Origin of the sequence: Streptococcus varani (assembly GCF_001375655.1) — a bacterium.
Lineage (GTDB): Bacteria > Bacillota > Bacilli > Lactobacillales > Streptococcaceae > Streptococcus > Streptococcus varani.
The window spans coordinates 1-57,671 of sequence record NZ_CTEN01000005.1 but is presented as its reverse complement, the minus strand read 5'-3'; the positions used below and the strand labels follow the sequence as shown (position 1 = coordinate 57,671).

Annotated in this window: 48 protein-coding genes and 4 pseudogenes (1 of these 52 running past the window's edge); 29 read left to right on the top strand and 23 right to left on the bottom strand. The window is 40.9% G+C overall.

What is annotated here, in order from left to right; all coding sequences use genetic code 11:
• The 6 genes from BN1356_RS11085 to BN1356_RS11060 form a co-directional block, all read left to right on the top strand.
• Window positions 1-419, top strand: the 3' portion of a protein-coding gene (locus BN1356_RS11085) for a CtsR family transcriptional regulator (protein ID WP_093651455.1). 40 nt of this gene lie to the left of the window's left edge; 419 of the gene's 459 nt are visible here — the last part of the coding sequence; its start codon lies beyond the left edge, outside the window; the stop codon is at window positions 417-419.
• Window position 420: 1 nt separating this feature from the next.
• Window positions 421-2,874, top strand: a complete 2,454-nt coding sequence (locus tag BN1356_RS11080) for an ATP-dependent Clp protease ATP-binding subunit (RefSeq protein WP_093651454.1) — start codon at window positions 421-423, stop codon at window positions 2,872-2,874.
• Window positions 2,871-3,389 carry a GNAT family N-acetyltransferase gene (locus BN1356_RS11075; RefSeq protein ID WP_093651453.1) on the top strand — a complete coding sequence of 173 codons (519 nt, stop codon included), beginning with the start codon at window positions 2,871-2,873 and terminating at the stop codon, window positions 3,387-3,389. Before BN1356_RS11080 ends, BN1356_RS11075 begins: the two co-directional genes overlap by 4 nt.
• Before the next feature lie 141 nt (window positions 3,390-3,530).
• Entirely contained in the window at window positions 3,531-4,844 is a 1,314-nt protein-coding gene (locus tag BN1356_RS11070) for a trypsin-like peptidase domain-containing protein (protein WP_093651452.1), read from the top strand.
• An 8-nt stretch (window positions 4,845-4,852) separates the two neighbouring features.
• Window positions 4,853-5,689, top strand: a complete 837-nt coding sequence (locus BN1356_RS11065; RefSeq protein WP_093651451.1) for a hypothetical protein — start codon at window positions 4,853-4,855, stop codon at window positions 5,687-5,689.
• Between the two features lie 184 nt (window positions 5,690-5,873).
• The gene (locus BN1356_RS11060) at window positions 5,874-6,080 is read left to right on the top strand and encodes a CsbD family protein (protein ID WP_093651450.1); all 207 of its coding nucleotides are present in this window, start codon (window positions 5,874-5,876) and stop codon (window positions 6,078-6,080) included.
• Window positions 6,081-6,132: 52 nt separating this feature from the next.
• On the opposite strand, the gene BN1356_RS11055 is transcribed toward BN1356_RS11060, so the two are convergent.
• The 7 genes from BN1356_RS11055 to BN1356_RS11030 all read right to left on the bottom strand — a co-directional run bounded on the left by BN1356_RS11055 (window position 6,133) and on the right by BN1356_RS11030 (window position 11,532).
• Window positions 6,133-6,468, bottom strand: coding sequence for a hypothetical protein (locus BN1356_RS11055; RefSeq protein WP_093651449.1), 336 nt, complete (start codon window positions 6,466-6,468; stop codon window positions 6,133-6,135).
• Window positions 6,469-6,542: 74 nt separating this feature from the next.
• A complete protein-coding gene (locus BN1356_RS11050) occupies window positions 6,543-7,157 on the bottom strand; it encodes a hypothetical protein (protein ID WP_093651448.1) in 615 nt (204 codons plus the stop codon).
• Between the two features lie 291 nt (window positions 7,158-7,448).
• The gene (gene dusB / locus BN1356_RS11045; RefSeq protein ID WP_093651447.1) at window positions 7,449-8,432 is read right to left on the bottom strand and encodes a tRNA dihydrouridine synthase DusB; all 984 of its coding nucleotides are present in this window, start codon (window positions 8,430-8,432) and stop codon (window positions 7,449-7,451) included.
• Window positions 8,419-9,291 carry an Hsp33 family molecular chaperone HslO gene (gene hslO / locus BN1356_RS11040; RefSeq protein WP_093651446.1) on the bottom strand — a complete coding sequence of 291 codons (873 nt, stop codon included), beginning with the start codon at window positions 9,289-9,291 and terminating at the stop codon, window positions 8,419-8,421. The genes dusB and hslO overlap by 14 nt, the downstream gene beginning before the upstream one ends.
• A gap of 91 nt (window positions 9,292-9,382) precedes the next feature.
• Window positions 9,383-10,225, bottom strand: a complete 843-nt coding sequence (locus BN1356_RS11035) for a toxic anion resistance protein (protein ID WP_342666777.1) — start codon at window positions 10,223-10,225, stop codon at window positions 9,383-9,385.
• On the bottom strand, window positions 10,117-10,662 hold the full coding sequence (locus tag BN1356_RS13025; protein ID WP_342666775.1) for a hypothetical protein: 546 nt from the start codon (window positions 10,660-10,662) through the stop codon (window positions 10,117-10,119). The genes BN1356_RS11035 and BN1356_RS13025 overlap by 109 nt, the downstream gene beginning before the upstream one ends.
• Window positions 10,663-10,683: 21 nt before the next feature.
• Window positions 10,684-11,532 (bottom strand): hypothetical protein, encoded by an 849-nt coding sequence (locus BN1356_RS11030; RefSeq protein ID WP_093651444.1) that lies wholly within the window; start codon window positions 11,530-11,532, stop codon window positions 10,684-10,686.
• 270 nt (window positions 11,533-11,802) lie between these two features.
• On the opposite strand from BN1356_RS11030, the gene BN1356_RS11025 reads away from it, so the two are divergent.
• Window positions 11,803-12,669 carry an LPXTG cell wall anchor domain-containing protein gene (locus BN1356_RS11025; protein ID WP_176694273.1) on the top strand — a complete coding sequence of 289 codons (867 nt, stop codon included), beginning with the start codon at window positions 11,803-11,805 and terminating at the stop codon, window positions 12,667-12,669.
• A 48-nt stretch (window positions 12,670-12,717) separates the two neighbouring features.
• On the opposite strand, the gene BN1356_RS11020 is transcribed toward BN1356_RS11025, so the two are convergent.
• The gene (locus tag BN1356_RS11020) at window positions 12,718-13,974 is read right to left on the bottom strand and encodes an ISL3 family transposase (protein WP_176694275.1); all 1,257 of its coding nucleotides are present in this window, start codon (window positions 13,972-13,974) and stop codon (window positions 12,718-12,720) included.
• A gap of 507 nt (window positions 13,975-14,481) precedes the next feature.
• The gene (gshAB, locus tag BN1356_RS11010) at window positions 14,482-16,734 is read right to left on the bottom strand and encodes a bifunctional glutamate--cysteine ligase GshA/glutathione synthetase GshB (RefSeq protein WP_093651441.1); all 2,253 of its coding nucleotides are present in this window, start codon (window positions 16,732-16,734) and stop codon (window positions 14,482-14,484) included.
• 332 nt (window positions 16,735-17,066) lie between these two features.
• Here gshAB and BN1356_RS11005 point away from each other — a divergent pair, with 332 nt between their 5' ends.
• Complete coding sequence (locus BN1356_RS11005) at window positions 17,067-18,359, top strand: adenylosuccinate synthase (protein ID WP_093651440.1); 1,293 nt, start codon at window positions 17,067-17,069, stop codon at window positions 18,357-18,359.
• A 268-nt stretch (window positions 18,360-18,627) separates the two neighbouring features.
• Window positions 18,628-18,945: a preprotein translocase subunit YajC gene (gene yajC / locus BN1356_RS11000; RefSeq protein ID WP_093651439.1), complete on the top strand. Its 318-nt coding sequence runs from the start codon at window positions 18,628-18,630 to the stop codon at window positions 18,943-18,945.
• Between the two features lie 168 nt (window positions 18,946-19,113).
• Here yajC and BN1356_RS10995 read toward each other — a convergent pair.
• A pseudogene (locus BN1356_RS10995) lies at window positions 19,114-19,568 on the bottom strand (transposase); the annotation flags it as partial.
• Window positions 19,569-19,789: 221 nt separating this feature from the next.
• On the opposite strand from BN1356_RS10995, the gene BN1356_RS10990 reads away from it, so the two are divergent.
• Complete coding sequence (locus tag BN1356_RS10990) at window positions 19,790-20,842, top strand: LLM class flavin-dependent oxidoreductase (RefSeq protein WP_093651438.1); 1,053 nt, start codon at window positions 19,790-19,792, stop codon at window positions 20,840-20,842.
• A 25-nt stretch (window positions 20,843-20,867) separates the two neighbouring features.
• Here the strand turns inward: BN1356_RS10990 and BN1356_RS10985 are convergent, their stop codons facing one another.
• From BN1356_RS10985 to BN1356_RS10960, 6 genes are all read right to left on the bottom strand, one after another.
• The gene (locus BN1356_RS10985) at window positions 20,868-21,509 is read right to left on the bottom strand and encodes a TetR/AcrR family transcriptional regulator (RefSeq protein WP_093651437.1); all 642 of its coding nucleotides are present in this window, start codon (window positions 21,507-21,509) and stop codon (window positions 20,868-20,870) included.
• Between the two features lie 701 nt (window positions 21,510-22,210).
• Window positions 22,211-23,182 (bottom strand): helix-turn-helix transcriptional regulator, encoded by a 972-nt coding sequence (locus BN1356_RS10980; protein WP_093651436.1) that lies wholly within the window; start codon window positions 23,180-23,182, stop codon window positions 22,211-22,213.
• A 304-nt stretch (window positions 23,183-23,486) separates the two neighbouring features.
• Window positions 23,487-24,986, bottom strand: a complete 1,500-nt coding sequence (gene lysS / locus BN1356_RS10975; protein WP_093651477.1) for a lysine--tRNA ligase — start codon at window positions 24,984-24,986, stop codon at window positions 23,487-23,489.
• A gap of 127 nt (window positions 24,987-25,113) precedes the next feature.
• A complete protein-coding gene (locus BN1356_RS10970; protein ID WP_093651435.1) occupies window positions 25,114-25,587 on the bottom strand; it encodes an aminoacyl-tRNA deacylase in 474 nt (157 codons plus the stop codon).
• Window positions 25,584-26,426: a DUF368 domain-containing protein gene (locus tag BN1356_RS10965; RefSeq protein WP_093651434.1), complete on the bottom strand. Its 843-nt coding sequence runs from the start codon at window positions 26,424-26,426 to the stop codon at window positions 25,584-25,586. The genes BN1356_RS10970 and BN1356_RS10965 overlap by 4 nt, the downstream gene beginning before the upstream one ends.
• 135 nt (window positions 26,427-26,561) lie before the next feature.
• A complete protein-coding gene (locus tag BN1356_RS10960; protein WP_093651433.1) occupies window positions 26,562-27,413 on the bottom strand; it encodes a glycoside hydrolase family 25 protein in 852 nt (283 codons plus the stop codon).
• Window positions 27,414-27,536: 123 nt separating this feature from the next.
• Here BN1356_RS10960 and BN1356_RS10955 point away from each other — a divergent pair, with 123 nt between their 5' ends.
• The 8 genes from BN1356_RS10955 (at window position 27,537) to tuf (ending at window position 36,565) form a co-directional block, all read left to right on the top strand.
• Complete coding sequence (locus BN1356_RS10955; RefSeq protein ID WP_093651432.1) at window positions 27,537-28,052, top strand: ECF transporter S component; 516 nt, start codon at window positions 27,537-27,539, stop codon at window positions 28,050-28,052.
• Window positions 28,021-28,398 (top strand): DUF4430 domain-containing protein, encoded by a 378-nt coding sequence (locus tag BN1356_RS10950; RefSeq protein WP_245620345.1) that lies wholly within the window; start codon window positions 28,021-28,023, stop codon window positions 28,396-28,398. The genes BN1356_RS10955 and BN1356_RS10950 overlap by 32 nt, the downstream gene beginning before the upstream one ends.
• A 148-nt stretch (window positions 28,399-28,546) precedes the next feature.
• Entirely contained in the window at window positions 28,547-29,338 is a 792-nt protein-coding gene (locus BN1356_RS10945) for a transposase (protein ID WP_245620344.1), read from the top strand.
• A gap of 288 nt (window positions 29,339-29,626) precedes the next feature.
• Entirely contained in the window at window positions 29,627-30,838 is a 1,212-nt protein-coding gene (ftsW, locus tag BN1356_RS10940) for a cell division peptidoglycan polymerase FtsW (protein WP_093651431.1), read from the top strand.
• 37 nt (window positions 30,839-30,875) lie between these two features.
• Complete coding sequence (gene ppc / locus BN1356_RS10935) at window positions 30,876-33,572, top strand: phosphoenolpyruvate carboxylase (RefSeq protein WP_093651430.1); 2,697 nt, start codon at window positions 30,876-30,878, stop codon at window positions 33,570-33,572.
• Between the two features lie 102 nt (window positions 33,573-33,674).
• Window positions 33,675-34,172 (top strand): RNA polymerase sigma factor, encoded by a 498-nt coding sequence (locus tag BN1356_RS10930; protein ID WP_093651429.1) that lies wholly within the window; start codon window positions 33,675-33,677, stop codon window positions 34,170-34,172.
• On the top strand, window positions 34,156-35,241 hold the full coding sequence (locus BN1356_RS10925; RefSeq protein ID WP_093651428.1) for an anti sigma factor C-terminal domain-containing protein: 1,086 nt from the start codon (window positions 34,156-34,158) through the stop codon (window positions 35,239-35,241). The genes BN1356_RS10930 and BN1356_RS10925 overlap by 17 nt, the downstream gene beginning before the upstream one ends.
• 127 nt (window positions 35,242-35,368) lie before the next feature.
• Complete coding sequence (gene tuf, locus BN1356_RS10920) at window positions 35,369-36,565, top strand: elongation factor Tu (RefSeq protein WP_093651427.1); 1,197 nt, start codon at window positions 35,369-35,371, stop codon at window positions 36,563-36,565.
• Window positions 36,566-36,701: 136 nt separating this feature from the next.
• On the opposite strand, the pseudogene BN1356_RS10915 reads toward tuf, so the two are convergent.
• Window positions 36,702-37,136 (bottom strand): annotated as a pseudogene (locus BN1356_RS10915) (transposase); the annotation flags it as partial.
• Between the two features lie 196 nt (window positions 37,137-37,332).
• Here BN1356_RS10915 and BN1356_RS10910 point away from each other — a divergent pair.
• From BN1356_RS10910 to BN1356_RS10875, 8 genes are all read left to right on the top strand, one after another.
• Window positions 37,333-38,082, top strand: coding sequence for a GNAT family N-acetyltransferase (locus BN1356_RS10910; RefSeq protein ID WP_093651426.1), 750 nt, complete (start codon window positions 37,333-37,335; stop codon window positions 38,080-38,082).
• A gap of 204 nt (window positions 38,083-38,286) precedes the next feature.
• Window positions 38,287-38,577: a hypothetical protein gene (locus tag BN1356_RS10905; RefSeq protein ID WP_093651425.1), complete on the top strand. Its 291-nt coding sequence runs from the start codon at window positions 38,287-38,289 to the stop codon at window positions 38,575-38,577.
• Window positions 38,578-38,730: 153 nt separating this feature from the next.
• Window positions 38,731-39,486 (top strand): undecaprenyl pyrophosphate synthase, encoded by a 756-nt coding sequence (locus BN1356_RS10900; protein ID WP_093651424.1) that lies wholly within the window; start codon window positions 38,731-38,733, stop codon window positions 39,484-39,486.
• A gap of 13 nt (window positions 39,487-39,499) precedes the next feature.
• Window positions 39,500-40,306, top strand: coding sequence for a phosphatidate cytidylyltransferase (locus tag BN1356_RS10895; RefSeq protein ID WP_093651423.1), 807 nt, complete (start codon window positions 39,500-39,502; stop codon window positions 40,304-40,306).
• A 9-nt stretch (window positions 40,307-40,315) separates the two neighbouring features.
• A complete protein-coding gene (gene rseP / locus BN1356_RS10890) occupies window positions 40,316-41,575 on the top strand; it encodes an RIP metalloprotease RseP (RefSeq protein WP_093651422.1) in 1,260 nt (419 codons plus the stop codon).
• Window positions 41,576-41,739: 164 nt separating this feature from the next.
• Entirely contained in the window at window positions 41,740-43,599 is a 1,860-nt protein-coding gene (locus BN1356_RS10885) for a proline--tRNA ligase (RefSeq protein WP_093651421.1), read from the top strand.
• Window positions 43,600-43,831: 232 nt separating this feature from the next.
• Window positions 43,832-48,235, top strand: coding sequence for a PolC-type DNA polymerase III (locus BN1356_RS10880; protein ID WP_093651420.1), 4,404 nt, complete (start codon window positions 43,832-43,834; stop codon window positions 48,233-48,235).
• A 556-nt stretch (window positions 48,236-48,791) separates the two neighbouring features.
• The gene (locus BN1356_RS10875) at window positions 48,792-50,033 is read left to right on the top strand and encodes an aminopeptidase (RefSeq protein WP_093651419.1); all 1,242 of its coding nucleotides are present in this window, start codon (window positions 48,792-48,794) and stop codon (window positions 50,031-50,033) included.
• Window positions 50,034-50,423: 390 nt separating this feature from the next.
• Here the strand turns inward: BN1356_RS10875 and def are convergent, their stop codons facing one another.
• Window positions 50,424-51,038 carry a peptide deformylase gene (def, locus tag BN1356_RS10870; protein ID WP_093651418.1) on the bottom strand — a complete coding sequence of 205 codons (615 nt, stop codon included), beginning with the start codon at window positions 51,036-51,038 and terminating at the stop codon, window positions 50,424-50,426.
• Between the two features lie 66 nt (window positions 51,039-51,104).
• Entirely contained in the window at window positions 51,105-51,767 is a 663-nt protein-coding gene (locus tag BN1356_RS10865; RefSeq protein ID WP_093651417.1) for a cyclic nucleotide-binding domain-containing protein, read from the bottom strand.
• Window positions 51,768-51,852: 85 nt separating this feature from the next.
• On the opposite strand from BN1356_RS10865, the gene BN1356_RS10860 reads away from it, so the two are divergent.
• Entirely contained in the window at window positions 51,853-53,013 is a 1,161-nt protein-coding gene (locus BN1356_RS10860; protein WP_093651416.1) for an MFS transporter, read from the top strand.
• Between the two features lie 62 nt (window positions 53,014-53,075).
• Here the strand turns inward: BN1356_RS10860 and BN1356_RS10855 are convergent.
• A pseudogene (locus tag BN1356_RS10855) lies at window positions 53,076-54,099 on the bottom strand (IS30 family transposase).
• A 257-nt stretch (window positions 54,100-54,356) separates the two neighbouring features.
• Between BN1356_RS10855 and BN1356_RS10850 the strand changes: the two are divergent.
• Entirely contained in the window at window positions 54,357-55,481 is a 1,125-nt protein-coding gene (locus BN1356_RS10850; protein WP_093651415.1) for an ISAs1 family transposase, read from the top strand.
• Window positions 55,482-55,741: 260 nt separating this feature from the next.
• Here the strand turns inward: BN1356_RS10850 and BN1356_RS10845 are convergent.
• From BN1356_RS10845 to BN1356_RS10835, 3 genes and pseudogenes are all read right to left on the bottom strand, one after another.
• A pseudogene (locus BN1356_RS10845) lies at window positions 55,742-56,047 on the bottom strand (tyrosine-type recombinase/integrase); the annotation flags it as partial.
• A 187-nt stretch (window positions 56,048-56,234) separates the two neighbouring features.
• Window positions 56,235-56,621: an ImmA/IrrE family metallo-endopeptidase gene (locus BN1356_RS10840; protein WP_093651413.1), complete on the bottom strand. Its 387-nt coding sequence runs from the start codon at window positions 56,619-56,621 to the stop codon at window positions 56,235-56,237.
• A 9-nt stretch (window positions 56,622-56,630) separates the two neighbouring features.
• Entirely contained in the window at window positions 56,631-56,978 is a 348-nt protein-coding gene (locus tag BN1356_RS10835) for a helix-turn-helix domain-containing protein (RefSeq protein WP_093651412.1), read from the bottom strand.
• A 332-nt stretch (window positions 56,979-57,310) separates the two neighbouring features.
• On the opposite strand from BN1356_RS10835, the gene BN1356_RS10830 reads away from it, so the two are divergent.
• Window positions 57,311-57,523, top strand: coding sequence for a transcriptional regulator (locus BN1356_RS10830; RefSeq protein WP_093651411.1), 213 nt, complete (start codon window positions 57,311-57,313; stop codon window positions 57,521-57,523).
• Window positions 57,524-57,671 lie beyond the last annotated feature (148 nt).

Below are 57,671 nucleotides of genomic sequence, written 5' to 3'. Positions count from 1 at the left end.
TCAAATCCATTCTAGAAAGAGTTAGTGTGGCAGAGCTCAAACGTTCAGAGTTAGCCAGTCGGTTTGAAGTGGTACCTAGTCAGATTAACTATGTCATTAAGACACGGTTTACAGCCAGTCGTGGCTATATTGTAGAGAGTAAACGTGGTGGTGGTGGCTACATCCGTATCGGTCGCATCACCTTCTCAGATAAGCATGAGCTGATCTATGATCTTTTGCAAAATATGGGAGAAGAATTATCTTGGCCAGTTTATTCGGATATTTTACAGCTCCTTTTTGATGAGAACTTAATGACAGAAAGAGAAGGCAATTTGACCCTGGCAATGGGAACGGATGATAGTTTGGGTGCAGATGCCAACAGGATTCGAGCTCGTATGATGAGACAGATTTTGAGAAGATTAGACAGAAAAGAGGACTAGAATGAAATTTTCCAGCGGATTAAGTCGGGTATTTGAGGATGCTAAACTGATTGCCCAACGTTATGACTGCCCTTATTTGGAAAGCTGGCATATTCTGCTTTCCTTTGTTGTCAACCATGACACAGTTGCAGGCTCGGCTTTGATGGAGTTTCCGGCAGATATTGATGATTTTGAGCAAGCTACGTTTGCTGTTACCGAACGCGAATACCGTGAGGAAATACAGCTAACAACTATTTTACCTGCCTCAAAACGCTTGTTGGAAGTTGAAGAAATGGCAGAGAAGATTGCTGATATTACTAAGTCTAAGAGTCTTGGAACAGAGCATGTCTTTTTAGCCATGTTGTTAGATCGTCGCTCAGTAGCCGCTCAGATTTTGGATAAGGTTGGTTTTCGTTTAGAGGGTTCAGAAGATAGTTTACGATACATCGATGTTCGCAAGAGTTTGGAGGTCAAGGCTGGATTTTCTAAGGAAGAATTAAAAGCTGTTCGAAACTTGCTTAAGGGGAATGCTGGGAAAAGTCCATCCATGGCTAGTATGATGGGAGGCATGCCTCAAGCTCAGAGTGGTGGTTTGGAGGACTATTCTAGAGACTTAACGGCTCAAGCTAGATCTGGACTCTTGGAACCGGTCATCGGTCGAGAGAAAGAAATTTCCCGTATGGTTCAGATTATTTCCCGTAAAACAAAAAACAATCCTGTTCTGGTTGGAGATGCGGGTGTTGGGAAGACTGCCCTTGCTCTCGGGCTGGCACAAAGGGTTGCTGCAGGTCAGGTTCCAGCTAGTTTAGCTGGTATGCGTGTTTTGGAACTGGATTTGATGAGTGTGGTAGCGGGTACTCGCTTTCGTGGTGATTTTGAAGAACGGATGAATAATATCATCAATGATATTGAAGAAGATGGGCAGGTTATCCTTTTTATTGATGAACTGCATACGATAATGGGTTCAGGCTCTGGTATTGATTCGACCATGGACGCGGCAAATATTTTGAAGCCGGCTCTTTCCCGAGGGAGTCTCCATATGGTGGGCGCAACGACACAAGAAGAATACCAAAAGCATATTGAAAAAGACGCAGCCCTTGTTCGTCGTTTTGCAAAGGTAACAATCGAAGAGCCTAATGTAGAGGATTCTATTGCTATCTTGCGTGGCCTGAAAGCTGCTTATGAACAATACCACCGAGTGACCATTTCTGATGAGGCTATTGTGACGGCAGTGACCTATGCCAAGCGTTACCTGACGAGCAAAAATTTACCAGATTCCGCTATTGATTTATTGGATGAAGCCAGTGCCACTGTGCAGAATGCTTCAAAAGTAGCGGTGAAAGAAGAAAAAGATCGGTTAGAAGAAGCGCTTCTGAACAAACAGTACAAAAAATTGGGAGAGTTGATTCGCCAGTCTGAGGATGAGCAAGATGAGACACCTGCTTATCCCCTCAAGGTGACATCAGATGCTATTCTAGATACTCTTAGTCGTTTATCCGGTATACCTCTTACCAAGCTGACCAAGACAGACGCCAAGAAGTATCTCAATCTAGAAGCTGACTTGCATAAACGAGTCATTGGACAAAATGAGGCTATCTCAGCTGTTAGCAGGGCTATTCGCCGTAATCAGTCTGGCATTCGCACTGGCAAACGGCCTATCGGATCCTTCATGTTCTTGGGTCCGACGGGTGTCGGAAAGACCGAGTTAGCGAAGGCCTTGGCTCAAGTTCTCTTTGATGATGAGTCAGCTCTCATTCGTTTTGATATGTCTGAGTATATGGAAAAATTTGCAGCTATTCGCCTCAATGGCGCCCCTCCAGGCTATGTGGGTTATGAAGAGGGTGGTGAGCTGACAGAAAAAGTCCGAAACAAACCCTACTCTGTTCTTCTCTTTGATGAGGTGGAAAAAGCCCATCCAGATATTTTCAATGTTCTCTTGCAGGTTTTAGACGACGGGGTGTTAACGGATAGTAAAGGACGTAAAATCGACTTCTCCAATACCCTCATTATCATGACGTCTAACTTGGGGGCGACCGCTTTACGAGACGATAAGACCGTTGGCTTTGGAGCTCTTGATGTTTCTCGTAGTCAGGAACATGTGGAAAAGCGCATCTTAGAGGAGTTGAAAAAAGCTTACCGTCCTGAATTTATTAATCGTATTGATGAGAAGGTTGTCTTCCATAGTTTGTCTAACGAAGACATGCAGGAAGTTGTCAAGGTTATGATCAAACCACTCTTAGCCATTATGGCTGAGAAAGGAATGAATCTGAAGTTTCAAGCTTCGGCCCTCAAACTTTTGGCCAAGGAAGGATATGATCCCGATATGGGGGCTAGACCGTTGTGTAGGTTGATTCAGACTAAGGTAGAGGATCGCTTGGCAGAAATGCTCTTGCGTCAGGAAATCCAAGCTGGTCAGATCTTGAAAATTGGAGTGTCTGCTGGTCAACTCAAATTTACGGTGGAGGACAAGACATGATACAGTTACTTAAAATTGGTTTAGAGAGCGTGGAGGACTTAAGGGACATTTCTTGTGAGACCTACTATGATACCTTTAAGGATTCTATTGTGAATCCGGACGATATGGATAATTTTTTAAGGGATGCCTACAGTCTTGAGACCTTGAGTCAGGAATTGGAAAATCCAGAATCCGAATTTTTCTTTCTCTATGCTGATAAACGTTTGGTGGGCTATCTCAAACTCAATGTAGGTGCTGCTCAAACGGAAGCGGATGTCGCGGAAAATACCTTGGAAATTCAACGGATTTATGTTCGACCTAGTGAGAAACGTCAGGGATTTGGCACCATCCTCATGGATTTTGCCATGAAACACGCCAAGGAAGCTGGCTATGACTCGGTTTGGCTGGGTGTCTGGGAGCATAATGATGCAGCGCAGGCCTTCTATAAAGAACACGGTTTCATCCGCGTAGGAGAACATGTCTACTGGACAGGCAATCAAGCGGATACCGACCATATTTTATTGAAAGAAATTTAAGGATTTGTCTTTTTCAAATCCTTTTTTACTTGTTTGACTGAACATAGAGCTGAACATAGAACTGAACATAGAAGATAAAGTTTCAAAGCACTTATTGAAAACGCCTTCAAAATGTGATAAAATAATAGATAGGAGGACTATATGAAAAAAATTTTATTTATTTGTTTAACTATTTTAAGTATTGTTTCTTTAATAGGAATAAATGCGAAAGCAGATGATTTTGAAACAGATAAAATAGTTTTAAAAGATTTAGCTGAAAGTTTCTTGCTGGTAGATGATGGGGAAATACCTGCAGACGTAATTCCGCCATCAGACACTTTTCCCAATATACCGGTAGATGCTTCAGATATTGAACCATCCACAATTTTTGGAAGAGATGATAGAGTTAATGTATATGATACTAATAGGGATCCATATCGGAAAGTAGTCTTTATAATCTCGTATTTTAAGAATGGGACTCCTAACGGTGGTACTGGCGTTCTTGTTGCACCCAATAAAGTTTTAACAGCTGCTCATATTATCAGAAAAACAGATACAAATGAATGGGCTGAGTATGTTGCAGTTTTTCCTGGTAGAAACAGAGATTATTATCCATATGGAGGTTTAACTGGAACAAATTTCCATGTTTTTTCAAGCTATAAAAACAATACTGCCAGTAGTTATACTAATGAAAAAATGAATGATGATTTAGCCGTGGTTTCTTTGCCGTACTCGTTTCCTTCAAGTGTAGGTTTTTTACCAATTGTAAATAATGTTCAAGCACAACAACGAGTAGCAACGATAGGTTATCCAGGGAGTGATAGAATAGAAGATGTCGGCAAAATTGGTGGTATGTATGTTGTTTCTGGACCAATCATGAATATAGAAGATAAAATAATTCGATACCAAATGGATACTACACCAGGTCACAGTGGGGGTCCTGTTTTAAATAACAGTAACCAGATTGTTGCAATTAATGTTGCCGAGAATCAGAGTCGCAATATTGCTCGTCGTTTAAATAATGAGGGGATTTCATTAGTCAATGCAGGACTTCAGAATGCTACTTCAGGTAATGGTATTTCAAATCTCATAGCGACACATCGACTATATAATATTGGAGAGAAATATCATTTTTATACTTCAGGTTCTAATGAAAAAGATGCATTGGTGCGAATGGGTTGGAAATATGAAGGCATTGCGTGGAGAACCGATACCGGCGGTGCCTCAGTCTATCGTTTGTATAATTCAGGTACTCGTCGACACCTATATACAACGAGCTTAAATGAAAAAGACACTTTGGTAATCCGAGGTTGGAACTATGAAGGAATTGTTTGGAATTCAATGGGTAATAAAAATGTTTATCGCTTATATAATTCAGTTCTAAAAGTTCATCTATATACTATGGATGAAAATGAAAAAAATGTTTTATCAACACGTGGTTGGAACTATGAAGGTATTGCTTGGAAAGTAGAATAGGAGAGATTATGAAGAAAATTTCTGTTATAACAATTATCCTATCGGTAATTACTTTAATATTTGTAAGTTCAATGAAAGTTAAAGCCGAGGAAACAAATTATTATACATATAACAATGGGGTGGCTTATCTGGATGAAAAGACTGTACCTCAAAGTAAAATTGCAATTGCAAGTACCGGTCAAATCATCCCTCTTCAAGATAGTATCATCCGGGATTCTCGCTATGCTTTCATTTATAAAGTTTCTGATAGTTCGATTCTAACTGTAGATGCGAAAGGGAATTGGCAAGCATTAAAACCGGGAGTTGTTACGTTAACCATTCGAGTCCCTGAAAGAGATGAGGTGGTCGACTTTGAAGAAGAGTTGAACAATTTAGGGGTTTCTAGAGCTTCAGTCGAACCAACGGTTGCATATGCACCTAAGGTATTCACTATAAACGTGTTAGCTAATCAGCTACATCCGGTTTATCGTCTCTATCAATCCGGTCTTAAGACACATATTTATACGAGCGATGGAAATGAAAGGGATACTTTAATGACTCGTGGGTGGAATTTTGAGGGGACAGCTTGGTCAACTCGATCTGTGGGGGGTCAAAGTATTTACCGACTCTATCATCCGGGATTAAAAGTTCACCATTATACGATGGATACTAATGAATATAATGTGTTGGGAGAAAGAGGTTGGAATCAAGAAGGGATAGCTTATCAATCTACTGGAACTAAACCTATCTATCGACTGTATAATAATGGAGTAAAAAAACACCTTTACACAATGGATGAAAATGAAAAAAATGTGTTGTCGAATCGTGGTTGGAAATATGAAGGAATTGCCTGGATGGTTGAGTAGAATAGTCTGTGGCATCCATATTTCTACTGTATAGGAAATCAAGCAGATACCGACCATATCTTACTGAAAGAAATTTAAAATACCGAATTTAAGAGCTGGGGAAACCCAGCTTTTTAAATCGAGTGCTTGTAATCGCTTCCAACATATGGTATAATGAGTTACTAAAGAAAAGGAGGACAAGGCTATGTCTGATAAATTAGATACAAAAGTAGATCAACTCAAAGGTTCTGTAAAAGAGGGTTTTGGTAAGTTGACGGGTGATAAGGAAATTGAAACTGAAGGTATGACTGAAAAATTGGCTGCAAAGGCGAAGGAAGTTGTACAAGATGTAAAAGACAGCGTCGAAGAACTTGTTGACGGAGTCAAACATTCTTTTGACAAGGATGAATAAAAAGAAAAAGAGGTGATCCCAGTGGAACGCCTCTTTTGTGATGTGTTGGTGATTATGTAATATCTTGACTTGAAGTGATTTTTAATCTTGAATCTTTTTCAACTATCTGAAAATCATAGTAAAACCATAGATGGTCGGGAGTTGTTTTCTTGATAATATCTGCAAAGAAAAATTTTCTTTCGGGTTGGCTTTGAAAGAAGAAAGATATAGAATAGTCTCTTTCATAATTGGATGAAAAAATATAGACTGTTTGATTTTCATTAGGCAATATTTTTTCAACTTTTTCTACTTCAAAGTCGCCAATTTGATAACAGAGATCATGTATGACTTGAGGAGTTTTATTCTCAATTTTTATATATATGCCAGATGGATCAAGGCCAAAGTACATAAGTAGTTTCCTGTATAAATTTCCCTTATCTAGTCTTTTGTGGCACTATAAAGTTTTTTACTAGCCTTTACTTTCTACTGTTTCGTAAGTGAAAACCCAAAGTCATGATAATTTTGATAATCTACTTGTTCGATTGTTGGTCCAGTAGCAGCAATAGGCATGTACTGACCGTTTTCAATTTTGAAGCTAGGTTGGATAACAAACATTCCTCCCATATTAGTGACTCCTGGAAGAAGCGCTGCAATATCTCCAGTATTTCCAATAATAAAGTATGTATTTGAGGCAATTGTTTTTAGTTCAGTAATCGTAGCAGTGTAATTGGTTTTAGTATCGACACCATCCACTCCCCCGAAAACAAAGTGATTGTAGGTTTTCATTTGACCGTCTGCTGTGATGGTAACAGAAACTTCAGGAGCAAGGGGACTAGTTCCTGACCAGGTTCCAACTACTTCAGCAGGGATACTTGAAGCAGTGGAAGGCTGTTCTGCATAGAAAGCGACACCCTCCTGTTTCCATCCACGGTTAGCTAGGACTTTATACTCGTTACTGTCTTTAGTATATAGGTGTATTTGGAGACCGGGATGATAGAGCCTGTATAGACCAGTATCAGCCAGTGCTGATTTTCCAAATGCTAGGCAAGAGAGTAAAAGAGTATAGATGGAAACTGCAAAAAATATGTTCTTTTTCAAATTGAAAACCCCTTCCTTATTTTTAATTTTATTATAGTTCTCTGCTGATAGAAAGTCAATTGTTCTATTAAGTCTATTCTTAAATCTCGCTTCATAAGCAGAAAAAGATTATTTGGGATAATTTGCTTCATCCCTTTTGATTTTCTTAGAAAAAAATACTCTTAGAAACGTTATTAAAACAAGGTTTCTAAGAGTATTCTTTGTTAATAATTCGCTCTCAAATTTTAAACTTATCTGCCGTTTAGAAGGTTTGTCCACATTCTGAAAGACCGTTTTGGTCTTTTTGTTTTCTTAGCGTTGCAAGGCTTGTTCAAAGAGAGCTTCGACTTCTGCAATTGTCTCTGCCTTAGCAACGGCTCCACGAATCTTAGCGGCTCCGGCTGTTCCACGGAGGTAGTGGGGAGCTAGGCCACGGAATTCACGAACAGCGACACTTTCACCTTTGAGATTGGACAGGCGGGTCAGGTGGTCATGGGCGACCTTGAGTTTATCCGCAAAGGTCAGATCGGGTAAGATTTGGCCTGTTTCTAGGTAGTGGTTGATTTGGTTAAAGATATAGGGATTGCCCATGGCGGTACGGCCGACCATGACTGCATCAGCGCCAACTTCTTCGATACGGTGACGAGCATCTTCTACCTTGCGGATATCTCCGTTAGCGATAAAAGGAATTTTTGTCAGGGAAGCAGCGACCCGTTTCAATGTATCGGTGTCCACTGTTCCAGTATACATTTGCTCGCGAGTGCGACCATGCATAGCCAGGGCAGCGACGCCTCCAGCTTCAGCGGCGAGGGCGTTTTCCACAGCTAGATCTGTATTGTTCCAACCAGTTCGCATTTTAACGGTCAGTGGAAGATCGAGAACAGAGGTCACTTCCTTGATGATGTGGTAAATCTTATCTGGGTCTTTGAGCCACTTGGCACCAGCTTCGTTCTTGATGACCTTGTTTACCGGACAACCCATATTGATGTCGACAATATCGGCCTTGGTATTTTTTTGAATGAAGTCCGCAGCCCGCTTGAGACCTTCAGCATCTCCTCCGAAGAGTTGGATGGACATGGGGAATTCATTTTCCTCGATATGCAGCATGTGCAAGGTTTTTTCATTATTATAAAGCAGGCCCTTTTCGGAAATCATTTCCATGACCACCAAGCCGGCCCCCATTTCTTTTGCAATGGTCCGAAAGGCTGAGTTGGTAACACCTGCCATGGGAGCTAGGACGGTGCGATTGGGGATTTCGATATCACCAATCATAAAAGGGGTATTAAGATTTGTCACGAATGAGTTCCTCCAATTTTTCAGGTGTAAAGTGGTAGTGTTTGCGGCAAAATTGGCAGGTAATGTCGCAACCGTGGTCTTCGGTTATCATCTCTTGGATATCGGATGCAGGAAGACCAGCCAGGGCATCTAAGAAACGTCTTTCCGAACAATCGCAGTTGAAACTGAGTGGCTCTTCAGATAGAATCTTATAGTTGTCTGGTCCGTAAATAGCCTCCAAAAGAGCTTCCATATGAGATGGAGATGCTAAAAGGCTGGAAATTGAGGGCATGGTTTGAATACGTTTTTCAAAGCGAGAAATTTCTTCCTCTGATGCTCCTGGTAAAACCTGCACCATGAAGCCACCTGCAACCTTGACCTTGTCCTCTTGATCCAGTAGGACATTGAGGCCGACTGCTGATGGGGTTTGTTGGCTTTCAGTCAGGTAGTAAGCTAAATCTTCTCCGATTTCCCCTGAGATGAGTGGAGTGGTAGAGTTGTAAGGATGGCCGATACCGTAGTCGGTAATCACGAGGAACTGTCCTTGGCCGACAAGGGGACCAACGATAACATCTCCGGTGGCTGTTTTTTTATAGTCCAAGTCAGGATTTTGAATGTATCCCTTGACTTGCCCCTTATTATTAGCTACAGAAATAATGGCTCCAGTTGCTCCATCTGCTAATATTTTTAGGGTGATTTTGGTATCGCCCTTTTCATTGGCAGCTAAGATCTGATTGGCAATGAAGGTACGCCCCAAAGCAACAGTGGAGGAGGCCATGCTGTCATGTTTTTCTTGAGCAGTCCGGATAGTCTCCGTACTATCCAAGACAAAGGCACGAAAATGCCCGTTTTCTGATATTGTTTTGGTAATTTTATCCATAGTGTTTCTATTTTAACACAAAAAAGAAGACAAGTAATGAGAAACTGCTTGTCTTTCTTCTATATTCTTTAGCAAATTCCTTGTAAGAGGATTATTTACCGAGACTATCGGTTACATCTTCGCGTTCAACCTTTTCTTGAACCTGACGGCCTTCATTTAATAAAGCATCAACGATTTTCTTGTCACGAAGTTTGATGGAATCATTGATCGTTTCGGCAGATTTCACAATTGTCGCTTCTAATTGAGCTCTTTGTTGGCGCCCTCCTTCGATGGCGGCAATGATGCCATTGTTTTGAGCCACCAAGCTTTCAGCAAGAGCTGTCACGGACTGGACAGAAACAGTTGGACTTTGGGCAGTTCGCTCAAGGGCCGGGATAGCTTCCTTGCTGGTTTCAGCCAACATTTGCAAAGCGGCATTATTGGCATTGACGATGGCGTCGGCTGTGACACCTGATTTGACAGATTGTTGCAGCATACCCAACTGAGCGATGGATAATTTCATAGTTGGGATGGTATTACGGCGGAGCATGCCCAGCTTTTGCCTCATATCTGAGGAGACCTTGACCATATTGCGCATCTGTGGTGTCGTTGCCCAAGCGACATAGAGGCGACTGACATACTCGGTATGTTGTTGCTCCAAGGTATTGATAACCTCAGTCATGCGGGCCAAATCAGATGACTTGCTGTGGTATTCTGGCGTTTGACTGTCTAACAGAGCCAACTCCGCTTGAATCTTACTGGCACGTGAAGCGGATTCTTGCTGGCTAGCTTCAATAAAAGCGATAACGCCGACTAGGTTTTCGACAGATTTGGTGTTTTCTTCAATCAGCATCTCGGCAGATACAATATTGCGGGCCAAAACTTCCTCTTGGACAACAACGCTAGCGGCCATGCCATCCATTTTCTGCTCCACATTTTTGAGTCGAAGTAAAATTCTTGAAGAGTGTTTCCTGTTTGCTTGAATAGTTTTTGCAAGAAGTTTGGTTTCTTTTCGAGTTCAGCGGGTGTTGCGTCCTTATACTTAGTTACAAAACCATGCAATTCACGATTGGCATTTGCAAGAAGTTCATCCACTTGAGGAATTTCTAGTTTTTTCTGTTCCGCTAAGATGTGGTTAACCGTTGTGTTAACGTCCTCTACGGCAGAAGTTCCAAAATCTAAGAGAGCATTTTGGTCGTTCAGGAAGTTATCAACCAGGGCTGGCGCTTTTGCAGAGATGGCAGTCTGTTGTTCTGCTGATAATTTTTCAAAGAAATTTAGTTGGCCTGTACTAGAATTAGCTTCGGCTTTAATGATTTCAGTTGTTTTATCTGTTTTTGTAATTGCATTAGTTGCAATTTTATCGATATCAAAGTTAAATGTATCAGACATGGTTCTCTCCTTTGTGTCTCTTTAGTATATATCGGAAGAATTGGGGGCGTCTTTTTGGTTTGATTGGCGTGCATTCATCATACGTAGACTAATTTCAAAGTCCTGTAGCTGACTTTCATTTAGTTTGCGTAGGGTCTCATCCAGATCTAAATCGAATTGAAGCAGGGCTTCTTTTGCTTGTTTTAGTCGCTCTTCTGCATTGTAGTAGTCCTTTGGGGATGCCTTGATTTTTAGATAACCATCTAAAATATCTCGAAATCGCTTCATGCTGATGCTATGTAAGGCTTCCAGTTCGGAAGGGTTATCCGTTTCTTTAATTTTTTCCAAAATCTGGCTGTGATCATTTTGGATATTACGATAGGGTTGGATAATCTCTGGTGCCATCCGCAAGATGATTTCCTCTTCACTGCTGGCTGGCTGACTATCTGGAGAAATACGGAGTTTTTTCAACTCGGTTTGAATGGCAGAAGTTTGACTATTGATCTTTTGCGAAATTCTATTGAAGTCTTGGAAATCAATATACTTTTGGATAGAGTAGACCACATAAGAATAAGAATGGAGTTTTTGCAGCATGTTTTTAGCAGAAACTTCAAATTTCAAGTAGTTTTGCTGGTCCAGTAGTTGTCCCAAAGTTTGCATTTCTTGTGCTGATGATTGAAGATTGGACTCCAGAAGTAAAAGTTGGTTATGGGCCAATTTTTTCTGCTTGCGGGATTTTTGCGTGATTAAATAATAAGTTCCAAGACCGATACCTCCCATGATAAGGAGAGGGAGTAAGTTGGAAATGAGAAAAAAGAAGAATATCAGACCGAAAATAGCCATGACACCCGTATTTTGTTTGTTTTTTGAATAGTAAGGTTTTCTAGCCATTATTGCCACATCTTTCTATCATCATACTAGATTCATTGTACAGAAAAAAAGCTAGACTGACAAGAGTTTGCCATGATTTATCGTTTGAACTTTCAGATGTACTGTAAATAAATGGGCAAAAATATAAAAGTTACAAAAATATTTCTTATGTTACAAAAAAGTTACAAAATATTACATAGTGACTTTACAATGGAAACAAAAACTGTTAAAATGATGGTGAAGAAAAAAGAAGAAATTTGCTTGTTCATCTTGCTAATTAAGGAGGAAAGAATGATGAAAATTTCTAAAATGAAGATAGTGATAGCCATTTCGCTACTTGCTTTTTTGCTGTTTCCTCTAGGAAATGTATTGGCAGAAGATGCGACTACTGCAAGTACCATTCTGATAACTTCAGAAGAACCAACACTAGCACCAACAGTGGATGTATCCAGTACAGAAGCAGTGACTACAAGCCAAGAGCCAAAGGCTAGTACAACGGTTGCAACAACATCTCAAGAACCTCTAACCACTGCAGTACCCATTACAAGTACCGTAGAAAACCCCTCTAATCCAACAACTTATGTAGAGCCGAATCTAGTGGCCAATGATCCATCTAAAGTTATCCCTTTCTTGCCAGACTTGGTAGGTACTTGGGTCAATAACCAAAATGGAGTGACGATTACCATTGTCATCCGAGCGGATGGTTCAGGAACTACAACCATCGATACCCACGATCAATGGAAACCATCCACAACAGTTTTTAAAATTGAGCAATTAGAAGTGGTTTCTGCTAGTCTCTACCGTTATGTCGGTGGAAATAATTGGGGGAATATCGGCTATAATGGATTAGGTGGTTGGGGAGTTAAGTATGACTTTGGTTTCAACTATCAGGATGGCAAACTCCAAACGGTATTTTGGGGAGCTGCTATTACGGATGATATAAATTACTCTGATTTGCATTATGGAGGAGACTTTAGTAAGACAGTTGAGCAAGCAGCAACTCCATCAGTAGAACCCTTGAGCCATCAGATACAAAGTCAAAGGGTGAAGCCTATCCTACCAAAGACTGGGGAAACAAGTTCTAATTTGTTTGCAGTACTTGGATTTGGACTTTTGGGAGGGATTATCTTCTTCATTTTTAAGAATCGAAAAAAATAGACTATACAAAAACCGGCTCTTTGTCAACTGTAGTGGGTTGCTGAAAAGTCATAACCTGGAGAGGACCAACTTGGTTCTCTTCTTTTTGATGTTCAAAGCGATGAGAATTCTTAATTTAAAGTTGTCAAAGTTCCGGAAACCAAAGGCATTACGCTTAATGACTTTGATGAGGTTGTTAGTAGCGTCTAGTTTGGCGTTTGAATAGGGGAGTTCTAATGCGTTAATGATCTTGTCCTTATCCTTCAAAAAGGTTTTAAAAATAGTTTGAAAGATGGGATTTACGCTGGGAAGCAGCTCCTCAATGAGGTCAAAGAAATGTTCAGCTTGCTTCTTTTGAAAATGAAAAAGCAATAGTTGGTAAAGTTCATAGTGTTCTCGAAGTTCCTGGGAGTAAGAAAGTAGTTTTTTAAGAATCTCTTTGTTGGTCAAATGCATCCGAAAAGTAGGGCGATAAAAGCGTTTATCGTTGAGTTTACGGCTATCCTGTTGAATGAGTTTCCAGTAACGCTTGAAAGCTTTGTATTCATAAGATTTTCTGTCAAACTGATTCATGACTTGAATGCGCAGACGGTTCATGGCCCGACTCATATGTTGGACGATATGAAAGCGATCGAGGACAATTTTAGCGTTTGGAAATAATTTTTTAGCGATGTCATAGTAGGGACTAAACATGTCCATAGTGATGACTTTGACGCGGTTTCTCACCTGTCTGGAGTAGCGGAGGAAGTAATTGCGAATGGTTGCCTGTGTTCTGCCATCAAGGATTGCCAGAATGTTTTTCGAGTCGAAATCCTGAGCGATGAAACTCATCTTGCCTTTCTTGAAGCTGTACTCATCCCAGCTCATATTGGTTGGGAGCCAGGTTAAGTCAGTCTTGAATTGGAACTCCTTGAGTTTGCGAATGACTGTTGAAGTGGATACGGCCAAGCATTCAGCGATGTCTGTCATAGAACCTTTCTCAATCAGCTTTTGAGCAATCTTATGGTTAACAATAGCTGGTATTTGATGATTCTTCTTGACCAGAGAAGTCTCAGCTACCGCCATTTTTCCGCAATCTTGACAGCGGAAACGACGTTTTCTTAATCGAATCAAGGTCTTATAACCAGCACATTCCAGATAGGGGATTTTAGATTCTTTTTGGAGGTCATATTTAGCCATCTGACCATGGCAGTTATGGCACTTAGGAGCCGGATAGTCAAGTTTAGCGATAACCTCCTTATGAGTTCCAGCGTCCACATAATCTGAAATGGTGATATTAGGGTCTTTTATTCCAAGTAAGTTTGTGATAAAATCAAATTGTTCCATATGAGTCTTTCTAAAATGATGGTTTTGTCGCTTTTCATTATAGGTCATATGGGACTTTTTGTATACACTCAAAAAGGCTCCATAACCTCCATAGTGGTCTTACCCACTACAGAAATTATAGAGCCATTTTTTACTTGTTTGACTGAACATGGAATATAAGCTTTTAGGAATCATTCCCCTTTTTCTTGAACTTAGATTTATCAAGGTTTAAGGATCACCTAAAAAGAAAAATCGCCACGGTCTGTAGCGATTTTTCCCTTTATGAGCCATCATTCAACGTCAAAGCGTTATAATAGTAGTGCAACTATAGCTATTAGCGAGGTCTCACATGAAAATTGTTCCATATGAGTCTTTCTAAAATGATGGTTTTGTCGCTTTTCATTATAGGTCATATGGGACTTTTTGTATACACTCAAAAAGGCTCCATAACCTCCATAGTGGTCTTACCCACTACAGAAATTATAGAGCCCAAAAACCGCCAACCGGCGGTTTTTTCGTGTAGGCAGATTAAGTCAACTCAGGGAAGAGTTTCTGCAAAATCTTCTTTGTAATGATTTGGCCTGGGCCTTGATGGCAATAGGTGTGCATATACATAGACGGATTGAAATTAAGTTCAATACAGGTCGAAGCTGGATGTTCTTTTGTCGAAACAACGGATGTATCTGGAATAATCAGATCCACCCCGCAGACCCAAGCTCCCATGGTAGAAGCCATATCGGCCGCCAATTTCTTGAAGGAATCATCCATAATCTCAGTCACATCAATGGAGTCGCCACCAGTGGAGATATTGGAGTTGCCTCGCAAATCAGCTTTGACGCCAGTTGCTAAAATGGTGTCAGGCGTGTAGCCCTGTTGCTCTAGCATGAGTAGTTCGATCTTACCTAAGTTGATGATTTCAAGTGGGGAACGGTGATCGCGACCACGAAGTGGATTCTGGTTTTTTATGTCGACCAATTCTTGAATAGTATGAACTCCATCCCCAACCACATTGGCTGCAAGACGTAGGAGAACGGCTTCGCATTGGCCATCTAGGACAAAGAAACGATATTCGGTTCCTGGGATGAATTCCTCCACAAGAACATCAGAATCTTCAGCAAAAGCGATATCCAAAGCCTTTTTATAATCGGCTAGGCTAGTCCCTTCTTGAAAAATAGAGATTCCCAAACCAAAATTGGTTGATTTTGGCTTGACCACGATGGCTTTATCTGCAATTTGTCCGAAGTAACGGAGGGCATCCGATTGACTAGAAAATTCGCTACCAGCTGGAACTGGGAAACCTGCTTCATGCAAAATCTTCTTGGTTACCGTCTTATTGGCCATAGCTAAGGGAACTACGTACTTATCCTTTGCAGTCATGTTGCCATTTTTCACCAATTCAACATGGTCCTTATACCAGAGCTTAATAAACTGATCATTTTCGTCTAAAATCTCTACCTTCAGCCCCATTTGAATGGCATCAAAAAGCACCATCTGGGTTGATAATTCCATGTTTTCATAGCCTTTTAGGGCATAAGGTGCAGACCAGGCATAGTCATGAAAGACCTTTCCTTGCTGACGACCAAAATCCTCTAAGGAATCATTGTCAATGTGAGTCAACAGTTGAGCACCCAGAGTTAGGCTAGGATCTGCACTGGCTTTTTTAACTGTTTCAAGTAACTGAGCATACTCGGGTCCCAAATCAAAGTGAGTAATCACTTCTTTCATAGCTATCAAAATGCTTTGAATATCAGCTTCTTTCGGTAGGGCCTCCAGTGGATGGCTGAGAGCGATTTGATTGTTGAGATGATTAGCTTGGGCCAGATGAGTGTCTACATCTGTCAAAGAGTCCATCCAAAGAAGGGATAAGATAAAGAGATGCACTGTATCCAGCGTTTCTTGGTTGATTCCTAGAGGGTTAAAAGGGTTGAGGTCAAAGCAACGGAATTCCAAATAAGAAATCCCGTGTGTCAGATAATCACGATTATACTGGCTCCCACGTAGGCGAATTGCAGAATAAAATTCTTTTTCCGCAGACAATTTGCCAGTTGCGACAGCATCTTCTAAATTTGTCACATAGGTGTCTAGGTCAGCAAAAGAAACTGTGACATCCTCTTTGTTCACATAGCCGTACGGGCTGTTACGGAAGGAACGAACAGGAGTAGTAGGATCATCTTTTAGGAAGCCCTCTTCTGCTAAGGGGCTGGCCCCGTATAAATAAGTCAAAAACCAGCGGTAGTTGAGGAAGTTTTGTGCTATTTTTAGATAGAGGTCATTTTTGAAGGTAACAAAGTTAGCGTAACCACTGATTTCAAAGAGTGCCTGGGTCAAATCCTTCCCCAATTCAAAATTGTAATGAATGCCACTCATAGATTGGAGAAGTTTGCCGTATCGTTGCCCCAAACCTACTCGATACTGGTATTCATAGGGATTGTCCAGGGCTGCGATTTGGATTTCCTCCTCTGTGACTTGTGGTGGCATGGAAAGTGGCCAAAGATACTCTGTTTTATCCATAGAACGACTGGCTACATCCGTAATAGCTCCCAAAATCCGTAAAGCCTCACGAGTTGAATGGCTAATCGGCGTGATGAGCTCTATTTGGGGTTCGCTGTAGTCTGTTTGAATATAAGGGTGAAAGGAGCGATTGCCCAAGCTTTTTGGGTGTGGACTCTGAGCCAAACGGTCTTTATCGTTGATTCGTAAGGCTTCTCGTTCGATACCAAAGGTAGCTTGTAAAATAGGAAAGGTTCTATCTGCTTTTTTTAGTAAATTGGATACTGTCATTTTCTCGCCTCAAATTTAATATTATCTTCATTTTAAACCCTTTCCAAGGCAAAAACAAATTTTTGCTACTTAGGAAAAACTTCTTTTTTCTGAACCTATCGGATAAAATTCGGGAAAAGCTTATTAACCGAAGTATCTATTTGATAATATTCGGTTTTTCTTTTTGAATAGTCTTATCTTGAAAAAAAGTTCGCTTTTTAGTATAATGAGATGTAAACGAGACTCGTGGGTGAGATTCCCACCATCAGTTGACGTTAGGTCTGAAAGGAATGGAAGTCTAGTAAGAGCACTGTAAAGTGTTTTCATTTTGAGGCTTCTAGGTATCTTATCTTATGACATCAGTAGTAGTTGTTGGCACCCAATGGGGTGACGAGGGCAAAGGTAAAATCACAGATTTCTTATCTGCGAATGCAGAAGTGATTGCTCGATATCAAGGTGGGGACAATGCTGGTCACACCATTGTTATTGATGGTAAAAAATTCAAATTGCACCTGATTCCATCCGGTATTTTCTTCCCAGAAAAAATTTCTGTCATCGGAAACGGTGTCGTTGTCAATCCAAAATCCTTGGTTAAGGAATTAGCTTATCTTCAAGATGAGGGTGTTTCAACAGAGAGCTTGCGTATTTCTGACCGTGCCCATGTTATCTTGCCGTATCATATCAAATTGGACCAACTGCAAGAAGAATCAAAGGGTGAAAATAAAATTGGTACGACCAACAAGGGTATCGGCCCAGCTTATATGGACAAGGCTGCACGTGTAGGGATTCGAATTGCCGATCTTTTGGATAAAGACATTTTCGCAGAACGTTTGCGGATTAACTTGGAAGATAAAAATCGTCAATTCACTAAACTTTACGACTCGACAGAGCTCTCTTTTGACTCTATTTTTGAAGAATACTATGGATATGGTCAGCAAATTAAGAAGTATGTAACAGATACATCTGTTATTTTGAACGATGCTTTGGATGCTGGTAAGCGTGTCCTTTTTGAAGGGGCACAAGGGGTCATGTTGGACATTGACCAAGGTACCTATCCATACGTTACTTCTTCCAACCCAGTTGCAGGTGGTGTGACCATTGGTTCAGGTGTGGGTCCAAGTAAAATTGATAAGGTTGTTGGGGTATGTAAGGCTTACACTAGTCGTGTTGGTGATGGTCCTTTCCCTACAGAACTCTTTGATGAAGTGGGTGAGCGTATCCGTGAGATTGGTCACGAGTATGGGACAACAACTGGTCGTCCACGCCGTGTTGGTTGGTTTGACTCAGTTGTCATGCGCCATAGCCGCCGTGTATCTGGCATCACAAATCTCTCTCTCAATTCCATAGATGTCCTCTCAGGTTTGGACACAGTTAAAATCTGTGTAGCCTATGATTTGGATGGTGAGCGTATTGACCATTATCCAGCAAGTCTAGAGCAACTCAAACGTTGTAAGCCAATCTATGAAGAATTACCAGGTTGGGAAGAAGACATCACGGGCGTGCGTAGCCTGGATGAATTACCTGAAAATGCTCGTAACTACGTTCGCCGAGTCGGTGAATTAGTGGGTGTTCGTATCTCGACCTTCTCAGTTGGTCCAGGTCGTGAACAAACCAATATCCTGGAATCAGTTTGGGGAACGATTTAAGCAATTATATTTAAGCGATGATAAGGAGGAGCTTTGACTCCTCTTTTATAGTCGAATGAATGAACTTTTGGACTAGGAATAGATTGTTTGAGGTTGGAAATAGAAGGAACTAAGTTTCTCTCAACCAGAGTAAGGCCTGTCGATAGTGATATCATATCAACCGTCATTCAACCGACTATACTTTTTTTGAATGAGGCTGTACTCTCCCCTTTTCTTTACTGGTATTTTTTGATATAATAGGTGCTATTAAATGAATGAGGAGTTAATTATGGGACAATTTATTTTTCCAGTTTTGATGTTGGGGATGTTGGGTTGGATGTTCTTTTCTCAAAGAAAACAACAACAAAGCCGTGCTAATACACTCAACCAAATCAAAAAAGGGGATGAAATCGTAACAATTGGTGGATTGTACGGTATCGTAGACGAAATCAATGATCAGAAAGTCGTTCTGGATATTGATGGTATCTACTTAACTTTTGATCGTGCAGCCATTCGTAATCGCGTGACAGAAGCTGCGGTGACGCCAGAGGTAGAAACAATTGTTGAAGAATCAACTGAAAAGAGCGAAAGCGCCATTGAAGAATAACATCGGTTATTCTTTTTTCAGTACGACGGGCATGTCGTACATCTGAGGTGCAAGTCCTCCGTGGGCACCCGCTACCGGTGAACCCAATAGCGACTCCCAAGCCTGACTATCGCGAGGTAGCGGGGAGAGGAAGGGATAGCGAAATCGTGGCTCTACGAACAGAAACGTGATATGAGTTCCATCCACGAAAATTTCAGAAGGGTCAATCAAACCAGCTCTTAAGGCTTGATTGAGAATTCGAGAGAAAATCTCAGAGATGAGCTCTTTTTCTTGGAATCTTCGACTGTAATTCTTCCCATAAGTAGTGAAGTGGGGGACCCTGTCATCGAGAGTAAGACCGAGAAACCAACGATAAGCCATATTGACTTCGATTTCCTTGATAGTTTGACGCATGGACCGAATACCATAGAGGCACTGAATAAGAGGGATTTTAACCAGCATGACAGGATCTAAACTCGGACGACCATTATCGGTTGAGTAGGTGTCCTCTACCAACTCATAAATGAAGTTAAAATCAATCACCTCATCAACTTGACGAAGGAAATGATCAATTGGAACAAGGTCATCAGTGTATAGAAACCATATTGATTGCGGTTGTAATCTGGTTTTTCCTTATGAAGCATAGCCAAACCTCCTCATACTAGATACTTTAATTATACTCCTATTCACAAAGAAAAGCCCTTAGAAACCTAATTCCAAGGACTTTGTCTTCAGTCTGAGACTCGGTTTAACCGAGTCTTTTTGTTTGGAATAACGATATTGGGGAGAAATGAGCATAATTTTTGCTGGTTACACTAATTAGTGATACCATGATTATAAATCAGAAGTAAACGAGGAATCAAGTATGGTCGAATTAGGTATTTCAACTTTTGGTGAAACGACACCTTTAGAAAAAACTGGTCAAACCTATAGTCATGAAGAACGGATCCGTCAATTAGTCAAGGAAATCGAATTGGCGGATCAAGTCGGATTAGATGTCTACGGCATTGGTGAACACCACAGGGAAGATTTTGCGGTTTCTGCGCCCGAGATTGTTTTAGCAGCTGGAGCTGTTAAGACCAAAAAGATTAAGTTGACATCAGCTGTCTCTATCCTTTCTTCCATGGATCCGGTTCGTCTCTATCAACAGTATGCCACTATTGATGCCCTTTCTAATGGCCGTGCAGAAATTATGGCTGGTCGTGGCTCTTTCACAGAATCCTTCCCATTATTTGGCTATGATTTAGCAGATTATGAAGAACTCTTTGATGAAAAATTAGATATGCTCTTGCAGATTAAAGAAAATACCAACTTGACTTGGCAAGGGAAACATACTCAAACTGTGATTAATAAACCTGTTTACCCTCGAGCTGTTCAAGAAGATGTTCCGATCTGGGTTGCAACTGGTGGTCATGTCGAGTCAACAGTCAAAATTGCTCAATTGGGTTTGCCAATTGTTTATGCTGTAATTGGTACTACGCCGAAGAACTTCAAGCCACTGGCTGATGCTTATCGAAAGATTGCAACCAACGAAGGGCATCCAGCCAGTCGTATCAAGGTAGCAGCACATTCCTGGGGGTGGATTGGCGATAATCATGAACAGGCTATCCAAGATTATTTTTACCCTAATAAACAAACAGTAGATAATATTGCAAAAGATCGTCCACATTGGCGTGAGATGACCAAAGAAGATTATCTCCATTCACTTTCAGATCAAGGAGCAACGATAGTTGGAAATGCGGAGTATGTAGCCAAAAAAATTATCAATACCGTTGAAGTTATGGATTTGGATCGATTTTTCCTCCATCTACCAGTTGGTTCTTTGCCCCATGAGGATGTCCTACGTGCCATTGAACTTTATGGAAAAGAAGTTGCCCCGCGTGTTCATGAGTATTTTCAGAAGAAAGAAAAAGTCTGAGGGAATCTCAGCTTTTTTGTATTCTTTATTCTAAAGTCTTTGGAATTATCTCCAGAATGGTTTCCGAACCAGGTTCTTGTAAGGTCTCAGATTCCTCTTCCTTAGAAGATTTAAAAAGACGTCCGTAAATATGAATCATGAAATCAGCCAGCTCGTTAATATTAGCAATATCAGGATGAAAAGCGATGTATTTGGTCACTGTAAGAGCATTGGCAGCGTAGAGATTAATAGCCAGTTCTTCTGGAATCTCACTCAGTGATGACTCGCTGTTGGCAAGTAAAACTTGATATTTTTCATGCAAAATTTGCCGCATATTAGCCTCAAAATCTGCGTTTGGTAAGTGGATAGTTGTCAGAGCCTGAATAACTTTACTATACTGAACGGTAGCCTGGTAATCTCGAATTAGGTTGGCATGAAGATTCATTTTGTCGTCAGATAAAAAAGCATTGACGGTAGTTTCTTGAGCAATTTGACTATAAAAAGCAACTGTGCTTTGAAGCAAATCGTTTTTGTCGTTATAGTGATTATAGAATGTGGATCGACCGACCTTAGCTTTTTTGCACAGGTCCTGTATGGTAATCTTGGCAAAGTCTTTTTCCAACAATAAATGGAGAAGGGCTTCTTTTAATAGAATTCGGCTTTTTTCAATTTTAATCTTTTTCTTCATCATCTTCTTTCTCTATAGAAATATATTTGTAATAAATACAGAATCTCCTTAGATTCCTAATCGCTTGTGTGAAACTAGATAAGTGGTATATAGTAGATAAAAAATAAGGTAGATTTGTAAGTATAGTAACAATATTATATCAAATTATTTTATTTCTTTCAGTAATTTTCTGAAAATATATCTATAGAACTAGAGCATGTATGGTCTTTGGTATTTAGATTATTGACGTTGTAATGGTTAAGATTTTCAAGGAGTTGAAAGGGTGATAAGGATAGTCGAATGCACAAACTTTAAGATAAGGAATATAAGGTGCAGGCAGCTCAAACAGTCTGGGGATAGACTGTTTGAGGTGGGAAATAAAAACTGATAATAATCAGTTTACCTTACAGTCTGGTAATCGACTGTTTGAAGTTGGAAATATAGTCAAATGAATTAGCTTTAGGACTAGGAACTGAGGTTCAGGCTGTACTGGAGTACGGCAAGCCGATAGTGACAACGTATTAAAGTTAATTCAAAAGACTATAGAAGGAACTAAGTTTCACTCCACTGGAGTAGTGCCTGCCGATAGTGACAGGGTATCAACGGTCATTCGAATGATGATATAAAGAAATCACCTACGATATTCCTAGTAGGCGATCTATTTTTTATAAATTCGATATAACGTGAAAGTGTCACTCCATCAAGAGATTTGTTTCGATTAACTATTTGACTTTCTTTACAGGTCTGATGTATTTCCAAAAACGTTCGCAGTCGTGATAAAAGTAAAAAACTCTACCTTGCGTCAGATCAAGTTCATAGCCACTTTCTGCATAGTTAAATTCCTTCATAGCCTTTTCAATCGTAGCTTCAACTGTCTGATTTTCGGTTTCAAAATCGAAGGTTCCATGTTCAAAAACGATATATTCGCCCTCAGGAACATCCATTACTTGCATCTGTGGCGGTATTTCTACAGTATAGTCTTGTGGCAAACGAATGCCGTATGCTTCTGCAAGTGGAATCCCCCAACTGCATATTCTTCCCTCTGGCTCGTTGATAAATGCCATAAGCTGAACACTCCCTACGTTAGAATCGCTTCCACCTTCATCATCCAGCTTACCTTTAATGCCGTCTAATAGACCGCAAATCGTTTGTGAGTCTTGTCCGGGAATGATGCTCTGTTTTTGCCAAAAATCAAAATACCCGACACTCTCATAATTCCGAATATGCAAGAATTTGTGAGCCGGAATCGTTACGAAATAACTTTTGATGGTTTCTGCACTCTGTGCCATACCAGTTCCTCCTATGCCTAATAAATAGCAGTCAAAGGGTTTGACGGTTGTTCGCAAGACAACCGGGAACTTATTCACTCGGTAGTCACTAGGAGTAAGGCCATAGGCTTCTTTAAATGCACGAGTAAATGCTTCGTGAGACGAAAAACCATACCTTATCGCAATCTCTAAAATGCCTTCTTCAGTTTCTCGAAGATCTTTGAGTGCAAAAACAAGCCGTCTGCCACGAAGAAAATCTCGTAATTGCATACCGGATATTTCCTTGAATTTTCTTGATAGGTAGTATTCTGAATATCCAATCGATTTTGCAAGATTTGAAAGCGTAAGTGCATCATCATTTTGTTCCTTAATATTGCGATCAATTTCAAAAATAAGATTTTGAATATTTTCTTGCCATGTAACCATAGTCAGCCCTCCTTTGATTGGTATATTTATTATACATACTAGGAAACTCTTTCGCTTGATTTTGCTTGCACACTTGTTACTTTATCCCAAAAACTATTCCATCTTTCTTATGGAAATTCAAATTTCACATTATTAATTAGGATTTGATGGAGATACTCTTTTTATTAAAGTAAATGAAGTTACAATGAATGTAAAAAGTCTAGAAGATTCAAAATCATAAGATTGGTGAAGGTAAGAAGTGTCAATTAATTCAAAATAAAACCCTGTAATTCTGTCAACAAGATTACAAGGGATTATTTTTTGTTTACAAATTCTTCATGGTAGGGAAAAGCAATACATCGCGGATGGTGGTTGTATCTGTTAAGAGCATAACCAAGCGGTCAATACCGATTCCAAGTCCACCTGTTGGTGGCATACCATATTCAAGAGCTTCGATGAAATCATAATCAATGCCGGTTGCTTCATCATCTCCCAATTCTTGTGCTTGTGCTTGTGCTTGGAAGCGAGACAATTGATCGATAGGATCATTAAGTTCTGTAAAGGCATTGGCGTATTCTTTGGTCATGATGAAGAGCTCAAAGCGGTCTGTGAAACGTTGGTCCTCATCATTTTTCTTAGCCAATGGTGAGACTTCTACTGGATGCCCATAAACAAAAGTTGGTTGCAAGAGGGTTTCTTCTACAAATTCTTCAAAGAAGGCATTGATGATATGGCCAACAGAAGTGTAGTGTTTTTCCAGTGGAACTTTCTTTTCTTTAGCCAAAGCCACGGCTTCTTCAAGACTCATTTGGGTCCAGAAATCAATGCCAGTAATTTCCTTGATGGCATCAACCATATGGACGCGTTTGAAAGGTTCGTGAATGGCGATTTCCACACCCTGGTAGTTGATTGGGCCATTTCCCTTAACAGAAGCAGCGGCATGTTGGATGATACCTTCTGTCAAATCCATGATATCTTGGAAATCAGCATAGGCTTGGTAGGCTTCGATAGAAGTGAACTCAGGGTTGTGAGTAGCATCCATCCCTTCATTACGGAAGATACGACCGATTTCATAGACACGTTCCATTCCACCTACAATCAAGCGTTTCAAGTGCAACTCAGTAGCGATACGAAGGACCATCACAATGCCTTGGGCATTGTGATGGGTAATGAATGGACGAGCGGCAGCACCACCAGCTTCATTATGAAGAACAGGGGTTTCGACTTCCAAGAAATCAAGTCCATCCATATAGCGACGGATTTCTGAAATGATTTTAGAGCGAGTGACAAAGCGGTCGAAACTTTCAGAATTGGAAATCAGGTCTAAATAGCGTTTGCGGTAGATGGTTTCCACATCGGTTAAACCATGGAATTTTTCAGGAAGGGGACGAAGGGCTTTGGACAAGTGGGTTAATTTAGTCGCCTTGATAGACAACTCTCCCATATCAGTCCGCATAATTTCACCTTCTACACCAAAAAAGTCACCGAGGTCAGCTTTTTTAAAGAGTTCATAGTTTTCATCGCCGACAGAATCCTTACGAACATAGATTTGGATTTGGCCTTGGCGGTCTTGAATATGGGCAAAGCCGGCCTTCCCTTTTCCGCGTTTGGTCATGAGACGACCAGCAATAATGGCTGTTTCAGCCAAATCATGTAAGTCTTCTTTGGACTTATCTGCATATTTTTCTTTTAATTGTCCAGAGTTTTCTGTGCGTTCAAATCGTTTTCCAAAAGGATCAATGCCTTGAGCAGCAAGGTCAGCCATTTTTTCGCGACGGACCAGTTCTTGATCATTTAATTCTTCAATGTGATGATGATTAGACATAAAAATTTTCATTCCTCCAAAGTCTGCTAGACCTATTTTATCACAGATGGTTGAAAAAATCAGCAATCTTAGCATAAGAATAGAAAAAAATGATAGTCTGTTTTTCAACGGAACTATCACCTTTTTCTTATTGACATAAGTCAGCAAAGCTAGCTTTTACAAAGTCTGCTAAGACTTGACTCTTGATGCGAATGGAACGGCCAACTTCCCCAGCTGAGACAATCATATGACCTTTGTCCAAAGCCGACTGGTCAATATAAATAGGATAATTATGTCTTTGACGGATGCCAATAGGGTTGTTGGCGCCGTGTACATAGCCGGTTGTTTTTTCTAAATCTTTTTGGGCAATCATGGACACTTTTTTATTGCCAGAAATCTTAGCTAATTTTTTCTCAGATAGTTGCTGGCTAATGGGTAAGATACCAATGACTGGACCGGTCTTATCGCCCATTAAGGCCAAGGTTTTATAGATATCTTCCTTTTTGATATCGTCAGGTAAGTCGCCTGTTAGGGCATTGAGGCTAAGCGAGTCATGATCGATCATGGCCTTATCTAAGATTTGATCAACCAAGGTTTTCTTGATTTTAGCTTTCTTACTCATTTGTATTTTTCCTCAAGCTTACTCATCCACAGTCCCAACCAGATACCAAGGACAAAGAGAAGAAGAGCTGAGATCCAGGTAAAGATACCTGCACCAGCATAAGAGATGGCTTCCTCACTGCTAGCATTTGGCAAAAGGATGAGAATGGTAGAGGAAAGAACGATTCCGATGATAAAATGATAGACACGTGAATGGTAGTGCTCTAAAGCATAGTCCATTGCTTTTGAAAAGGACAGCATTGCAATAAGTCCACCGATGGCAATGGGCAAAAATGTCCCCATCAAGTCTAGACTTTTAAACCCAGTCAACATTGGTGAATAGAGACCTAAAATTAATAATAAATTAGAAGGACTGAGTCCCGGTACCAAGATCCCCAAAGCAATGAGAGCTCCAGCTAAAACAAACCCTGCGAAGCCAGCTGGAATCGTTCCGACTAGTTGATTCAAAAAATAGAGAAGTAGTCCCGAGACGATAAAGGTCCCAAATAACCAAGTAAGATCGATAGCATTTCGAGATGATTTCCGGGTTGATTCTTTCACTAGACTAGGGATAGTTCCAATGATAGCGCCCGCAAATCCCCAAAGGACAGGCACTTGATAGTGCTGTAAGAGAAATTCCACTGGAAAGGAGAAGAGAGCTATCCCTAAGATTCCACCGATTCCAACAGGAATAAAGAAGAGAACATTTTCAATAAAGTTTTCACGAATATGGGCCAAGAAGCGGATGATGCGTTCATAAATACCTAGAATAGCAGCTAAGACCCCTCCTGATACACCAGGTAAAATAAATCCAAGGGCGATAATCATTCCCTTGATGATTCTTGCAATCCAAGAAGTCATAAGTTCCTCCAAAAAAATGTGATGCCATCATTATATCATTTTTTCAGAGGATAACAAAGATGACAAGTAATGGAGAAAAACGAACATCAAAAAGCCATCTCTTAGCATGAAGAGATGACCTCTAGGAGTGACCGATTAATCTGGAACGGTAAAGAGTTTTTGGTAGACTTCATTTGGATCTTTAAGGGTTGTAATGATGTTCAAATCCAAGGCATGCTTAAAGCCATTGAGGCGACCTTGAGAAGTATATTGGTGCAAATCATAGTTTAAATCGGTATTTGGAGCAGCATTGTAGTAGCCCGAATCTGTACCATAGGTAGGGATCCAAATAGCATCAAAATTATCAGCAGAGATGCTATGCTCGTCCATAAAGTAGGTGCCGATATAGAGCCCGATATTTTTAGCACCTAAAGAAGACAATTTGGCACGAAAAGCTTCGACACCTGCATTCATGTCTTCCATCGTTTTTTCCTCTACATCCAACCAATAGAAAGTTGGTTGGTATTTATAGGAGGCTTCGTAAAAACTAACCGCTTCCTCTTCCATTGATTTGATACTGTTGCCCGTCACATAAGCATAGACTGCCACAGGTATATTTCTAGCTTTGAATTCTTGGATATGAGTTTTGTAAGATTTATCCAAACCATTTTTATAAGAGGCAGCATTGTCTTTCTTGGTATGCGAACCGCTCTGGACACGAACAATAGCACCGGAAATATTTTGGGAAAGGGTATCGTAATCAATTTCGGAAGGTAGTTGCCAGCCGGAAACATCGATGATAGGCTTCATTTCTAAAGCATTATCAATATGATAGGTACTAGGACTAGCGGTTGAAGGAGGAGGTGTGGAAGGACTATTGGTTTCTGTAGTAGATGGATCTGTGCTTCCATTTGTAGCTTCTTGGGTCAAACCTCTTGTGAACAGGATTAGGCTAACAAATAAGAAGAAGAAAGCAAAGACAAATACAGGTTTTAATTTCTTTCTCATCGAAACTATTTTAACTTAATTCATAAAATATATCAAAGGAATTGTATGCAGATATTTCTTGACAGAAAAAATAGAATAAGATAGAGTAGAATAGTGGTGAATTTACAGAAAGGTACTTGCTATATGACAGCTAAAAGAATGAGTCGCATTGCCATTCTGGCAGCTCTCTGTATTGCTTTGCGATTAGGTTTTGCCTACTTCCCGAATATCAAACCGGTGACTGCTTTTTTTCTTGTTAGCCTCATTTATTTGGACTTAAAAGATAGTATCTTAGTCATGGCTCTGACCATGTTGGGCTCCAGTCTAATTTTTGGATTTAGCCTGGTAGTAGTTTGGCAGATTTTCAGTTTTGCGATGATTATGCTAATCTGGTACTATATCCTTCTACCTCTGACCAGAAGGCTAAAGAAAGCTATCGTTTTTCAAAGTATAGTGGCTGGCCTCATAACCTTTACCTATGGATTTTGGATTAGTATTCCAATTGCCTATCAATTCGGGGCCAATCTCTATATTTATTGGTTGAATGGTTTTTTTTTTGATTTACTTCATGCTATCTCAACGGCTCTCTTTTACCCCATTATTGATCAATTATTTAGGAGATTTTATTATGATGAAAAAACTATTAGTAGCTCTGACTAGTCTTTTGACAATCCTGGTCTTAACAGCTTGTCAAACTAGCACAAAACCTACTGAAAATTCAGCAGATATGGTATCTGTTACCCTCAGTGTAGTTCTTGAGAAGGATACCCTTAGCAAGGAAGATAGTTTTAAGGAGGGAACTACAGTCCTTGATGCCTTGAAAGCAAACCATAAGGTCGAAATAGATGCTGGTATGGTAACCTCTATTGACGGAGTTAGCCAGGATGCCTCCAAAAATACCTATTGGATGTATACGATTAACGGAGAGTTAGCGCCAAAAGGCGTAGAAGAAATGACTCTTTCACAAGGTGACAAGATTGAATTTTACTTAGAAAAATTTGAATAGCAAGAGTTGGATAGTTTTTCTATCCCTCTTTTTTTCTTTTACTATAATGGTCTCGAATCATTCCCCTTTTTCTTGAACTTAGATTTATCAAGGTTTAAGGATCACCTAAAAAGAAAAATCGCCACGGTCTGTAGCGATTTTTCCCTTTATGAGCCATCATTCAACGTCAAAGCGTTATAATAAGCGATCTGATCTGGATGCCGATTTCACTTGTAAAGAAAGACATGGTAAAAATGGGTACGTGAAAAAAGAAAATTACTATGGATTTCGCTGTCATCTCATCGTGGATGCCCATTACGAACTCCCGATTGCCTGGGAAGTGACACCTGCTTCAAAGGGGGAACAGACTGTCGCTAAGAAGATGATTAGTCACCTAAGTGAGAAGGTTTTAGACAGAGCTCAGTATCTGATGGCAGATCGCGGTTACAGCGGTGAACCGCTTCAACACCTCTTAGAGGATGCGGATATTCTCCCTATTATTGATGCACCTCATCGATGGAAAGAGGAGGAAACACGACAATATTTAGATACTGATATTGTCTATAACCAGTCAGGTCAAGTCTTCTGGGTAGATGATCAATGTGAAGAAATAGAGTTATTGTATAAAGGTTATGATAAATCCTGTGATAGTCTGCGTTATGGCTTTCACCCACAATACCAAGATGATCGGATTTTTCGCTTGAAAAGGAGTTTTGAACCCATTATTTTTAACAAAGTTGGACGAGCTAGTCAGAAATTTAAGCGACAGTACAAGAAGAGAACTTCTGTGGAGCGGGTTAACGGAAGATTGGACAGGGATTTTCGTTTTGAGAATCATACCATTCGAGGCCTGAAGAAGATGAGGTTAGCTATCAGTATGAGTTTTCTTGTCATGATTGGCTTTGCCCTGGCAAAGTTGAAGACTGGAAACCAAGCGCATCTGGCGAGTTGGGTTGTTTAAAAAATCCCTCCACTTACAAGGGCCAAGTGCGCCCTTTTTTCAAGATTAGCTTTGAAATGACTAGTCAAGGTTAGAAAAATACCATTCTGCGGACAAGTTCACTCTCCATTCTTTTTAAAAATATACGAAATTATGAGAAAAAGGCAACAAGGGGAATGGTTCGGTCTCTTTTAGTCTTCGTCCAGATGGAGATTTTATGGTATAATAGTAATAATATTCTAAAAATTATCGTGACTGCCCCAAAATAGGTCTTAACATAAGCCTTTTGAACAGTTACCAGGAGAAAAAATGAAGATTGCTAAAAGGCATTTTTTAAATTATTCAATACTCATACCTTATCTCATGTTATCCATTATTGGTTTGATTATTGTCTATTCAACAACCTCAGCTCTCCAAATCCAAAGTGGTGGAAATCCTTTTCGCTCGGTAATGAATCAAGCTCTTTTTTGGCTGATCAGTTTAATTGGGATTTTCCTTATCTACCGTATGCGACTCAGTTTTCTTAGGAAGAGCTCAGTTGTTAACATTGTCATTCTCATTGAAATTGGTCTCTTGATTTTGTCCCGTTTTTTTACTCAAGTCAATGGAGCCCATGGTTGGATTCGCTTTGGTGGGATTAGCTTGCAACCGGCTGAGTATCTCAAACTCATCATCATTTGGTTTTTGGCCCAAAAATTTGATATGATTCAGTCTGATATTGGAACCTATGACTATCAGGCTTTAACTAAGGGAAGATGGATGCCCAACCGACTCAATGACTGGCGGATCATTAGTATGGTCTTTCTTATTTTGGTAGCAACACTGCCAGATTTGGGAAATGCAACCATTGTTGCCCTCATTATTGTCATTATGCTCTCTGTTAGCGGCATCGGCTATCGCTGGTTTTCAACGGCCTTGATCGCAATCGTTTCGGCCTCAACTCTGCTTTTAGGTTCGATTTGGCTGATTGGTGTGGATGTGGTAGCAAAGATTCCCATTTTTGGTTATATCGCTAAGCGCTTCTCGGCTTTCTTTAATCCCTTTAAAGATGCGACGGATGCCGGCTTGCAGCTGGCCAATTCCTATTATGCTATGAGCAATGGTGGCTGGTTAGGACTTGGCTTAGGAAACTCCATTGAGAAAAAGGGATACTTACCAGAGGCTCACACAGACTTTGCCTTTTCTATTGTGATTGAGGAATTGGGTTTAGTAGGAGCTAGCTTGATTTTAGCCATTCTATTCTTTCTTATTTTACGAATTATTGTGGTTGGTATTCGTGCACGAGATCCTTTCAATTCTATGATGTCCTTAGGTATTGCAGGTATGCTCCTGGTTCAAGCCTTTGTCAATATTGGTGGGATTTCAGGATTGATTCCAGCCACAGGAGTAACTTTCCCCTTCCTGTCGCAGGGAGGCAGTAGTCTCTTAATTATTTCCGTCGGTATTGCCTTTGTTCTTAATATTGATGCCCACGAGCGTCGCCTTCTTTTAGAAAAAGAAATTGAAGAAACCTTCCATTAGCATGATCTTGATCTAGCAAATATAGAGAGGAAACTATATGTCTATTCAAAAACTCGAAAACTACAATAACAAAGATGCTATCCAAGAAGAAGTGAGGATTTTAACAGATACACTGGAAGATGTGGCACGCCAACTGATTCCAGGTGAGACCTTTGATAAAATTCTTGCTTTAGCTGATTTATCCATTGAAGACAATTATCATGAATTGTTAACGATTATTGCTACCCTGACCAATGATGAACTGGCTGTTATTTCTCGTTATTTTGCAGTTCTTCCACTCTTGATTAATATCTCGGAGGATGTTGATTTAGCGTATGAAATTAACTACAAAAACAATGCTGGTGAAGATTATCTCGGGAAATTATCTTCTACCATTGATTTAGTAGCTAGTCGTGAGGATGCGGCTGAAATCTTAGAGCACTTAAATGTGGTACCTGTTCTGACAGCCCATCCAACTCAGGTTCAACGTCAGTCTATGTTAGAGTTGACTCACAAGATTCACAATCTTCTTCGTCGCTATAGAGATGTTAAATTAGGTCTCATGAACAGAGACAAGTGGTTAGATGAACTACGTTGTTACATTGAAATCATTATGCAAACCGAGATGATTCGGGAGCGAAAACTAAAGGTCAGCAATGAGATTAGCAACGTCATGAACTACTATGAAAGTTCTTTCATCAAAGCGGTGACTAAATTGCAATCCGAGTACAAACGCTTGGCATCTGAGAGAGGGATTGATCTTCAACATCCGCTGCCGATTACAATGGGTATGTGGATTGGGGGCGACCGTGATGGGAATCCATTTGTTACTGCAGATACCCTTAAATTATCAGCATTTACCCAAGCTGAAGTTATCATGAATTATTATGACGAAAAATTGGACAGTCTGTACCGGACCTTTTCACTGTCAACTGCTATTGTTGATGTCAGTTCAGAGGTATTGGTTTTAGCTGATTTGTCAGAAGATAGCTCAGTCTATCGCGAACATGAACCCTATCGTCGTGCTTTCCATTTCATCAGGATGAAGTTGGAAAACACCAAGCAATACTTGATTGAAGATAAAAAATTAGAACCTCGCTATGCCAATGTCAAGGAGTTCCAGTCAGATCTCTTAGCCATCAAATCCTCCCTTGAAGAAAACAAATCAACGGCTCTTATAAAGGGTGAATTTACGGAATTGCTGGAAGCTATTGAAGCTTTTGGTTTTTACCTTGCTAGTATCGATATGCGTCAAGACTCCAGTATTCACGAAGCAAGTGTTGCAGAGTTGTTGGCGACAGCTCAAGTGGTAGAAGATTACAGTAAGCTGTCGGAAGAGGCTAAGTGTTACGTCCTCCTTAAGCAATTGCAGGAAGATCCACGTATCTTATCTGCAACCCATGCTCCCAAATCTGAGCAATTGCAAAAAGAATTGGCTATTTTCCAAGCAGCTCGTGAACTCAAGGACAAATTGGGTGAAGAAGTCATCAAGCAACACATTATTTCTCACTCAGAAAGTGTATCGGACTTGCTGGAGTTGGCAGTTCTCCTCAAAGAGGTAGGGCTTGTTGACACAGAAACAGCCCGGGTGCAAATTGTTCCTCTCTTTGAAACCATCGAAGATTTGGACAATGCATCAGACATTATGCGACGCTATTTGAACCTGGATTTAACTAAGAAATGGATTGCTGGCAATCGGAACTATCAAGAAATCATGTTGGGGTATTCAGATTCCAATAAGGATGGGGGCTATCTGTCATCCGGTTGGACTCTCTACAAGGCTCAAAATGAATTGACAAAAATTGGAGAAGAATTTGGTATTAAAATTACCTTCTTCCATGGTCGAGGGGGGACAGTAGGCCGTGGAGGGGGCCCATCTTATGATGCTATTACTTCACAACCTTTCGGTTCCATCAAAGACCGCATCCGCTTGACTGAACAAGGTGAAGTCATTGGTAATAAATACGGAAATGTTGATGCTGCTTACTATAATTTGGAGATGCTGGTTTCAGCAACACTTGATCGCATGGTCACTCAGATGATTACAGATCCTGAAGAAATCATCAATTACCGTGCAACGATGGATGATATTGTAAGCCATTCCTATGATATCTATCGGGATTTGGTTTTCAAACACCCTCATTTCTACGACTATTTCTTTGCTGCTAGCCCGATTCGTGAGGTATCTAGCCTTAATATTGGATCTCGCCCTGCAGCTCGTAAAACCATTACGGAAATCTCAGGACTCCGTGCCATTCCTTGGGTCTTCTCATGGTCTCAAAACCGGATTATGTTACCAGGTTGGTATGGGGTGGGTTCGAGCTTCAAAGGCTTTATCGATCAAGCACCGGAAAATCTGGAGAAACTACAGACCATGTATGAAAACTGGCCATTCTTCCGTTCGCTTCTCTCTAATGTAGATATGGTCCTATCTAAATCTAATATGAACATCGCCTTTGAATATGCTAAGATGGTTGAAGATGATGATGTTCGCGATGTTTTCAATATCATCTTGGATGAGTGGCAGTTGACCAAGAATATCATTCTACAAATTGAAAATCAAACGGAACTTTTGGCTGAATTACCATCATTGAAAGCCAGTCTTCATTATCGTTTGCCCTATTTCAATGTGCTTAACTATATCCAAATCGAACTGATCAATCGTCTCAGAAAAGGCGAATTGAGCGCGGATCAAGAGAACTTGATTCATATTACTATCAATGGTATTGCAACAGGTTTGCGTAATTCAGGTTGATCATCTTCAAAAAAACTTGGGACTATCCTAAGTTTTTTTCTTTATCTGTAACCAAAGTCTTTGTTTATTCGTTATACTAGTGAAAGAAGGAGAGGTGAGGCCATGAGGCTGGACCAATATGAAAAAGAATTGGTTGCCATTGCGGAAGAAATTGACTACTATCTCATGAAATCTGGCGCCAGTAAAGAAGATAGTTACGATGTCACACAAGATGTTCTGGTTAAAATATTGGAGAGCAACTTGGTTCTCCCGCTGGAAAAAATCAGGGCCTGGATGTATCGGGTAGCTGTTCGAACCTATATCGATACCTATCGGAGGGAGAAACGCTATCGAGAAATTCTGCAGAGGGAATTTTTTCGACAAGAGCTGACACGCTATGACCAAGACAATGGAAGCGAACTCTATGACCTTGTTTTAGAGTTGGCTACTTCCTATCGACTGGTAATCGATCTCTATTACTTTCAAGGATTCTCTGTAAAGGAAATCAGCCATATCCTAGGTTACTCGCAAGCCAAGGTTAAAGTCACTCTTATGCGGGGCCGCAATAAACTAAAAATAATGATAAAAGAAAGAGGGTTAAGCCATGAAGAACTTATCTAGTTTTGAACAAATCGCCAAGAAAAATAAGCGCAAACATGGATTGAAATTGGTTGTAGGTAGTTGCCTGTTGGCACTAATTGCAATAGCAGGAATTTACTACTCCTTGGAAAAGTTAGCCAGCAAGAACGCAGAAAAAGCGATGGAACATTACATGAGGCTATCTGAAATTGCTTATCCCAATATTGACTATATTTCTTGGGGCTATCAGGCGACATCTCATTTTTCAGGAAATTTTTACTCCAATCGGGTTAAGGATATTGACGGTATCATGGTTCCTTTCGAAAAATATACTGGAAACTACTCGCTTCTATTAACTTATCCCTTGAATCAGGATGAGCATTTAAAATCAGGAGATGGAGGAAAATCAGACTATACTTATGGAGGGGTACAAAAAATCCCGATTTTCTATAATAAAAATGCTAAAGAGCCAGTCTACTTAAAATCAACTCATGATTTGGACTTTATTCCTCAGATGTCAGGGCAGGCAGTAGAAGTAGCGATAACATTCGATAAGCCCTATACTTTGGCTGAAATTGAGAAAAAAGTACCTGATAATCTAAAACTCAATTGGATTTGGATTGGTCAGGATAATGAGGTAGATTTTAGTCGTGATTTAGCCAATCAGTTCGGATTTAGGCCCTATTTTGATAGAGGATTAGAAGCTGAAGAGCAAGCAGCACTTAATAAAGAGATAGAGGAAACTATGCACAATGATCCTCAAGCAGATATCTCTGCTATATATGAAAAATATAAAAAGAAAATCCAAGTGAATCCGCTAGAAGGAATGCAAAATAGTTTTAGTGTTTTCCAAGATAACCTAAAGAAATTCTTAGCAGCTGGTTATGGTTTTACCTCTACAACAGGAGCAGATGGAAAAACTTATTCAACCGATCAGTACCTCAAAGATTATTTGGAGGCTAATCAAGATCCAAAAACGGCTACATTCGCCGGGGTCATCCTAACCGGCCGTGCAGAAAATTTTGCACAATTGGAAAATGCGGACTGGATTTATGCTTCTAATATCGGACAGAGCGTCCAAATTCAACCATATCATCAACTAGAAAAGTAAGATTCTAAAGGAAAAGACACAAAACACTTGCAATTTCGCTGTAATTTGATAGAATGGTAAGGTAAAGTTAGACCGTATTGCCTACTGTCTATCTATAAAATATATTTTATTGGAGGCTTTTCCTAAAATGGCAAAAGAAAAATACGATCGTAGTAAACCACACGTTAACATTGGTACAATCGGACACGTTGACCATGGTAAAACTACTTTGACTGCAGCTATCACTACTGTATTGGCACGTCGCTTGCCTTCATCAGTAAACCAACCTAAAGACTATGCGTCTATCGATGCTGCTCCAGAAGAACGCGAACGCGGTATCACTATCAATACTGCACACGTTGAGTACGAAACTGAAGCTCGTCACTATGCGCATATCGACGCTCCAGGACACGCGGACTACGTTAAAAACATGATCACTGGTGCTGCCCAAATGGACGGTGCGATCCTCGTTGTAGCGTCAACTGATGGACCAATGCCACAAACTCGTGAGCACATCCTTCTTTCACGTCAGGTTGGTGTTAAACACCTTATCGTCTTCATGAACAAGATTGACTTGGTTGACGATGAAGAGTTGCTTGAATTGGTTGAAATGGAAATCCGTGACCTCTTGTCAGAATATGACTTCCCAGGTGATGATCTTCCAGTTATCCAAGGTTCAGCACTTAAAGCCCTTGAAGGTGATACTAAGTATGAAGATATCGTTATGGAGTTGATGGCGACTGTTGATGAGTACATCCCAGAACCAGAACGCGATACTGACAAACCATTGCTTCTTCCAGTCGAGGACGTATTCTCAATCACTGGTCGTGGTACTGTTGCTTCAGGTCGTATCGACCGTGGTACTGTTCGTGTCAATGACGAAATCGAAATCGTTGGTATCAAAGAAGAGAAGAAAAAAGCTATCGTTACTGGTGTAGAAATGTTCCGTAAACAGCTTGACGAAGGTCTTGCAGGGGACAACGTTGGTATCCTTCTCCGTGGTGTACAACGTGATGAAATCGAACGTGGACAAGTTATCTCTAAACCAGGTTCAATCAACCCACACACTAAATTTAAAGGTGAAGTTTATATCCTTTCTAAAGAAGAGGGTGGACGTCACACTCCATTCTTCGACAACTACCGTCCACAGTTCTACTTCCGTACAACTGACGTAACTGGTTCAATCAAATTGCCAGCAGGTACTGAAATGGTTATGCCTGGTGATAACGTTACTATCGACGTTGAATTGATCCACCCAATCGCCGTTGAACAAGGTACTACTTTCTCTATCCGTGAAGGTGGACGTACTGTTGGTTCAGGTATCGTTACTGAAATCGAAGCTTAATTCGATTACGTTCCCAGAAATAACAATTTGAGTCAGACAACTTGAAATTGCAACCCGCTAGTTTAGGCTAGTGGGTTTTTCTGTGTAGTTCCAACAAATCTAGGCTCTTTGTCAACTGTAGTGGGTTGCTGAAAAGTCATAACCTGGAGAGGACCAACTTGGTTCTCTTCTTTTTGATGTTCAAAGCGATGAGAATTCTTAATTTAAAGTTGTCAAAGTTCCGGAAACCAAAGGCATTACGCTTAATGACTTTGATGAGGTTGTTAGTAGCGTCTAGTTTGGCGTTTGAATAGGGGAGTTCTAATGCGTTAATGATCTTGTCCTTATCCTTCAAAAAGGTTTTAAAAATAGTTTGAAAGATGGGATTTACGCTGGGAAGCAGCTCCTCAATGAGGTCAAAGAAATGTTCAGCTTGCTTCTTTTGAAAATGAAAAAGCAATAGTTGGTAAAGTTCATAGTGTTCTCGAAGTTCCTGCGAGTAAGAAAGTAGTTTTTTAAGAATCTCTTTGTTGGTTAAATGCATCCGAAAAGTAGGGCGATAAAAGCGTTTATCGCTGAGTTTACTTCTATCAATTAGTGGCACAAAAGTCAATTCAGCTATATCAAAACCAGTCCTCGCTAAACGTGGACTGGTTTCATGCCTAGATTATTATCTTGAACGACATGCGTTAAAAGTTAGTTGAACCGCCGTGTGCCGAACGGCACGCACGGTGGTGTGAGAGGGGCTAGGAATTAGTCTCTACTCGATTTCAAAAAGGAGAAGAATCATGAAATATAAGGATTTGTTAGAATCAGGGGAAGTCGTCTATCTGGAAAATGCTCGCTTCAAACATTTCAAGAATCCGGTGACATCTGAGCGGTACTTTTCCAATTATATCAGTTATAAAACAATGCCCAGTTTAACTGAGTTAGAAGATGATTTGTCTTACCTGGCTCATGAACAAGAGAGATATTCCAGTGATTTTTCCTTTCTCTTTTTCGCAGAAAACCAAGATTTTTCAAGGGACATCGCGTCTTACCTAGACAGTCAAGGGTTTATCTGCTCCAAACATCTGATTTTTACTAATTTGGTGGAGCATTTACACTTACAAACCCGTGATTTGGGACGGATCCGCATTGTTCACTTGGATGAAGTTTATCTAGAAGCTTACTTACAGGTTGAATACCGGTCTCATCTGAAATATGGAAAAAAATATGCGGACCAGATGTTAACAGACAATCGAGCTCATTGTCTGAGTAATGGATCTAAGATTTATCTGGCTATGGATGGGGAAAATATTATCGGTTCTGTAGCGGCCTGGTTATTTGAGGGCTATGTCGAAGTGGATAACTACCATGTGGATCCTAGCTATCAAGGTCGAGGGATTGGAAGTGCTCTGCAATTAGCAGCTCATGAAGGACAGAACAAGGTTATTCTCATTGCGGAAGAGGAAAACCGAGCTATGTATCAACACCAGGGCTACAAGGAAGTTGCCTGGTATTGGACTGCCCTACGTAGTGACAATCCCAATCGTTAGAGAGAATAAAATTCCAGAAATAGCAATCTTCATAAGCTTTTAGGAATCATTCCCCTTTTTCTTGAACTTAGATTTATCAAGGTTTAAGGATCACCTAAAAAGAAAAATCGCCACGGTCTGTAGCGATTTTTCCCTTTATGAGCCATCATTCAACGTCAAAGCGTTATAATAGTAGTGCAACTATAGCTATTAGCGAGGTCTCACATGAAAATTATAACACAACTCAACCTCTTTGAGGACCATGAAATGGGCGATCTAGAAAAAATTTTGACTGTTCTGGATGGTTTGCCAGAAACCAACCTCTTCCAGTGTCTGGAAGATGAGGTTAGCTATCAGTATGAGTTTTCTTGTCATGATTGGCTTTGCCCTGGCAAAGTTGAAGACTGGAAACCAAGCGCATCTGGCGAGTTGGGTTGTTTAAAAAATCCCTCCACTTACAAGGGCCAAGTGCGCCCTTTTTTCAAGATTAGCTTTGAAATGACTAGTCAAGGTTAGAAAAATACCATTCTGCGGACAAGTTCACTCTCCATTCTTTTTAAAAATATACGAAATTATGAGAAAAAGGCAACAAGGGGAATGGTTCTTTAGACATTTTGCTTCTCCTAAAATTGTGTTATAATAGACTGATTATACAACGAGGGAAAAAGTATGTTTACCTTTAATTTTAGAAAAAGAAACAATAACGATTTAGTTTTGGAAATTCCCAAGCATATTGCTATTATTATGGATGGGAATGGTCGTTGGGCTAAAAAACGATTGCAACCACGGATTATGGGGCATAAGGCAGGAATGGATGCTCTGCAAGATGTCACCAAGGCGGCTTCTGATATGGGTGTTAAGGTCTTAACCGTCTATGCTTTTTCGACCGAGAATTGGACTAGACCGGAGAAGGAAGTCAAGTTCATCATGAATTTGCCGGTTGAATTTTACGATAAGTATGTTCCGGATTTGCATGCCAATAATGTTCGGATCCAGATGATTGGGGATCACTCTCGTCTGCCAGAAGCAACCAAGACAGCCCTTTATAATGCTGAAAGAAAAACAAGGAATAATACTGGTTTGATTCTCAATTTTGCTCTTAATTATGGAGGTCGGGATGAAATTACTAATGCAGTCCGGGCTATTGTTCAGGATGCTTTGGATGCTAAATTTAATCCTGGTGATATCAATGAGAAAGTGATTGCGGATTACCTTTATACAGGCAGGTTACCTTTTAAGTTGCGAGATCCTGATTTGGTTATCCGAACCAGTGGAGAACAACGGCTCAGTAATTTTTTACCCTGGCAGTCAGCTTATAGTGAACTGTATTTCACAAATGTAGCTTGGCCAGATTTTGATGAAAAAGAATTGCAAAAGGCAATTGAAGTATACAACAAGCGTCACAGGCGTTTTGGTGGTATCTAAGGAGAGAGATGAAATGAACAGAGATTTACAAAAAAGGGTGATTTTCGGAGCCCTAGCTTTAGCGGTCTTCATTCCGCTCTTGATAATAGGCGGTGTAGCTTTCCAGCTCTTTATCGGTTTTTTAGCCATGGTTGCTACGGCTGAATTGTTGAAAATGAACCGTCTGTCACCTAGTTCCATTGAGGGTATTTTGGCCATGCTGGCAGCTCTTGTGTTGACCTTGCCACTGGAAACTTATCTACCATTTTTACCGTTAGATGGAAACTATATCGCTTTTGCGATTGTTGTCTTCTTTATGATGGGGGCTATTGTCTTCAACGTCGGTCAGTATTCCTATTCTGAGGTGGTCTTTCCTATCGCTTCTAGTTTTTATGTGGGGATTGGTTTCCACAACTTGGTAGGAGCTCGTATGGATAGTATCAATAAAGTACTTTTTGCTCTTTTCATAGTTTGGGCCACGGATACAGGGGCTTATATGATTGGTCGTCAGATTGGTCGCAAGAAATTGATGCCTAAAGTTTCGCCCAATAAGACAGTTGAAGGTTTCCTGGGTGGGATTTTGTCAGCTGTTCTTGTTGCGGCTCTTTACATGCTGATTGACAGACAACTAACAACTGGCTATTCCTTCTTTGTTACTTTAGGACTGGTTGCTATCTTCTCTGTTTTTGCCCAATTTGGGGATCTGGTAGAGAGTGCCATCAAGCGCCATTTTGGTGTTAAGGATTCTGGGAAACTCATTCCAGGACACGGTGGGATTTTGGATCGTTTTGACAGTATGATTTTTGTTTTCCCGATCATGCATTTCTTTGGTCTATTTTAAGGAGAGTCTATGCAGGGAATGATTGCTTTTATTTTTATATTTGGTGTCATCGTGGTGGTACACGAGTTTGGACATTTCTATTTCGCTAAAAAGGCTGGTATCTTAGTTCGGGAGTTTGCCATCGGAATGGGACCGAAAATTTTTGCTCATATTGGTAAGGATGGAACGGCTTATACGATTCGCATGCTTCCTCTGGGCGGTTATGTGCGCATGGCTGGTTGGGGTGAGGACAAGACCGAAATCAAGACGGGGTCACCTGTTTCCCTGTCTCTCAACCAAGAGGGCTTGGTTAGTCGGATTAATTTGTCTGAAAAAGTTTTGGACAGTGCCAGTCTACCGATGAATGTGACGACCTTTGATGTTGAAGAAAGATTAGAAATTACGGGGCTAGTTCTGGATGAATCCAAAACCTTCCAGGTGGATCATGATGCCACCATTGTTGAGGAGGATGGGACAGAAGTGAGGATTGCACCTTTAGATGTTCAGTATCAAAATGCTAGCATTTGGGGTCGCCTAATGACCAACTTCGCGGGTCCTCTCAATAACTTTATTCTAGGGGTCTTGACCTTTATTCTCTTGTTTTTCCTCCAGGGAGGGGTGCCGGATGCAACCACTAATCAAGTGACGGTTGCTGATGGTGGTGCTCTTGATCTGGCTGGAGTCAAAACGGGAGCAAGGATTCTGGAAATCAATGGTCAGGAAGTGACGGATTACCAAGAGATTTCTGCTATGATTGCCAAGGTCAATGAAGATGCCCAACAAGCGCCTGTATTGAATCTTGTGGTAGAGCAGGGTGGTAAAAAAGAAAATCTCACAGTCTCCACAATAGAAGACCAGGGCTATTATCGAATCGGTGTGTCTCCATTTCTTAAGACAGGTGTTGTGGAAATCATCATCGGTGGTTTCAAAGAAACAGGGCGTACTGCCCTCATGATTGTCACTGCCCTCAAGAATCTCATTGCTAGCTTCGATGTCAAACAGCTAGGTGGACCAGTTGCTATCTACAATGTCAGTTCACAAGCAGCCGAGGGTGGGATATTACCTGTCCTCAATCTTCTAGCGATGCTGTCTATCAATCTAGGAATCTTTAACCTGATTCCTATACCGGCTTTGGATGGGGGAAAAATTCTTATCAATCTTATTGAGGCTATCCGCCGCAAACCTCTCAAGCAGGAAATAGAGTCCTATATTACCCTAGTGGGTGTGGCAATTATGTTGGTTCTCATGTTGGTAGTGACCTGGAACGACATTATGCGCGTTTTCTTTTAACATAAAACATTGAAATTGAAAGGAAAGTGTTCTTCTAAATCAAGGGATTTGGAATTGAACACGGGCGGAAGTCTTTGTAAAAAAGATAAATCGAGAATGTTTGAAGACATTCTTTCGATTTCCTGTTTTTACGTTGACTTCTTACGCCCTTTGTATCTTAATTTATGAAACAATCTAAAATGATGATTCCGACGCTTCGTGAGATGCCGTCGGATGCTCAAGTTATCAGTCATGCTCTGATGGTACGGGCTGGTTATGTTCGCCAGGTTTCAGCTGGGATCTATAGTTACCTTCCACTTGCTAACCGTGTCATTGAAAAAGCAAAAAATATCATGCGCCAAGAGTTTGATAAGATTGGTGCGGTAGAATTTTTGGCTCCAGCTCTCTTGTCAGCAGATATCTGGCGTGAATCTGGTCGTTACGATACCTATGGTGACGATCTATATAAACTGAAAAACCGGGAAGGTTCTGACTTTATCTTAGGTCCAACCCATGAAGAAACCGTGACGCTTTTGGCGCGGGATGCGGTCAAGTCTTACAAGCAATTGCCACTCAATATCTACCAAATCCAACCGAAGTACCGGGATGAAAAACGTCCTCGGAATGGTCTCTTGCGTGGTCGCGAATTCATCATGAAAGATGGCTATAGCTTCCATGCTAATTATGACAGTTTGGATGAAACTTACGATGACTACAAGTCGGCTTATGAAGCGATTTTCACTCGTGCTGGTTTGGACTTCAAGGCCATCATCGGTGATGGTGGCGCCATGGGGGGCAAAGATAGTCAAGAATTTATGGCCATTACACCGGATCGCACAGACTTGGATCGCTGGTTGGTATTGGACAAGTCTGTCGGCTCGCTGGATGAAATTCCAGAATCAGTCTTGGCAGAAATCAAGGCTGAACTAGCTACATGGATGGTATCTGGTGAGGATACCATTGCCTACTCAAGTGAATCTGACTATGCTGCCAATTTGGAAATGGCGACCAATTACTTTAGACCGTCTGAAAAAGTCTTGGCTGAGGAAGAGTTGGTCAAGGTTGAAACACCTGACTGCAAGTCCATTGATGATGTGGTTGCTTTCTTGAAAGTAGAAGAAGAACAAACGATAAAAACCATGGTCTTCAAAGCAGATGGTGAGCTGGTCGTAGCTCTTCTAGTCGGTAATGACCAAGTTAACGATGTCAAACTAAAAAATTATCTAGCGGCTGACTTTTTGGATGTGGCGGACGAAGCGGAAGTTGTGGCAAACTTTGGAGCTTCTTTTGGTTCTCTAGGTCCAGTTGGTTTGCCTGAGACTGTCAAAATCATCGCTGACCGTAAGGTTGAGGATGTGAAAAATGCGGTTGTTGGTGCAAATGAAGATGGTTTCCATTACACAGGTGCCAATGCAGGTCGCGATTTCCAAATAACAGAGTATGTGGATATTCGTGAAGTGAAAGAGGGCGAAGTATCTCCCGATGGTAAAGGTGTTTTGAACTTTGCGCGTGGTATCGAGATTGGTCATATCTTCAAATTGGGGATACGCTATTCAGATAGTATGAATGCCAATGTCTTGGATGAAAATGGTCGCAGTGTTCCCATTATCATGGGTTGCTACGGTATCGGTGTGAGCCGTCTCTTGTCATCTGTCTTGGAACAGCATGCCCGTCTCTTTGTCAACAAGACACCAAAAGGAGATTTCCGCTATGCTTGGGGTATCAACTTCCCTAAAGAATTAGCGCCGTATGATGTGCACTTGATTCCAGTCAATGTCAAAGATGAAGAAGCGATGGCCTTGACAGATCAGATTGAATCTAGCCTGACGGGTGCTGGTTATGAAGTGTTAACAGATGACCGCAATGAACGGGTCGGTGTCAAATTCTCAGACAGCGACTTGATTGGCTTGCCGATTCGCATCACCGTCGGTAAAAAAGCAACTGAAGGTATCGTCGAAGTCAAAATTAAGGGGACTGGAGATACTCTTGAAATCCATGTCGACCAGCTTTTAGAGACTCTGGCAATCTTAAGTCAAGATATGTAAAGTGACATCCATTAAAATCAAAAAAATAAAAGAAGTCCTTTCGTTCTAAGAAGGGTCTTCTTTATTATCGAAAATGGCCAGTGAATATGATAGAATAGAAATACTGTAACTCGGAACAAAATACGCCTACATGTTTCTGCGAAAAGATAAAGATTTCCTTGATGCTTGCCATCTGCCTTATCTTTCCTGTCTTGACTTGATAGTGCTTAGTAACGTATGATTGGGAGCCTGTATGTTAGATAAATTTCAGCTTTTACTTGAACAGATTGGAATGCCAGAGGAACTGCGAAACTCTCCGGCTTTTTCAGCTGGAACAATTGAGAAGGTCTTGGTTCATAAGGTTAGTAAGATTTGGGAGTTTACCTTCCGTTTGCCTCAGGTGCTGGAAATCAGCCATTATCAACTACTCAAAGCCCGGCTCCATCATGAATTTGCCAAAACGGGCAACCAGGCTCGCTTCCAGTTGCTCACAGATCATCAAGACTTGAGTCAAGATTTGATGGAGTATTATTATCGCCAAGCCTTTGAAGAAGATCTTTGTCAGAGTGCTGGTTTTAAGTCCCTCTTTCAAGATTTGAAAGTATTCTTTGAGGAAGGTCAATTGTGGATTGAAGGTCCTCGGAGTGTGGATACCCCACATTTTCGGAAAAACCACCTGCCGAATCTTATCGAACAATTGGAACGCTTTGGTCTTGGACAACTGACGGTGGACATTCGGGTCTGCCAAGAGATGACTCAGCAGCAAGAAGATGTCTTCCACGCGCAGAATCAGGAAATCTATGAAAAAGCGAATCAAGAAAACCTAGTGGCACTGGAGCAGCTGGCCCAAATGGCTCCACCACCAGTTGCAGATACAACCCCAGCCGGAGGAAACTTTCAGGAATTTAAGAAGAAAAAACCGGCCAGGACTTCGTTGGAAAAAGAACCAATCACCCCAATGGTTGAAGTGGAAACCGAAGAAAACCGTCTGGTCTTTGAAGGTTTGGTCTTTGAAGTGGAACAAAGAACGACCAGGACTGGTCGGGTTATCATCAATTTCAAGATGACCGACTACACCTCTTCTTTTAAGATGCAGAAATGGGCCAAGGATGAAGAAGATGCCCAAAAGTACGACATGATTAAAAAAGGCAATTGGCTGCGCGTGCGTGGGAATATCGAAACCAATATGTATACCCGCGACTTGACCATGAATGTCCAAGATGTTCAGGAGGTCAAGAAGGACATTCGTAAGGATCTCATGCCAGAAGACCAGAAACGCATCGAGTTCCATGCCCATACCAATATGTCCACCATGGATGCCTTGACAACGGTCGAAGACTTGATTGCTCGTGCAGCTGCATGGGGCCATCCGGCCATTGCCATTACAGATCATGCCAATGTCCAGTCTTTCCCACATGGCTATCATGCTGCCAAAAAAGCCGGCATCAAGGCAATCTTTGGCTTAGAAGCCAATATCGTTGAGGATTCCATTCCAATTACCTTTAACGAAGTTTCTCTGGAATTACGTGATGGAACCTATGTGGTCTTTGACGTAGAGACGACAGGACTTTCAGCTGAACACAATGATTTGATTCAAATTGCGGCTTCCAAGATGGAAAAGGGCAATATTATTGAGCAGTTTGATGAATTTATTGATCCGGGGCATCCTTTGTCTGCCTTTACTACAGAATTGACTGGGATTACCGATAATCATGTCAAAGGCTCAAAACCGCTTCTCCAGGTCTTGCAAGAATTCCAGGCATTTTGTAAAGATTCTGTTTTGGTTGCCCACAATGCCAGCTTTGATATCGGTTTTATGAATGCCAATTATGAACGCAAGGGGCTGCCTTTAATTGACCAGCCGGTTATCGATACCCTTGAATTTGCCCGCAATCTCTACCCAGAATACAAACGCCATGGTTTAGGTCCTCTGACCAAACGTTTCCAAGTTGCTCTGGAACACCATCATATGGCTAACTACGATGCCGAAGCCACTGGTCGTCTCCTCTTCATCTTTATCAATGATGTTAAGGAGAAGCATGGCATTACCAATCTGGCTGAATTGAACACGCGCCTGGTGCGAGAGGATTCCTACAAGAAAGCTCGTGTCAAACACGCTACTATCTATGTGACCAACCAAGTGGGCTTGAAAAACATCTTCAAACTGGTCTCGCTGTCCAATGTTCAATACTTTGAGGGCGTGGCTCGTATTCCTAAAACTGTCCTCAACCAACATAGGGAAGGCTTGATTGTGGGAACGGCTTGTTCAGATGGAGAAGTCTTTGATACCCTAAATTCGCATGGTATGGAAGCGGCTCTGGAAGTGGTTGATTACTATGACTTTATCGAAGTGATGCCACCAGCCCTTTATGCTCCCCTTATAGCTCGTGATTTGATCAAGGATGAGGAGGCGGTTCGTCAAATCATCCGAGACCTGATTGAACTGGGACAAAGAAGCCAGAAACCAGTTATCGCGACTGGAAATGTCCATTACTTGGATCCTGAAGAAGAAATTTATCGCGAGATCATCGTACGGGCTCTTGGCCAAGGATCCATGATTAACTGGACCATCGGATCTGGTGAGGATGCCCAACCGGCCCCTCTGCCCAAGGCTCATTTCCGCACCACCAATGAAATGCTGGATGAATTCAGCTTTTTGGGAGAAGAGTTGGCACGTCAGATTGTTATCAGCAATCCAAACCAGCTCTTAGACCGGTTTGAGGATGTGGAAGTGGTTAAGAAAGACCTCTACACTCCCTATATCGAAAGAGCCGAGGAGAAGGTCGCTGAAATGACCTATGAAAAGGCCTTTGAAATTTATGGTAATCCCTTGCCAGATATTATCGACCAACGAATTGAGAAAGAGTTGTCCTCTATTTTGGGGAATGGATTCGCTGTGATTTACCTAGCCTCTCAGATGCTGGTGCACCGCTCCAATGAACGGGGTTACTTAGTTGGCTCGCGGGGATCTGTTGGTTCTTCCTTCGTGGCAACCATGATTGGGATTACCGAGGTCAATCCCATGCCGGCCCACTATGTCTGTCCCAACTGTCAGCATTCGGAATTTATCTTAGATGGTTCCTATGCTTCTGGTTTTGATATGCCAGATAAGGACTGCGAAAAATGTGGGACCACGTACGCCAAAGATGGACAAGATATTCCGTTTGAGACCTTCCTTGGTTTTGACGGAGATAAGGTACCTGATATTGATTTGAATTTCTCGGGAGATGACCAACCCAAGGCCCACTTAGATGTCAGAAATATTTTCGGGGAAGAATATGCCTTTCGTGCAGGTACCGTAGGTACAGTTGCGGCTAAAACAGCCTATGGATTTGTTCGTGGTTATGAGCGCGATTATGGTAAGTTTTATAAGGATGTTGAGGTGGAACGCTTGGCTGCTGGAGCGGCTGGTGTGAAGCGGACAACCGGTCAGCACCCGGGAGGTATCGTTGTTATTCCAGATTATATGGATGTCTACGACTTTACTCCTGTCCAATACCCAGCCGATGACAATCAAGCTGCTTGGCAGACCACTCACTTTAACTTCCATGATATCGACGAAAATATCCTCAAACTCGATGTCCTAGGACATGATGACCCGACCATGGTGCGGAAACTTCAAGATTTGTCAGGAATTGATCCCAATACCATTCCTGCAGATGACCCAGGGGTTATGGCACTTTTCTCTGGGACGGAAATCCTAGGAGTAACACCTGAACAGATTGGTACAGCAACAGGCATGCTGGGGATTCCAGAGTTTGGGACCAACTTTGTTCGGGGCATGGTAGAAGAAACCCATCCGACCACCTTCTCTGAACTCCTCCAGCTGTCCGGCCTTTCTCATGGTACTGACGTTTGGTTGGGTAACGCTCAAGATTTGATTAAGGCAGGGATTGCCGATTTGTCAACAGTAATTGGTTGTCGGGATGACATCATGGTTTATCTCATGCATGCTGGCTTAGAGCCCAAGATGGCCTTTACCATCATGGAACGGGTGCGTAAGGGACTCTGGCTTAAGATTTCTGAAGAGGAAAGAAATGGCTATATCGATGCCATGAAAGCCAACAATGTTCCTGATTGGTATATCGAGTCCTGTGGAAAAATCAAGTATATGTTCCCTAAAGCCCATGCAGCGGCCTATGTTATGATGGCCTTGCGCGTGGCCTACTTTAAGGTTCATCATCCCCTTTATTACTACTGTGCTTACTTCTCGATCCGGGCTAAGGCCTTTGATTTAGCGGTCATGTCTGGCGGTCTAGACAAGGTCAAAGCCAAGATGAAGGATATCGAAGTCAAGCGCAAGAACAATGAAGCCTCCAATGTTGAAAATGATCTCTATACCACACTGGAGATTGTCAATGAAATGCTGGAACGTGGCTTCAAGTTTGGTAAACTGGATCTTTATAAGAGTGATGCTGTTGAGTTCCTGATTGAAGAAGATACCCTCATTCCACCATTTTTAGCCATGGATGGACTGGGTGAGAACGTTGCTAAGCAAGTTGTAGCAGCGCGCCAGGAAGGGGAATTTCTCTCCAAAACAGAACTTCGTAAACGGGGAGGACTGTCCTCGACTCTGGTTGAAAAGATGGATGATATGGGAATTCTTGGAAAAATGCCAGAAGATAACCAACTCAGCCTCTTTGATGACCTATTCTAAAAAGAGAAAGCAGGAAGATTGCTCATGGGCAATCTTTTTTGCTGGCTTTTATAGTTGAGTGAATTAACTTTTAGACTAGAAATTGAGACACAGGCTGCTCAAACAGTCTAAGAATAGACTGTTTGAGGCGGGAAATAAGAACTGACGATAGTCAGTTCACCTTACAGTCTGGGAATAGACTGGCAATAGAAGAGACTAAGTTTCTTTCAACTAGAGTACGGCAAGTAGAAAATGACGACGTGTCAAACATACTCATTCATTCAACAATAGTAGAGCGAATAAAAATAGATGAGGCAAAGTGATGCCATACCTAGTGCTAGGCAAGGAGCTTTAAGAAATTCTCATCTTGATTCTCAAAGAGGAGTAGTTGTGAAAAGGATGTTGGGATTTTTATGTCTAGTTCATTTATGGTACAATAGAAGTAATGAGTTCAAATAATTGAACATGATTAGGCCAAGGCATAAAAAGAGAAAGATGGACTAGATTTTAAGTCATCTTGCCCAATTTTCTATTTTGTGTCCCTATGCCTGTCTATCTTATTTTAAAGGAGTTTCACATGGTTTTACCGAATTTTAAAGAAAATCTTGCCAAGTATGCCCACCTTTTGGTGAAACGAGGCATCAACGTTCAACCAGGTCACACGGTGACCATTCGTATTGCTGTAGACCAAGCTGAATTTGCCCGTCTTTTGGTCAAGGAAGCCTATGCCCTTGGTGCGGTTGAGGTTATTATGAGCTGGGATGATGACATCATCTCACGTGAGCGTTTCATCCATACACCGATTGAGCGTTTGGAAAATGTTCCAACTTACAAGGTAGAAGAAATGAACTATGTCTTGGAAAATAAGGCTAGTCGTTTGGTCATCTTGTCTGATGATCCGGATGCTCTTGGTGGTGTAGATCCTGAGAAATTATCTCGGACAGCGCGTGGTGTGGCTCAAGCCCTTCAACCACTTCGCCTAGCTAGTCAAGCCAACAAAATTAGTTGGACACTAGGTGCCGCTTCAAGTCCTGCCTGGGCAAAGAAAGTCTTCCCAGATGCTGCTAGTGAAGAAGAAGCAGTAGACTTACTTTGGGATCAAATCTTCAAGACCTGCCGTGTTTATGAAGAAGATCCAGTTCAAGCTTGGATTGACCACGAAGCTCGCTTGGACGAAAAAGCAAAAGTTTTAAATGAAGCTCAATTTAGCAAGCTTCACTACCGTGCACCGGGTACTGACTTGATTTTGGGGATGCCAAAAAATCATCTCTGGGAATCAGCTGGATCCATCAATGCTCAAGGAGAGCACTTTGTGGCCAATATGCCGACGGAGGAAGTTTTCACAGCTCCGGACTACCGCGTGGCAGATGGCTATGTGACCTCTACAAAACCACTTAGCTACAATGGCAATATTATCGAGGGGATCAAAGTAACCTTTAAAGATGGAGAAATTACGGAAGTATCCGCAGAGAAGGGCGATGAAGTGATCAAACGTTTGGTCTTTGATAACAAGGGTGGTCGCGGTCTTGGAGAAGTAGCCTTGGTGCCAGATAAGAGTCCTATCTCACAATCAAACATCACTTTCTTCACGACTCTCTTTGATGAAAATGCTTCTAACCACTTGGCCATCGGTGCAGCCTATGCCTTCTCAATCGAAGGTGGTACAGAAATGTCACAAGAAGAATTAGAAGCAGCAGGTCTCAATCGTTCAGATGTTCACGTGGATTTCATGATTGGCTCTAGTCAAATGGATATCGATGGAATCACTGAAGACGGTAGAGCTGTTCCAATCTTCCGCCAAGGAGACTGGGCAATTTAACGTCAATTGATATTTCTCTCAGTTTCTATCCTTGCTACTAGGTAAGTCTGTCACGACTATTCTTGATTGTATCATTTAAAGGATAAGAGAGACTGGGTAAAAAATCAGAACATAGGAAAAGGTATAGAGTCCCCGATGAAAAATGGGGATTCTATACCTTTTTTGGAGTCTTCGTACTCTAGAACTATAGATTGTCATACTCTTTGAAAATCAACATTAGATGAGTTAAAACTCCTTGTCTACTTTTGATTTTAGTTGAGTATCCATTTTAAAAAAGAGAGGCTGGGAATTAAATTTTCCCTGCCTCTCTTTTATTTGTAAGTATTGTTTATTCTTTAGCAAGCATAGGTAGACTCATATTTGACCATGCATCCTTTCTCTTAGAGAGGACTATTCAATAATTAACATTCCATCTTTAACTGCCAGTGGATGTTCGGGGTCGATACGGTCGTAGAACATGATGCCGTTGATATGGTCGATTTCATGTTGGATGACAATGGCGTTAAAGCCTTTGAGTTTGATGCGTTGTTTTTCACCAGTTTTATCAGTATATTCCACGGTGATGCGAGCGTGGCGGACAACGTAGCCTTGAACTTCACGATCGACAGACAGGCAACCTTCTCCTCCTTCGATAGCCGCCTCTTGAACCGAATGTGAGACGATGCGGGGGTTGAACATGATTTCTTGTAAGGCATAGGCTTCTTTTGGTGGATTGCCTTCTTCATCTTCTGGATTTGGAACCAATGCGGCGATGATGCGGCGACTAATATCCAACTGAGGAGCCGCTAAACCAACACCGCCACGCAATTTCATCTTTTCAGCCATAACAGGGTCTTGAGAATGTTTCAAGAATTGCAACATTTTTTCTCCCAAAATAATATCTTGGTCAGAAAGCGGTAATGCAACTTCTTGGGCGTTGAGCCGGAGAGTTGGGTGCCCTTCGCGGATAATATCATCCATATTAATGAGATGACTAGCCTTGGTCAGTTTTTCAATTGCAGACATAATGTTCTCTTTCTATTTTCAGTATTAGTAGTATACCATGAATCAGCCTTTTTTTAAACACCTAGATCACGGGCGAATCCGTAGTTTCTCCAAGGTCTTACGCTGGAGAATATGATAGTTTTTCCCCTCTTTTGCAATGGTTTTTTCTTCTAAAAAATCCTTAATGGTTCGCAGTAGATGGCGATAACTGGTGCCAAAAGAATCGGCCAGTAGATGGAGCTCTAATTGGAATTTTCCCTCATTTTCAATGGATAAAATGTGAGTGGCCAGTCTTTCTTTAACAGAATAACCAATATTGGAGGCTGCCTGGATATTTTGGAGATAGAGGCTAGTAGCTAGCCCTTTCCCAACCTTATAGAGGAAAGTGGCATCTTTCAGTAGTTGTTGGCGATTATGAAGCGGTAACTGAACGACCCAGACTTTTTCTAAGGCGATAACCGAAGAAACAATTCGCTGACCAGTCAATAATTCAATATCACCGATTAAGTTGGGTGAGCTAGAGATGTCGAGGATATAATCTTTCCCATTAAAGAGTTTGCGAACAATCTTAACCTTTCCTGTGACAACTAGCGAAAGAGCGGTCAAATGATCTTCTTGATGGCAGATAGCTTGACCTGCTTGGTAGGTAACCAATCGTAGTTGAGAGTGGTAGGATTTTGGGAAAACCTGGTGAATTTGAGGGGAATCCAGGAATTTTTGCAGTTCGAGAGAGTTTTTAATGATTTCCATGTTTTCTTATGTGACATTTGTCCTATTTATTTGCTTTGCTATCTATTATACTAGATGAGGTAAAAAATGAAAACTAAGGTGTATTATGAAACATATTATTGAAAAAATCAGTGTCTTGTCTCTTTCTCTGATGCTGGTATCGACCTTTGCAGTCTCTCCTGCAATCCCACAAATGATTGAGCATTTTGGTCAACAAGGTTATTCAGCTTCTCAGGTTGAATCTCTCATCACCATCACCTCACTTTTTATTATGGTGACTCTTTTAGCTAACCCAATCGTTATTCGTTTTCTTTCGGAGAGAGCCATTGTTATTCTTGGTCTTAGTCTCATGGCCTTGGGTGGTGCCATGCCCTTTCTTTTCCCGCACTATTATTTGGTTATGCTATCGCGGATTCTCCTTGGTTTAGGGATTGGACTGATCAATGCTCGAGCCATCAATATTGTGGGTCTTTTGTATAAAGGAAAAGAACAGACTCAGATGATGGGCTTGCGTTCTTCTTTTGAAGTTTTGGGCAGTGCCAGTTTGACCATTTTAGTCGGTTGGCTGAGCACTTTTGGCTGGCAAGCGGCTTTTCTGGCCTATCTATTTGCCTTGGTGATTCTTTGTTTATTTGTCTGTTTTGTTCCCAAACAAGAAGTAGTTCAGCATGAAAACTCTACTGAAAAACCGAAGTTAACCAAAGAGTTGCTAAAAATGGGTCTGAGTCTGGCATTCTTTGCTTTCTTTGTCATTAATGTCAATACCTTTATTACCATGCGGATTCCACAAATTGTCACTGCTAGTGGTATGGGGACGGCTATCCAAGCCAGCTGGATTCTAGGTTCTATGCAGGTCATGGGGATTCTAGCAGGTACCGTTTTTGGTTTTTTGGTTGGACGTCTGAAAGAGTGGCTCTTACCTTTCGGTTATTTGATTTTTGGCTTTTCTGTGCTCATTGTCGCTTTTTCGACCAACCTTTGGATTCTCGGTTTTGGTGCAATGATTTCTGGCTTCTTTTACAGTGTCATTTTGGCCATTGTTTTTAGTCGGACAGCTGAAAGAACGCCACATTCATTATTGACTCTCCTTATGACCATTGTCCTGATGGGATGCAATATTGGAGGGGCATCCGCATCCCTTCTACCAACATTCCTGGAGAAACTCAATCCAACCCAGTCAGGAGCATTTGGAATCTATGCTTTGGGCTGCCTCCTAGTCAGCTCAGTATTGGCGTTTCAACAATTAAAAACAAAAAAATCAATTTAAGTTTTTTACGCATGTTGTCAAGTCAAGTGCAACAAGTTGATTGATAACTAGAGATCCAGAGGTTAAGCTATTTGGGCTATCCCAAATAGGAATTTTGAAGATTGGTATTGAAGAAGTCGTCTCGGGCGCTCATTGATGGCTGTGATATAGTTGTCAAGTTCTTCAGAGGTTAGTGAATTAAAAGAGTTTCCTTTAGGGATATATTCTCTGAGGAGACCATTGAAGTTCTCATTTGTACCTCTCTCATGTGAAGAATATGGATGTGCAAAGTAAACATCAACAGCTTCCAAGTCTGAGAGTAAACTAAATTCAGAACCATTATCAGCTGTAATGGATGCAATAGGATACTGACTTGTAAGTTGTTTGACAGCACAATTAATGGTATGGGACTGTTTGTCTTCTAGCTTAACTCCTAGTGCATAGCGTGTCTGGCGGTCTAGACAAGGTCAAAACAACAGCTTCACCTTTGGTTTTCTTTCCAAGAACCAAGTCAATCTCCCAATGACCAAATTCAGAACGGTCATTGATACACTCAGGACGTTCTTCGATAGACTGACCTAAAGTTTTCTTATTCGTCTTAATGACTGGCTTAGAACGTTTCCTGATACTGACCATCTTAGGTAAATCGATTGGTTTTATAACTAACAGCCCCTCTTTGATATAGCGATAAATGGTTTTGGTAGAGGGAACAACCTCCTCAGGATGATTTGCTTTATAAGTCTGAACGAAACTATCTACGCTATGAAGACGAATTTTAGCTTTCAAGGCATATCCTAATTGCTCAATGAATTTAGCGGAGCAGTCATTCAACTTGAGATAAGAGCACTTTTGACGATTGGATTCATAGACACGCTGTCCGCTATCAGCGAAATAGGCACTGAAATAGGTACGTTTCCCATTCTTATCCTGTACCTGATCCACCGAACCACGTTTGATTTCTCGACTGATTGTCGACCGGTGACGACCTAGAAGACGAGCGATTTCAGCCGGTTTCTTTCCCATTTTAAGATAAGCAGCCATTTCGCCACGTTCCGAGGCTGAGAGATGAGAATAGGTTGATTTTTTGGTAGAATGAGTGTTGGACATGTTCATCTGCTTTCTATACTGAGTTGGGGAATTCTAGTATATCAGACGAACATGTCTTTTTTGTTGCACTTCATTTTACAACGCGGGTTTAAGTTTTTTATAAGTTTTCTTTTAGAATTCTTTAAGGAGTCGCTGGTATACTTTAACTATCCTAGCAATAGCACGCCAAACGCATGAAGAAAATTTCGTTTTCAGAAATCGAAAAACATAATGACAAAATCAATCAAAGTAGTACACTATAGATAGAGGTGACTAGTATGATTGATTTTATTGTTTCTATTGATGCGCATAGTGATGAATTAGATGGACGTCAGTGCTGGAAAATTCGTTACCCTTTATCCACTATCCTATTTCTAGTCTTCGTTTGCCAACTGGCTGGTATTGAAACCTGGAAGGAGATGGAAGATTTTATTGAAATGAATGAGGGACTTTTAGGAGACTATGTGGATTTAAGTGTTGGCTGTCCATCTCATGACACCCTAGAGCGAGTTATGAGTATGGTTAATCCACAATTTTTGAGCGACCTAAAAGTTGAGTTTGAACAATCTGCCGATTGTCTATCCGTAGAGCGATTAATAGCTATTGATGGTAAAACCATGCGAGGAAACGGCAATAAGCACCAACAGCCTAATCACATCGTAACGGCTTATGATGGTTCTCATCAGATTAGTATAGGGCAGGTTTGCGTTGATGAAAAGAGTAATGAAATCACAGCGATTCCCCGCCTTCTAAGGATGATTGATATTCGAAAAGGGATTGTTACGATTGACGCCATGGGCACTCAGACAGAAATTGTAGATGAGATTATCAAAGGTAAGGGGGATTACTGCCTTGCGGTCAAAGGGAATCAGGGGACTTTATTTGAGGACATCTCCCTCTATTTTAGTGATGTCCAATTGCTTGAAAGACTGATGAAGAAGAGGCAACACTACCAAACGGTGGAGAAAGCTCGGAGCCAAATTGAAATTCGAGAATACTGGGTCTCTTACGATGTCAAATGGTTGTCAGACAGGCATCCTCATTGGCAGAAACTGAGTGGTATTGGTATGACTAAGAATACTATTGACAGGGATGGTGTTCTGACAGTGGAAGTTCGCTACTTTATTATCAGTTTTAAAAAGGATGTTGAAACATTTGCCTCTTGTGTAAGAGGACATTGGTCAGTAGAAAGCATGCACTGGTTACTAGATGTTGTTTACCGAGAAGACCACAACCAGACCTTAGACAAGCGAGCAGCCTTCAATCTAAACGCCATTCGAAAATTGTGTCTTTATTTCTTGAAGGTTATTCAATTTCCTAAGAAGGATCTCAGTTATCGCAGAAAACAACGCTATATTTCTGTCCATTTGAATGATTATTTACCACAGTTATTTGGAAAGTAGGGACCAATTAATGATCAAACGAACTTTCTACCTTCTTAAAAATCGTTTCTAGGCACAAAAAGGTTAAGGGAAACTTTTCATGCGTACGGCGTGTAGCAATAGGAACAAAACTTTTCTTTTTCAAAAGTTTTTGTTATAATGTATATGAAGTTATGTGAGTTTATCGGCTTTTTTGTCGGTGAACTCTTTTTTTGTTTTACTATTTTCCGATATTTTCCGTTAGTTTTTGGGTTTTGGTCGGGGAAATAGTGGGGATGCTTTTAACGGATTCTGGTCAAGAACATGTCAGTGGTTGCTTCTGCAAGTTCATCCTCAACTTGGTTGTAGCGGTCAGTCATATAGATTTTTGTATGACCAAGAGCCTGACTAAGTTGCTCCATTGGAACACCAGCGATAATACTTTGAGTGGTGAAAAAATGTCTCATCATGTGTGGGGTGACATAGATGCCAATTGCTTCACTAACTAGACCAAATTGCTTATTCATCTGATTAGGATTTATGAGAAGCCCCTTCTCATTGATACTGAGATAGTCTTTTTTCTGTTCTTTGATAATACCGAGATTTCTCTAAAATCAGTCTTCTCCAATACTGCTTGCATATTATATTCCTTTCTTAAAGTGCTAAATTATAGAATTCTTCAAAAACCCTAACTTCGTCAGTTGTGGTTTTTAATTTTCCACCGGCGTAAAACTACCGATAATTTCACCAATAATACGGAAGTCGCTGTATTTATTAGATATAGCGTTTCATATCTTAAATAATATTTGCTAAATTATAGAATTCTTCAATAACCATAACTTCGTCAGCAAGCGAGGTCAGTTCGTACTTTTCCATAAAATAAGTATAATTAAAATTTTCTAAGTCATCCCATAAAGATAATTCTTCTTTTAAGAGATGGTGGATCATACATCTATCAGCTTGTAGCTCTGATTTTTCTTTATTTAGCTTATAATAGCTCGCAGTATGCTCCCTATGTCCTAATTCATGATAGATGACTTTATCTTTGTGGATTCCATAAAGTTTTGAGTTAATAGAGATAGCATTGAATTGCGGATTATAAAATCCATTTCTCTCAATGACATCCCCCTCAAAATAGCATATTGATATTCCGTGCGACTTGCATAATTCCTCTGCTGACATAACATTATCCTACTTTTTCATTTTTAATTGAGCTTCGAAGACATCTGCTAAATAATTAATTTCATCCTCTGTTAGAGGTTTTCCATCAAAAGCCATTGAACCAGCTACGGCTTTTCTTAAGTCAATGGTATTATTATCTTTATCAGATGCAATCTTTGGATTGTCTGTTCTGCCTAGCAGGTAGTCTGTTGAGACGTGGAAGTAGTCGGCGATTTCTGCGATACGTTCAGCATTTGGCTTCTTATTCTTAAGACCGTACAAAGTATTTTTACCTAGACCTAACTTTTCTTCAAGGTCATTGAGGGACATACCTTGTTTTTTCGCTAATTGTTTAATAATTTCAAATGTTGGAAACATTGATATATCAACCTTTCTAAACATTACGAAAAAGTATTTTAAAAAAACAGCTAAAAATCACTTGACTTTATTTCGCTCATAGTTTAAAATAATTCTTGTAAGGTTAAAGAGTTAGTGAAACGACCAGTTAAAACTAATTCAAAAAATAAAAGCATTGGCGTGCGACTTCATTGATTGAACTTGTGTTTTATCAAGTGTTTTCTTTATGGCTTCATTCTAAACTATTGGCTAAAATATGTCAAGAGATTTAACTAACTTTTTAACCTGTTATTTTCAAAACCTTTGACAACTGATAGAAGCGTTTTTTATTTTTCGGAAAGAAAGGAGAGTATATGAGCCGACAACATCAAAAATGGGTTGAACTGGTCAAGTTGAAATTAGACGAAAAAGATTGGTCGAAAAGTGACTTGGCTCAAGTAGTAGGAGTTACACCAGTCATGATTACGCGGTTGATTAACGATGGACACGGTAGCGATGACTTGAAACTTCGGGTTTCGCGAAAGCTCGGCATCCGTGAGCCGTGGGAAGATTTTGAATGCAATTAATCCATCCCCAACGGACATCATCTCCGTGCGGTTGAAGACAGATAGAAAGGAGGAGAGAGATATAAATATAAGACGATCGACCAACGCTAAGAAGAAAATTTTTGCGCTAGTAACGTTATACAATTTATGGTCTGTAATATTTGTTTTT

Bases quoted from the DNA above. Each gene is read 5' to 3' on its own strand.
- BN1356_RS10835 (WP_093651412.1), bottom strand. From the start codon at position 56,978: ATGTTTCCAACATTTGAAATTATTAAACAATTAGCGAAAAAACAAGGT.
- BN1356_RS10875 (WP_093651419.1), top strand. From the start codon at position 48,792: ATGGTTTTACCGAATTTTAAAGAAAATCTTGCCAAGTATGCCCACCTT.
- BN1356_RS10900 (WP_093651424.1), top strand. From the start codon at position 38,731: ATGTTTACCTTTAATTTTAGAAAAAGAAACAATAACGATTTAGTTTTG.
- BN1356_RS10895 (WP_093651423.1), top strand. From the start codon at position 39,500: ATGAACAGAGATTTACAAAAAAGGGTGATTTTCGGAGCCCTAGCTTTA.
- BN1356_RS11055 (WP_093651449.1), bottom strand. From the start codon at position 6,468: ATGTACTTTGGCCTTGATCCATCTGGCATATATATAAAAATTGAGAAT.
- ftsW (WP_093651431.1), top strand. From the start codon at position 29,627: ATGAAGATTGCTAAAAGGCATTTTTTAAATTATTCAATACTCATACCT.
- BN1356_RS10960 (WP_093651433.1), bottom strand. From the start codon at position 27,413: ATGAGAAAGAAATTAAAACCTGTATTTGTCTTTGCTTTCTTCTTCTTA.
- ppc (WP_093651430.1), top strand. From the start codon at position 30,876: ATGTCTATTCAAAAACTCGAAAACTACAATAACAAAGATGCTATCCAA.
- gshAB (WP_093651441.1), bottom strand. From the start codon at position 16,734: ATGACAGTATCCAATTTACTAAAAAAAGCAGATAGAACCTTTCCTATT.
- yajC (WP_093651439.1), top strand. From the start codon at position 18,628: ATGGGACAATTTATTTTTCCAGTTTTGATGTTGGGGATGTTGGGTTGG.
- BN1356_RS10990 (WP_093651438.1), top strand. From the start codon at position 19,790: ATGGTCGAATTAGGTATTTCAACTTTTGGTGAAACGACACCTTTAGAA.
- BN1356_RS10880 (WP_093651420.1), top strand. From the start codon at position 43,832: ATGTTAGATAAATTTCAGCTTTTACTTGAACAGATTGGAATGCCAGAG.
- BN1356_RS10850 (WP_093651415.1), top strand. From the start codon at position 54,357: ATGATTGATTTTATTGTTTCTATTGATGCGCATAGTGATGAATTAGAT.
- BN1356_RS11080 (WP_093651454.1), top strand. From the start codon at position 421: ATGAAATTTTCCAGCGGATTAAGTCGGGTATTTGAGGATGCTAAACTG.
- hslO (WP_093651446.1), bottom strand. From the start codon at position 9,291: ATGGATAAAATTACCAAAACAATATCAGAAAACGGGCATTTTCGTGCC.
- BN1356_RS10970 (WP_093651435.1), bottom strand. From the start codon at position 25,587: ATGAGTAAGAAAGCTAAAATCAAGAAAACCTTGGTTGATCAAATCTTA.
- BN1356_RS10925 (WP_093651428.1), top strand. From the start codon at position 34,156: ATGAAGAACTTATCTAGTTTTGAACAAATCGCCAAGAAAAATAAGCGC.
- BN1356_RS11065 (WP_093651451.1), top strand. From the start codon at position 4,853: ATGAAGAAAATTTCTGTTATAACAATTATCCTATCGGTAATTACTTTA.
- BN1356_RS11030 (WP_093651444.1), bottom strand. From the start codon at position 11,532: ATGGCTAGAAAACCTTACTATTCAAAAAACAAACAAAATACGGGTGTC.
- BN1356_RS10865 (WP_093651417.1), bottom strand. From the start codon at position 51,767: ATGGAAATCATTAAAAACTCTCTCGAACTGCAAAAATTCCTGGATTCC.
- BN1356_RS10950 (WP_245620345.1), top strand. From the start codon at position 28,021: ATGATGAAAAAACTATTAGTAGCTCTGACTAGTCTTTTGACAATCCTG.
- rseP (WP_093651422.1), top strand. From the start codon at position 40,316: ATGCAGGGAATGATTGCTTTTATTTTTATATTTGGTGTCATCGTGGTG.
- BN1356_RS11005 (WP_093651440.1), top strand. From the start codon at position 17,067: ATGACATCAGTAGTAGTTGTTGGCACCCAATGGGGTGACGAGGGCAAA.
- BN1356_RS11075 (WP_093651453.1), top strand. From the start codon at position 2,871: ATGATACAGTTACTTAAAATTGGTTTAGAGAGCGTGGAGGACTTAAGG.
- BN1356_RS11060 (WP_093651450.1), top strand. From the start codon at position 5,874: ATGTCTGATAAATTAGATACAAAAGTAGATCAACTCAAAGGTTCTGTA.
- BN1356_RS10955 (WP_093651432.1), top strand. From the start codon at position 27,537: ATGACAGCTAAAAGAATGAGTCGCATTGCCATTCTGGCAGCTCTCTGT.
- BN1356_RS10985 (WP_093651437.1), bottom strand. From the start codon at position 21,509: ATGAAGAAAAAGATTAAAATTGAAAAAAGCCGAATTCTATTAAAAGAA.
- def (WP_093651418.1), bottom strand. From the start codon at position 51,038: ATGTCTGCAATTGAAAAACTGACCAAGGCTAGTCATCTCATTAATATG.
- BN1356_RS10980 (WP_093651436.1), bottom strand. From the start codon at position 23,182: ATGGTTACATGGCAAGAAAATATTCAAAATCTTATTTTTGAAATTGAT.
- BN1356_RS10885 (WP_093651421.1), top strand. From the start codon at position 41,740: ATGAAACAATCTAAAATGATGATTCCGACGCTTCGTGAGATGCCGTCG.
- tuf (WP_093651427.1), top strand. From the start codon at position 35,369: ATGGCAAAAGAAAAATACGATCGTAGTAAACCACACGTTAACATTGGT.
- BN1356_RS11020 (WP_176694275.1), bottom strand. From the start codon at position 13,974: ATGGAACAATTTGATTTTATCACAAACTTACTTGGAATAAAAGACCCT.
- lysS (WP_093651477.1), bottom strand. From the start codon at position 24,986: ATGTCTAATCATCATCACATTGAAGAATTAAATGATCAAGAACTGGTC.
- BN1356_RS11025 (WP_176694273.1), top strand. From the start codon at position 11,803: ATGATGAAAATTTCTAAAATGAAGATAGTGATAGCCATTTCGCTACTT.
- BN1356_RS10860 (WP_093651416.1), top strand. From the start codon at position 51,853: ATGAAACATATTATTGAAAAAATCAGTGTCTTGTCTCTTTCTCTGATG.
- BN1356_RS10840 (WP_093651413.1), bottom strand. From the start codon at position 56,621: ATGTCAGCAGAGGAATTATGCAAGTCGCACGGAATATCAATATGCTAT.
- BN1356_RS10905 (WP_093651425.1), top strand. From the start codon at position 38,287: ATGAAAATTATAACACAACTCAACCTCTTTGAGGACCATGAAATGGGC.
- BN1356_RS10830 (WP_093651411.1), top strand. From the start codon at position 57,311: ATGAGCCGACAACATCAAAAATGGGTTGAACTGGTCAAGTTGAAATTA.
- BN1356_RS10930 (WP_093651429.1), top strand. From the start codon at position 33,675: ATGAGGCTGGACCAATATGAAAAAGAATTGGTTGCCATTGCGGAAGAA.
- BN1356_RS11070 (WP_093651452.1), top strand. From the start codon at position 3,531: ATGAAAAAAATTTTATTTATTTGTTTAACTATTTTAAGTATTGTTTCT.
- BN1356_RS10965 (WP_093651434.1), bottom strand. From the start codon at position 26,426: ATGACTTCTTGGATTGCAAGAATCATCAAGGGAATGATTATCGCCCTT.
- BN1356_RS13025 (WP_342666775.1), bottom strand. From the start codon at position 10,662: ATGTCTGATACATTTAACTTTGATATCGATAAAATTGCAACTAATGCA.
- BN1356_RS10945 (WP_245620344.1), top strand. From the start codon at position 28,547: ATGAGCCATCATTCAACGTCAAAGCGTTATAATAAGCGATCTGATCTG.
- BN1356_RS10910 (WP_093651426.1), top strand. From the start codon at position 37,333: ATGAAATATAAGGATTTGTTAGAATCAGGGGAAGTCGTCTATCTGGAA.